We start from the raw sequence: 52,144 nt of genomic DNA, 5'->3' as shown, positions 1-52,144 counted from the left end.
CGGCGCGCTGGCGCTGGCGGGCTTCGCCGCGGCCCTCGCCGAGCCCGCCCTCGCGCAGGCGCCGGCCGCAACCCCGCCGAAGCCGACCGCGGGCGACACCGCCTTCGTCCTCTTCTCCGCCTACCTGGTCCTGCTGATGGTCATCCCCGGCCTGGCGCTTTTCTACGGCGGCCTGGTCCGTGCCAAGAACATGCTGTCGGTGCTGACGCAGGTCTTCGTGATCGTCGCGGTCGTGTCGATCATCTACGTCATCTACGGCTACTCGCTGTCCTTCACCTCGGGCGGCGGGCTGAACGCCTTCGTCGGCGGCTTCTCCAAGGCCTTCCTGATGGGCGTCGACGCCACCAAGAACGTCCCGACCTTCTCCAACGGCGTCGTCATTCCGGAATATGCCTTTATCCTGTTCCAGATGACCTTCGCCTGCATCACGCCGGCCCTCATCGTCGGCGCCTTCGCCGAGCGCGTGAAGTTCTCGGCGCTGCTGCTCTTCACCGTGCTCTGGGTCACCTTCATCTATTTCCCGATGGCCCACATGGTCTGGTACTGGGCCGGCCCCGACGCCATCGCCGATGCCGTCAAGGCGGTCGCTGCCGCCGGTTCCGACGCGGCGGCCAAGGCTGCGGCCGAGGCGAAGCTCGCCGAGGTCAAGGCTGATGCGGGTCTCCTCTTCTCGTGGGGCGCCCTCGACTTTGCCGGTGGCACCGTCGTCCACATCAATGCGGGCATTGCCGGTCTCGTCGGCTGCCTCGTGATCGGCAAGCGCATCGGCTACGGCAAGGAACTGATGCCTCCCCACTCGCTGGTCATGACGCTCATCGGCGGCGCCCTGCTCTGGGTCGGCTGGTTCGGGTTCAATGCCGGCTCCAACCTCGAGGCCAACGGCACCGCCGCCATGGCGGCGATCAACACCTATGTCGCGACCGGTGCCGCGACCCTGTCCTGGCTCTTCGTCGAATGGGCCGCCAAGGGCAAGCCGTCGCTGCTCGGTGCCGTCTCGGGCGCCATTGCCGGCCTCGTCGCGGTGACGCCGGCGGCAGGCTTCGCCGGTCCGATGGGTGCCATCGTCCTCGGCCTCGTCTCCGGTGGCGTCTGCTTCATCTTCTGCTCGACGGTGAAGAACGCCTTCGGTTACGACGACACGCTGGACGTCTTCGGCATCCACTGCGTCGGCGGCATCATCGGCGCCCTCGCCACGGGCGTCCTGGTGAACACCGCCCTCGGCGGCGCCGGCATCCCCGACTACGAATCGAAGCCGGGCGAACTCGTTGCCGGCGCCTACGAGTTCGGGACGGCGATGTGGGCGCAGACGAAGGGCGTGCTCTTCACCATCGTCTGGTCCGGAATCGGCTCCTTCATCATCTTCAAGATCGTCGATGTGATCATCGGCCTGCGGGTGACGGCGGACCGTGAGCGCGAGGGTCTCGACCTCGCCGAGCACGGCGAGCGCGCCTACAACCTCTGACGCCTGCCCTCCTTCAGGCTTCACACTCCCCCGGCGCAGCAATGCGCCGGGGTTTTTGTTGGCGATTGGCGCGGGCCGACACCTGAGTGCCCGACGACCGGCGGTCGTCGACGCCCGGCGATGGTTAATCCCACGTCAACCGTTGCCTCGCTAAGGTTCGCTCCTGAACCGGAGGGCCTGCCGGGGAGGGCGCGCCGCAGGGCCGTCCCGCCGCGGGTCCTCGCTCGCATGGGATGGAATGACGATGGCAGTGGTGCGCCGGCACACCGGACCTTCGCTGGTTCCCGACGGTCTGGGCGGCGCCATGCGGCGCCAGCTGCGCCGGCTCGCAGGTCTCGGCATCCTGGTGGCCGTGCTGGTCGCCGCCGTCGCCATGCTGACCTGGACCGCCGGTGATCCCTCGCTGAGCCACGCAACCAATGCGCCGGTGAAGAACTGGATCGGGCGGCCGGGGGCGATCCTCGCCGACCTCCTGATGCAGCTCTTCGGCCTCGCCGCCGTCGTGCTCCTGGCGATCGCCGCCGTCTGGGGCTGGCTGATGCTGCGCGCCCGCCCCTTCGACCGCGAGGGCCTGCGCGTGCCGCTGGGCATCGGCGCGGCGATGATCCTGGCGGTCGGCGCCTCGCTGCTGCCCTCCCCGTCCGGCTGGCCGCTGCCGACCGGCATCGGCGGCGTGATCGGCGACGGCGGGCTGACCGTCATCTCCGCCGTCTTCGGCCGCATGACCGGCCTGTCGCGGATCGTGGCGCTGGCGGTGACCGGCCTCGTCGGTCTCTTCCTGTTCGCCGCCGCCATCGGACTGGTGCTGCGGCCTGAGGCCGAGACGCCGGAGGAGGAGATCGAGCGTATCGCGCCCAAGGCGCGGCGTCCGGCGGACGACGACCATGAGCCCGGCGTCGTCGGCGGCATGGTGTCGAGCGCGGTGGGCGCCGTCGCCCATGGCGTGCTGTCGACCAAGGCCCGCCTCGCCCGCATGGTGGCGGAGGCGCCGCAGACCGCCCGCGCCGCGGCCGGTGCGCCGCCGGCCGAAGCCGCGGCTCCCGCCGGTCCGGGGCTCACCGCCCGCGCCAAGGCCTTCTTCACCGAACCGGACGACGACGGCATGCCCGTGGCGCGGAAGACCTCCGGCGTCCGCCGCGAACCCGTCATCGAGGCCGCCGCACCTGACCGTCAGCCGCGCACCTACCACGCCCCGCTGTCCGAGCGGCCCGTTCCCGAGGAGCCTGTGGCGATGGAAGCTCCGCGCATCGCACCGGCCCACGAGCCCGACGACGACATGCCGCTGCCCTCGGGCGTGACGCCGAAGCCCGTCGCCGGCCCGCGCATCCATGCGCCAGCCCCCGCGCCGCGCCCCGCCGCGATCCAGCAGAAACTGCCGCTCCCGCCACCGGACGGTGCCGATCACACCTACGAGCTGCCGCCGCTCGATCTCCTGACCGAACCCAAGCCCTCCGAACGTGACGCCTCCATGTCGATGGAGGTCCTGCAGGACAACGCCACGACGCTCGCCTCCGTGCTCGACGATTTCGGCGTCCGCGGCGAGATCATCAACGTGCGTCCCGGCCCGGTCGTCACGCTCTACGAACTGGAACCGGCCCCCGGCACGCGCTCCAACCGCGTCATCGGCCTCGCCGACGACATCGCCCGCTCGATGTCGGCGATCTCGGCGCGCGTCGCCCTGGTCGCCGGACGCAACGCCATCGGGATCGAGCTGCCGAACGCCAAGCGCGAGAACGTGCTCCTGCGCGAGATGCTGGCGAGCCAGGACTTCATCACCGCCAAGGAGAAGCTGCCGATCGCGCTCGGCAAGACAATCGGCGGCGATCCGGTCATCGCCGACCTTGCGAAAATGCCGCATCTGCTCGTCGCCGGCACCACCGGCTCGGGCAAGTCGGTCGCCATCAACACCATGATCCTGTCGCTGCTCTACCGGCTCCGGCCGGACCAGTGCCGGTTGATCATGGTCGATCCGAAGATGCTGGAACTCTCCATCTATGACGGCATTCCCCATCTGCTGACCCCCGTCGTCACCGATCCGAAGAAGGCGGTGGTGGCGCTGAAATGGGCGGTCCGCGAGATGGAGGAGCGCTACAAGAAGATGTCGAAGCTCGGCGTCCGCAACATCGACGGCTTCAACGCCCGGATGGCACAGGCCAAGGCCAAGGGCGAGGTGCTGACCCGCACGGTGCAGACCGGCTTTGACCGCGAGACCGGCGAGGCCATCTACGAGCAGGAGGAAATGGGCCTCGAACCCATCCCCTACATCGTCGTCATCGTCGACGAGATGGCCGACCTGATGATGGTGGCCGGCAAGGATATCGAGGGCGCCATCCAGCGCCTCGCGCAGATGGCCCGTGCCGCCGGCATTCACCTGATCATGGCGACGCAGCGCCCCTCGGTCGACGTCATCACCGGCACGATCAAGGCGAACTTCCCGACCCGCATCTCCTTCCAGGTGACGTCGAAGATCGATAGCCGCACCATTCTCGGCGAGCAGGGGGCCGAACAGCTCCTCGGCCGCGGCGACATGCTCTACATGGCCGGTGGCGGGCGCATCAGCCGCGTCCACGGCCCCTTCGTCTCCGACGAGGAGGTGGAGCGCATCGTCGGTCACCTGAAGATGCAGGGCTCGCCCGACTATCTCGACGCCGTCACCACCGACGACGACGACGGCGTGGAAGGCGATGGCGACGACGGCGCCGTCTTCGACAAGGGCGCCTTCGGCGAGGAGCCGGCCGACCTCTACGACAAGGCCGTTCAGGTCGTGCTCCGCGACAAGAAGGCCTCCACCTCCTATATCCAGCGCCGCCTGCAGATCGGCTACAACCGCGCCGCCTCGCTCATCGAGCGGATGGAGCGCGAGGGCCTGGTCGGCCCGGCCAACCATGCGGGAAAGCGCGAGATCCTGATGCCGGAGGCAGCGGATTGACGGGCTCCCGCCTCGAAATCGCCCCACCGGCTACCTATCTGCCCTTCACCATGATCCCGATGACCGAGCCGCTCCGAGGACAGACGATGACCGCCACGCCCTGCGCGAACCATCGCCGGCCGAACCTCGCGGTGTCGCGGCGGACGGCGCTGTCAGCGGTGCTCGGCATCGCCCTGGCGGTCGCCGCCATGCCGGCTGCGGCAAGCGAGCGACCGTTCATCCTCGCCCAGCAGGGTGCGCCGCTTCAGATCGGTCCCGGAGGCTCTGCGCCGCCGCGTGGCGCCCCCTCCGCGTCGCCCGCCCCGCCAGCGGCCGCTGCGGCAGTCCCTGCCGGCAGCGCTCCCCTGTCGCCGCCGGTGCGCCGCCCCGCGCCGCGCGCCGCCCGCGGCGTCGACGCGGATTCCCGCGACATTGCCCAGCAGGTCAACGCCTATTTCAACGGCATCCGGTTCATGCAGGGCGATTTCGTCCAGGTCGGCCCCGACGGCCGCCGCACCACCGGCCGGCTCTATCTCGACAAGCCCGGCAAGATCCGCTTCCAGTACAACCCGCCGAGCCCGGTGGAGGTCATCGCCGACGGCCAGTCGGTGGCGGTGCGCGACCGCCGGCTCAACACGCAGGACATCTACCCGCTGTCGCAGACGCCGCTGCGCTTTCTCCTGTCGGACCGGGTCGACATCCTGCGCGACGCCAACGTCACTTCGGTCACGCGCGACCCGGAATATGTCATCGTCATGCTGGAGGAGCGTCAGGCGCTCGGCGGCACCAACCGGCTGATGGTCCTGTTCAACGCCGCCGACATGACGCTGCGCCAATGGACGGTCTACGACGCCCAGGGCTACGAGACTTCGGTGGCGCTGCACAATCTCGATCCGCGCACCCGGCCGGACCAGCGGCTCTTCCGCATCAACTACCAGCGCCTGCTGGAATGACGCGGCGGCTCAGTCGATGGCGCCGAGCGTCCTCACCACCGTCCAGCGGCAGGTAAGGGCGGCGACCGCCGTGACCAGCACGACGAGCAGGGCGATGGCGGCATAGCCGGTCGGCCCGAGGGCGAAGGATCCGAACAGCGCCTCGATCTGGTCGCCGCCGGCGGTCGCCCGCCAGCGCGCGGCGATGAAGCCGGACAGCATGATGGCGCCGAGCGCCGCGAGCCCGCCGGCGAGGCTGCCCTTCAGCGCCAGCCACAGGAAATGTCGCTGGAACTCCCCGGCGATGAAGGCGTCGCGGGCGCCGACGAAATGCAGCACCTCGACCACGGGCCGGTTTGTCTCGACCGCTGCGCGGGTGGCGAAGACGACGGACAGGCCCGTCGCGGCGATCATCAGCGCGACGATGACGAGGCCGACGACGATCACCGCCCGCGCCATCGCCCTGAGGCGGTCGAACCACTGGCGGTGGTCGTCGAGGCTGGCGGAGGGAACCTCGGCGGTCAGCACCCGCCGGAAGGCCTCCATGTCGGTGCGGCGATCATCCGCGAGCTTGACGACGATCAGCCGCGGGATCGGCAGATCCTCCGCGCCGAGGCCGGTGCCGAGCCAGGGCTCCAGCATGCGGCGCGTCTCCTCGGCGGTGTAGGGCGAGACATCGGCGACGCCGGGGAAGCGCACGGCGATCTCGGTGGCGCGCGCCACGTCGGCGATCAGGTCCCGCCCGGCGACCGGCCGGACCTGGATCGTCGCCTCCCGGACGATGGAGGACGTCCAGTCCGCCGCGGCGGTGCGGACGAGGTCGACGCTGCCCACGGTGAGCGAACCGAGGAAGGTCATGATGGCGATGATGACGGCGAGGGCCCGGCCGGCGATGGATGACGGCGGCACGAGGGAGGCCCCACGCGGGCGCGACGCGGCCCTGCCCGTCTCCGGGTCCTGCTCACGGCTCGCCAGCCAGTGGCGCAGGGACGCGCTGCGGCGGGTTCCGGTCACCACCCGCCCGCCTCCATGTGATGGGGGTCGCTGATCGTCAGGCTGCCGTCGCGGATGACGAGCTGGCGCGCCTCCACCTGTTCCAGCAGCGACAGGTCGTGGGTGGCGATGAGCACGGCCGTACCGGTGCGGTTGAGCTCGACGAAGAGCCGCAGCAACCGCTTGGCCAGCGGCGGATCGACATTGCCCGTCGGCTCGTCGGCCAGCAGCATCTCAGGTCGCACGATGACGGCACGGGCGATCGCCGCCCGCTGCTTCTCGCCGCCCGACAGGATAGGCGGATAGGCGTCGATGCGCTCGCCGAGGCCGACCCATTCGAGGAGGTCGACGACTTCGGAGCGGTAGCTCGCCTCGTCCTTGCCGAGGACGCGCAGCGGCAGCGCGACGTTCTCGTAGGTCGTCAGATGGTCCAGCAGCCGGAAATCCTGGAACACGATGCCGATGCGGCGACGCAGGACCGACAGTTCGTCCTTGGAGAGGCGCGAGGTGTCGTGGTCGAAGACGGTGACGATGCCGCGCGTCGCGCGCAGCGACAGGAAAAGCAGCTTCAGGAGGCTCGTCTTGCCGGCCCCGGACGGGCCGGTGAGGAACTGGAACGAATGCGGTTCGATGCCGAAGGAGAGGTCCTTCAGCACTTCGGGACCCAGCCCGTAGCGCAAACCGACATTCTCGAACCGGACCAAGGCGTCGTCTTCCCTCTGTCGGCCGGCGATTCGGCCCGCATGATCATGCCACGGCCGGCGACTTAACCGCCAATTAACCACGCTGGGTAAAGGTGGTGTGGAGGGACAACCGTCCCAAGGCACCCAACCCATGCTGATCGTCTGCCCCTCCTGCGCGACGGCCTTCAAGGTCACGAAATCCGTCCTCGGTGATGCCGGCCGGCAGGTTCGCTGCGCCCAGTGCCGGACCGTGTGGCTGGCGACGCCGGAGAGCGCGATCGAGGAACCCGCGATGGCGCCCGCCGGGGCGGCTGCGGCAGGGGCCGCGAGCGCGCCGCAGGACCAGGTCGACGACGATGCCGACTGGGGCGCGGCCTTCGCCGAAGAGGCCGAGAGCAAAGGCGACGGCAAAGGCGACGATAACGGCGGCAACCGGGACGCCGGTAATACCGACGCCGATCTTTTCGCCGAGACCGCGATGCCGCAGGCCGCATCGCCCTCGCTGCAGCCCGACAGCGAGGTTCCGGCGCTTCCCGCCCGCGCGAGGAATCCAGACGACGAGCCGCCGGTGCGCAGCGGCGGACGAGGCTCATCGACGCCGGAGCCGACCCGCCGGCGTCTGCGCCCGACCTTCACCCGACCGAGGGGCCAGTCGATCCGGGTGTCGCCGCCGATGTTCATCCTGCTCGTGGGCTCGGCCATTCTCGCCAGCCTGCTGTTCGGCCGGGAACATGTGGTGCGCACCGTTCCCGATTCCGCCGGGGTCTACGAGAGCATCGGGCTGCCGGTGAACCTGCGCGGCGTCGAGTTCCGCGACGTGAAGGGCGCCAACGAGATCGTCGACGGCGTCGTGGTCCTCGTCGTCGAAGGCCAGCTGGTCAATATTTCCGGGCAGAGCGTGGATCTGCCCCGGCTGCGCCTCGCCGTCCGCGATGCCGGCGGCAAGGAGATCTACACCTGGACCGCGACGCCGCCGACCGCCCGTCTCGGGCCAGGTGGCAGTTCGCCTTTCCGGTCGCGCCTCGCCTCGCCGCCGCCCGATGGCGCAAGCGTCGAGGTGCGGTTCTTCACCCGTCTGGACGCCGCCGGCCGGTAAACGCCGGAGGGCGAACTGCGGAAAGCTGATACGTGGTGACGGCGGACGCATGGCGGAGTACACCTCGACGAACGGGTCTCGCGCGACGGGAACCGTCGGAGTCCGATCGATGAACCGAGACAACATCCGCGTTCTGTTCTCCGCCGAGGCCATTGCCGAGCGCAACAAGGCCCTGGTCCAGGAGATTGCCGGCACCAGGCCTGAACGGCTCCTGGTGGTCGCCGTGCTGAAGGGCAGCTTCGTTTTCGCCGCCGACCTGATCCGCTCGATGGACGCCGCCGGCATGGCGCCCGAGGTGGAGTTCATGTCGCTGTCGTCCTATCTCGACGGCACGGTCTCCACCGGCCAGGTCAATGTGCTGCACGATGTCGAGAGCCCGGTCGAGGGACGCGACATCCTGCTGGTCGACGACATCCTCGAAAGCGGCCGCACCCTGACCTATGCCAAGGACCTCCTGATGGCGCGCGGCGCGCGGTCGGTGCGCATCTGCGTGCTTCTCGAGAAGCCGGGCAAGCGGGCGGTGCATCTCGTCGCCGACCATGTCGGCTTCACCTGCCCCGACGTCTTCGTCGTCGGCTATGGGATGGACGTCGCCCATGCATGGCGGCAATTGCCCTTCGTCGGCGTGATCGGGGACTGACGGGAGTGGCCCGCATTCTCGTCGCCGAGGACGACGCGCCGGTGCGCGCCTTCGTCTGCCGTGCCCTGATGATCGACGGCCACAGCGTCACCGAGGCCGAGGATGGCGCCGAGGCACTCGCCGTCCTGGAGCGCGAGAAAGGCGGCTTCGACCTGCTGCTGACCGACATCCGGATGCCGCTGATGGACGGGATCGCGCTGGCTCTGGCGGCGGCGCCGCAGTTTCCCGATCTCGTCATCCTCCTGATGACCGGTTATGCCGACCAGCGTGAGCGGGCGCACGGGCTGGAAGCGCTCGTCCACGACGTGGTGACCAAGCCCTTCAGCCTCGCCGACATCCGCGCCAAGGTGACAGAGGCTCTCGCTGCCGGTCCGACGCGCCCGGCCTGAGGCGGCCCGGCGACGCCGTTCAATCGGCTTGCCTTGGGTCTGTTTCAGGCGCCGCTTGTCAGGCGCCCTTGGCCTTCTTCGCGCGGTCGATGGCCTCGATGATCAGGCGGCGGGCCTCGCTCGCATCGCCCCAGCCGATGACCTTCACCCATTTCGAGGATTCCAGATCCTTGTAGTGGGAGAAAAAGTGCTCGATCTGCTTCAGCGTGATCTCGGGCAGGTCCCTGATGTCGTGGACGTTCTCGTAGCGGCGGGTGAGCCGGGGCACGGGAACCGCGACGATCTTCTCGTCGCCGCCGGCCTCGTCTTCCATCTTCAGCACGCCGACGGGGCGGCAGGCGACGACCGCACCCGGCACGATGCCGCGCTGGTTGGCGATCAGGACGTCGCAGGGGTCGCCGTCTTCCGACAGCGTATGCGGGATGAAGCCGTAATTCCCGGGATAGCGCATCGACGTGTAGAGGAAGCGGTCGACCACCAGCGTGCCGGCGTCCTTGTCCATCTCATACTTGATCGGCTCGCCGCCCACCGGAACCTCGACGATGACATTGACCTCGTCGGGCGGGTTCTTGCCAATCGAAATGGCGTCGATACGCATCGGTTCTGTCTCCGGACAAATGTGGCGCTTGGTTAGCCGCAACAGGGCCCCGGCCGCAAGTGCCGCACTGCAAAATCGCCCGCACGGGAGATGAGTTCAGGCTGTCCAGCCGAAGGCGGTCTTGTCCAGGGCGCGGTCGCCGAAGGTCTCGGAGGACCTTGCGATCGGCTTGCCGCCGAGGCTGCGGTAGAACCGCATGGCGGCGTCGTTGTCGCTCAGGGCCCAGATCACCAGACTGTCCAGGCCGTGCGCCTCGAGGTCCTTGCGCGCCGATTCGAACAGGCGGCGGCCGAGGCCGATGCCGATGAATTTCGGCCGCAGATAGAGCTCGTAGATCTCGCCCTCGTAGGTCAGGGCCTTGGCGCGGTTGCGGCCGTAATTGGCATAGCCGGCCACTTCGTCGCCAAAGCCGAGAAGGGCGATGCGGTTGCCCTTGCGGATGGCCGCGTCCCACCAGCCGGGGCCCCGCTTGGCGATGAGCTTTTCCAGCTCGGCGCCGGGGATCAGGCCGCGATAAGCGGCACGCCAGGCCTCGTCATGGACCTCTGCCACGATCGGGGCGTCGGATTTCCGCGCCAGGCGGATTTCTGTTGTGAAAGTCTTCATCGCCCTCGGATGGAAACACGAGAGCGGGTGCACCGCAACGGTTTCGTTAAGACTTCATCAACAGGTATGGACAAAAGGTTAATATCAACAGGCCGCGCCGTCCGCGACCTACCCATGCAAAAGCCCCGGCGCACAGGCCGGGGCTTGCATGTTTCGACCAGGGTGCGGGCGATCAGGCCTGCTGGATCGCCGAGAGCTGCCAGGCACCGCCGTGGGGGCGACGGAACGTCCACAGTTCCACGGCTTCGTCGCCCTGCGGATTGCCGCTGACGACGCGACCGGAGGCCCGCTCGATCGTCAGGTCGGTGCGGGAGAAGCGCATCGCGACCGTCGCATAGTCGCCGTCCTGCTCGCGCCAGGCTTCCGAAAGGTCGCCCTGCAGCAGCCGGACATCGGAGATGCGGTTCACGAGACCCTTGGAGGCGGCTTCCTTCATGTCGTCGGCGAAATAGCCGACCATTTCCGGGGTCGCCATGGCGCGCAGGCCGTTCATGTCCTCACGCGAGTAAGCCTCGTTGACATGGGCCAGCAGGCGCTCGAAGGCGTCGAAGTCCTGCGGGGTGACACCGATCGTGTCGGACGGGCCGGCGGGAGCCGCCACCGAGCCACCGGCCATGCCGGGGATGACGCGGTTCTGCGGCATGCCCATCGGCTCGTTGCCGGGAGCGGCGCCCGGGCCGGAGGCTGAGCGGGCCATGGCCGGCTGCTGCTCGCCGTTGTTCTGGCGGCGGCCGCGCACGAGGCGGACGACGAGGTAGATGACGCCGGCGATCAGCGCGAACTGGAAGAGGAAGCCGAGCATGCCCATCAGCGAGCCGAGGCCGCCGAGGAAGCCCTGGCCGGAGAGCAGGCCGAACAGGCCGGCGCCGAGGAAGCCGGCGGCGAGACCCATACCGAGGCCACCGAAGCGCGAGCCCTGGGCTGCAGCCGGAGCGGCCGCGCCGGGGCGGGCCGCCATGCCGGGCTGCTGCATGCCGGGTGCCGGGGTCGGCGCGGTCGTGCGCTGCAGGGGAGCCGCGGTCGTCGGTGCGGTGTTGGTGGTCGGCGGAGGCGCAGCGGTGCGCGCACCGCGGCTGCCGCCACTGCGGGGTGCTGCCTCTGCCACGACACCGCCAAGCATGATGGCGACGCCGGCGACGGCGAAGGCGCGAATGAGAGTCTTGGACCTGAAAAGGGTCTTGGTCGACATGGTTTCCCCACGAATGGCACGGCGTGTTCGCCGCCGCTGCAAAGACGATAGCAGGATATGGGAACCCTGTCGCCGCGAGACAATGCCGCAGCGGCAAAGTGAAAACCGGCGATGGTTTCCCCTCGCCGGTTCACACAGATCTCAGCCCGAAACGCGATCAGGCGGCTTCGACGCGCTTCTTGGCGATGGCCGACTTCAGCTGCCGCGCCTTCGGCGACAGGTCCTCGGCGCTCGCCTTCTGCAGGAAGGCGTCGAGCCCGCCATTGTGGTCGACCGAGCGCAGGGCGTGGGTCGAAACGCGCAGCGACACCGTCTGACCGAGCAGGTCGGACGAAAACGAGATATTCTGCAAGTTCGGCAGGAAGCGGTGCTTCGTCTTGATGTTCGAATGGCTGACCCGATGGCCAACCTGAACACCCTTGCCGGTGAGTTCACAACGACGCGACATCTGTCGGATCCCAAAGGTAAAATGCGACGGCGTCGGCCGGCCGCTGGACAAAATGGTCCGGTTCGGAGACGCGACGGCATAGTGACAGGACCCGGGCCTGTCAAGCAAAACCGGCGATGCCGAACGCCATCACGTCGAAAAGGATCCTGCCGCATGCCCATCGCCCGTGTCCACCGCATCATCGCGCAAGCACCCGACGACGTCTCCGGCCTCGAGGCGGCGATCGCCGCCGGCCGGCTCGACCCTGCCGGAATTCTCGCGATCTTCGGCAAGACCGAGGGCAACGGCTGCGTCAACGACTTCACCCGCGGCTTCGCCACCCAGTCGCTGACCCTGGCCCTCGCCCGCCATGTCGGGGCGGAGCGCGCCGCCTCCGTCTGCTATGTGATGTCGGGCGGCACGGAAGGCGCGATGGCGCCGCACTGGACCATTTTCGAGCGGCTCGAGGGCGAGGGCGCCCCCGGCCCGGCGCTCGCCATCGGCCGGGTCCATACGGCGGCGCTGCCGCCCGAGCACCTCGGCCGCATGGGCCAGGTCGACGACGTCGCCGCGGGCGTCAGGGCGGCCATGCGGCAGGCCGGCCTCGATGATCCCTGCGACGTCCATTTCGTCCAGGTGAAGTGCCCGTTGCTCACCGCCCAGCGCATCGGCGAGGCCGAGGCGCGGGGCGCCACCGTCGCCGTCCGCGACACGCTGAAGTCGATGGGCCTGTCACGCGGCGCCTCCTCGCTCGGGGTGGCGGTGGCGCTGGGGGAGATCCCGGCCGACGCGCTCGCCGACGCGACGATCGGGCGAGACCTCGCGCTTTTCTCCGGCCGCGCCAGCGCCTCGGCGGGGGTCGAGATCCTCGGCCACGAGATCGTCGTGCTCGGCATGTCGGCGGCCTGGTCCGGACCGCTGGCGATCGACCATGCCGTAATGGCGGATGCCATCGACGTCGAGCCGGTGCGGGCGGCGCTGGCCCGGCTCGGTCTCGGCGCCGGCGGCCAGCTCGGACCTGCGGCCCGCGCCCGGCTCGTGGCGCTGCTCGCCAAGGCGGAGGCCTCGCCGGACGGGGCGGTGCGTGGTGCGCGTCACACCATGCTGGACGATTCCGACATCTCCTCGACGCGCCATGCGCGCGCCTTCGTGGCGGGGGCGCTCGCCGGCCTCGTCGGCCGCACGGATCTCTATGTTTCAGGCGGTGCCGAGCATCAGGGGCCGCCCGGCGGCGGGCCGGTGGCCGTCATCGCGGAACGTGGCTGATCAGGCGGCGGCGACCATCGCGGCGACGAAATCCTGCGTCGACTGGCCAACGGCGCCGCCACGGCGTTCGGCGATGCCGTTGACGGCACTGACATAGCCGTCGTTCCAGACCGAGAGGCCGTCGCCGATCCGGGCGGAGAAGACGGAGACCATCGCGCCGGCGATGCCGCGCGCTTCCAGCGCGGGCAGGCGCGAGATGCCGGCATCGTCGAGGCCGCGGTCGGCGTCGACATAGACGGCCGCCCGGACGGCGGACTTCACCGCCGTCTCCGGCCTGCCGGCGAGCAGGCCGCCATGGGAGGCGGTGACGACGATGTGGCCGGCATCCTCGCTGCCGACGAGGCCATTGGAATCGAGCACGAAGACGCGGATACCCCTGCCTCCGGCCTCGGTGATCTCATGGCGGGCCTCGTCGAGCGCGGCGGGTGCAGGTGATGGCGCCAGGTCGGCGCGGCCGAGCCGTTCGAGCGCCTCGGCGCAGCTCATGCCGCGTCTGAGGCCGAGGCTCGCCGCGGCGGCGTTGACGAAGGACAGGACCCCGCGTTCAGGCATGTCCGCGCCCCAGCCGATGCGGGCGGAGTGATGCGAGACGGTCGCGCCGGGCACGCCGAGGCCATCGAGCCAGGCGAGGCCGGAAATGCCCGCCTGTTCCCGGCCGATGCCGGCATCGTTGAGGATGAGGGCGGAGACCCCCTTCTTCGCCCCGTACCAGGCAGCGTAGACCGCGCCGTGGGAAGCACAGACGGCGATCCGCCCGCGCGCATCGGCGGAGAGGTGGGTGACGCTGTCGAGGACGATGGGGGGCAGCATGGCTTGGACCCGGTTCGGCTGTCGCAGGGCCGGCGACTGTTCCAGTCCCGGCGGCGGGCGGCAATCCGCCGAGCCAAGCCGTTCGTCGGAGGCCAGTCATGCCCGCCCTCGCCTTGACACCTTTGGCCTCGTCCCCACACTCGCTGACAACGACCCGCCAGACGGGCGAAATGCCGGCGCAGACCGGCGACCGGGAGGATGACGACATGACGGCTACGGCCGGGCGCGCGCAGCGCCGTCCGCACCGCTGACCGGCGGATGGACTTTTCCCTGACCGCTGATCAACAGGCCCTGCATGCGGCGGTCGAGCGCCTGTGCGCGCGCTTTCCCGACGCCTACTGGCTGCAGCGCGACACCGAGGGTGGCTTTCCGCACGACTTTCACGCCGCCTTCGCCGGCGCCGGCTTCCTCGGCATCGCCATGCCCCCGGCCTTCGGCGGCTCCGGTCTCGGCATCACGGAAGCCGCCATCATGATGGAGGCGATCGCCGCATCCGGGGCCGGCATGTCGGGCGCCTCCGCCATCCATCTCAACATTTTCGGGCTCAACCCGGTGGTGGTGAAGGGGACCGACGCCCAGAAGGCGCGGATGCTTCCCCCCCTGATCGCCGGCCGGGAGAAAGCCTGCTTCGGCGTCACCGAGCCCGATGCCGGCCTCGATACGCTGAAGATCAAGACGCGGGCCGAACGGCATGGCGACACTTATTTCGTCACCGGGCAGAAGATCTGGACCTCTGCCGCGCAGGTCGCCGACAAGATCCTGCTGCTCGCCCGTACCAGGCCGCTCGCCGCGGTGAAGAAGCGCACCGAGGGGCTGTCGCTGTTCTACACGAGGCTGGACCGCGCCCATGTGGAGGTGCGCGAGATCGCCAAGATGGGCCGCAAGGCGGTCGATTCCAACCAGGTCTTCTTCGACCGCCTGCCGGTGCCGGCGAGCGACCTCATCGGCGAGGAGGGCCAGGGTTTCGACATCATCCTGCACGGGCTGAACCCCGAGCGCATCCTGATCGCGGCGGAGGCCGTCGGGCTGGGGCGCGCGGCGCTGCGGCGCGCCTGCGCCTATGCAGGCGAGCGCGTCGTCTTCGACCGTCCCATCGGGCGGAACCAGGCGATCCAGCATCCGCTGGCCGAGCGCTGGATGGAGCTGGAGGCGGCCGAGCTGATGATGCTGAAGGCCGCCAGCCTCTATGACCGCGGCGAGCCCTGCGGGCCCCAGGCCAATGCCGCCAAATACCTGGCGGCGGAGGCCGGGTACCGCGCCTGCGAGACCGCGGTGATGACGCTCGGCGGCATGGGCTATGCCCGCGAGTTCCATGTCGAGCGCTATCTGCGCGAGGCCTGGATCCCGCGCCTCGCCCCCGTCTCGGCGCAGCTCATCCTCTCCTACATCGCCGAGAAGGTCCTCGGCCTGCCGAAATCCTACTGAACCAAGACCAGACAGACAGCGGGGAACGACATCCACATGGAACCCACCCACAACATCCGACGGCTCATGGACCTCTACCGGACCATGAGCCGCATCCGGGCCTTCGAGACCGCCGCGCTGAACGCCCACAAGGAGGGTGTGGTGCCGGGGCCTCTCCATGTCTCCATCGGCCAGGAAGGCGTCGCGGCCGGCGTCTGCCTCAACCTGACCACCGAGGACCGCATCACCTCCAACCATCGCGGCCACGGCCATGCCCTCGCCAAGGGCGCCGGCGTGCAGGGCATGATGCGCGAGCTCTTCGGCCGCGAGGGCGGCCATTGCCGCGGCAAGGGCGGCTCCATGCATATTGCCGACTTCTCCGTCGGCATGCTCGGGGCGAACGGTGTCGTCTCCGGCGGCATTCCCATCGCTGTCGGCGCGGCCCAGGGCCTGAAGATGATGCGCTCCAGCGCCATCGCGGTCTGCTTCTTCGGCGACGGCGCCATCAATCGCGGTCCCTTCCTCGAGGGCCTCAACTGGGCGGCGCTCTACAACCTTCCGGTGCTCTTCATCTGCGAGGACAACGGCGTCTCCGCCTTCACCGCCACCGACACGGTGACCGCGGGCCCCGGCGTCATCGCCCGGGCCGAGTCGCTCGGCGTGCCGGGCGTGACCGTCGATGGCAACGATGCCCTGGCGGTGGACGAGGCAGCCGGCAGGCTGGTGGCCGAGGTGCGCGGCGGCAAGGGGCCGCGGCTGCTCCATGCCAAGACCTTCCGCATCACCGGCCACACCTCGACCGATGCCGCGGCCTGGCGCGATCCGGCCGATGTCGCGGCGGCGAAGGCCCGCGATCCGATCGACCGGCTCGGCGTCCTCCTCGCCGAGCGGGGCGTCGCCACCGCCGATCTCGATGCGCTGCGTCTTTCCGCCTTCGAGGAGATGGAGGCCGCCGTCACCGACGCAAAGGCCGCCCCCTGGCCCGACGAGGCCATCGCCTATGAGGACGTGCAGGATGTCGGCGCGGTCCGCTTTTCGGGAGTCTCGGCATGAGCGTGCATCAGGTCACCCTGGTCGAGGCCGTCCGCCTCGCCGCCCTGCAGGAAATGCGCCGCGACCCCACCGTCTGGGTCATGGGCGAGGACGTCGCGCGCGGCGGCCTCTACGGGCAGTACAAGGACTTCCTGCCCGAATTCGGGGCCGAGCGCGTCGTCTCCACGCCGATCTCGGAATCGACGATCATGGGCGCCGGCCTCGGCGCGGCGCTGGTCGGCACCCGGCCGATCATCGAGATGCGCATCTTCGACTTCGTCATGTGCGCCATGGACGAACTGGTGAACCAGATCGCCAAGATCCGCTACATGTTCGGCGGACAGGCGCGACCCTCGGTCGTGGTGCGCATGCCGCACGGCATCTGGCGCAACTCGGCCGCCCAGCACAGCCAGATGCTGGAATCCTGGTTCGTCCACCTGCCCGGCGTCATCGTCGTGACGCCCTCGACGCCGGCGGATGCGGCGGGCCTCCTCGTCAGTGCCATCCGCTCGGACGACCCGGTGCTGTTCTTCGACCCGAAGAACCTCTTCCCCGTGACGGGTGACGTCGCGTCCGTCATCGAGCCGATCCCCTTCGGCAAGGCGCGCCTCGCCCGCGAGGGGCGGGACCTCACCATCGTCTCGTGGTCGGCGATCATGCCGGCGGTGGAACAGGCGGCGGCAACGCTGGCGGCCGAGGGCATCGCCGCCGACGTCATCGACCTGAGGACGCTCTGGCCCTGGGATCAGGCCGCGGTCTGCGCCTCGGTGGAGAAGACCGGGCGGCTGCTGGTGGTGCAGGAGGCCGTCTCGGTAGCCGGTTTCGGCGCCGAAGTGGTGTCGACCGTGGTCGAGACGCTGGGGCCGGCCCGGGTCAAGGCGGCCAGCCGGCTCGGCGCACCGCGCATTCCCATTCCCTTCTCCCCGCCGCTCGAGGACGCGGTGAAGGTGACGCCGGCGAAGATCGTCGCGGCGGCCAAGGCGGCGATGGCTTAGGGCGCGCTTCGTTTCAAGAAGGCCCCACCCGCACCCTCCCCGCGCTGCGCGCGGAGAGGGAGACTTCGACGCCTTCCGCCGTTGTCGACGGTGGCGCCAGGCACAGCCCGTCGGATCAGGGACGCGTCGCCGTAGCCCCCCTCTCCGCGCGCAGCGCGGGGAGGGTGCGGGTGGGGCCTTCAGTGACTCCTGCCGTCTCGATTCCGACGCCTTCCGCTCAGGGGAATTACGTATCAGCCCTTATTGTTCCTGTCGCAAGCGGGTGGGACAGTCCGGCTCCGCGGGCGATGGGGCGTCGGGCCGCAACAAGGATATCCGCCATGCGCATCCGGGGTCTTTTCGCGGCCGCGGGGCCGTTTGTGGTCGCATCCCTGCTCGGGCTCGCCAGCCCGCAGATGGTGAAGGCACAGACCGCCGAACCCGACCGCCTCGATATCGCCCAGGTGCCGCCGCGTCCCCAGCCGCGCCCCGAATCCACGCAGCCGCAGCGGGCACCGACGCAGGTCCTGCCGCCGTTGCGTGCCTTCCAGCGCGACGACCTCGCCGAGCAGGCGCGCCGCTTCGAGGCCTCGATCGCCTCCCGCCAGGCGACCGACATGCGCCCGATCGCCGATATCCGCCGGGATGCCGATGCTGCAGCCACGCGCGGCGATTTCCGCGCGGCCGCGCGGGCATGGGAGACCATCGCGCTCCGCTCCGGGACCGATTCGGCGCCCTGGGTCCGCTATTCGCAGGCGCTCGCAGGCGTCCGCACCAACGAGTGGCGCGAGCGCGAGCAGTTGCAGACCGACGTCCTCGCCTCGGCCTACATGGCCTATCAGCGCGCCGCCAACCGCAACGAGGAGGCCTTCGCCCTCGCCCATGTCCGGCAGATCATGGTGGCACGCCAGCAATGGCGCCCGGCCATCGACATCGCCCGCGCCGTGGTCGAGACCCGAGACACGCCGGAGGCGCGCGAGGCCTATAACCGGCTGCGCGACCAGCACGGCTTCCGCTTCCGCGAGACCAAGGTCGATTCAGACGCGACGCGGCCGCGCGCCTGTTTCGTCTTCAGCGAGAACCTGCGCGCCGGCCGTACCGATTTCGCCCCCTACATCCGCCAGACCGGTGTCAACGCCCCGCCGATCACGGTCGAGGACCGGCAGATATGCGTCGACGGCCTGCGGCATGGCGAGCGCTACACGTTCCAGCTGCGCGAGGGACTGCCCTCGGTGATCCCGAGCGAGAGCCTGACGCGCAATGTCGACGTCGCCGTCTACGTGCGCGACCGCACGCCCGCGGTGCGATTCAGCGGCCGGTCCTACGTGCTGCCGCGCACCGGCCAGCGCGGCCTGCCGGTCGTCACCGTCAACCTGCAGTCCGTGGATGTTGAGATCATCCGCATGGGCGACCGCTCCATCGCCCAGACGATCCAGGAGGAATTCCCCAAGCCGCTGGAAAGCTACGAGATGCAGCAGCTCATCACCGAGCGCGGCATTTCCGTCTGGAAGGGACAGCTGGAGACCGAAAACCGGCTCAATGCCGACGTCACCACCGCCCTGCCGGTGGACGAGGCGGTGCGGACGCTGGAGCCCGGCGTCTATGTGGTCACCGCCAAGCCGACCAATGCCCAGCGCCGGGGCGAAGACGACGACGGCAGCAACGGCCGCGTCGCCCAGTGGTTCATCGTCTCCGATCTCGGACTGACCGCGCTGTCCGGCGTCGACGGCGTGCACGGCTATGTCCATTCGCTGAATTCGGCGAAGCCGCTGGCCGATGTCGAGGTGCGTCTGCTCGCCCGCAACAACGAGGTGCTGGGAACGGCACGCACCGATGGCTCCGGCCATGTCCGCTTCGCACCGGGCCTCACCCGCGGCGAGGGTTCGCAGGCCCCCTCGCTGCTCGTCGCCGCCACGGCCCAGGGCGATTACTCGTTCCTCAACCTGCGCCAGCCGGCCTTCGACCTGTCCGATCGTGGTGTGGCCGGCCGCGAGGTGACCGGCCCGCTCGACGCCTTCCTGGTTCCCGAACGCGGCATCTACCGGCCCGGCGAGACGGTCTATCTCACCGCGCTGCTGCGCGACGCCAAGGGCGATGCGGTGCCGAACCTGCCGCTGACGCTGATCGTCGAGCGCCCGGACGGAGTCGAATATCGCCGCATCGTGACGCAGGACCAGGGGGCCGGCGCCCGCGCCGTGCCGATTCCGATCGTCTCGTCGGCGCCGACGGGCACCTGGCGCGTGCGCGCGATCACCGATCCGCGCAGCCCCACTGCCGGCGAGGCGCGTTTCATGGTCGAGGACTTCGTGCCCGACCGGATCGCCTTCGAGCTGGCGCCCAGCGCCCAGCGACTGACGCGCAGCGATCCCTTCGCCGCCACCATCGATGCCCGCTATCTCTTCGGCATGCCCGGCGCCGGCCTCGCCGTCGAGGGCGAGGTCGTCATGGAGACGACGCCGAACCTGCCCGATTTCCCCGGCTTCCGCTTCGGCCTCGGCGACGAGGAGGTGAAGCGCGACCGCGAGCCCCTGCCCGATGGCATCTCGACCGATGATGCCGGCAAGGCGACGATTGCCGCCCGCCTGCCACGCATGGAGGACACGACCCGGCCGCTCTCGGCCCGCCTGCAGGTCCGCGTCGCCGAGCCCGGCGGCCGCGCCGTCGAACGCACCGCGACGGTGCCGGTTCTGCCGGGAACGCCGCTCATCGGCGTCAAGCCGCTGTTCGAGGGCGACCGCGTCTCGGAGAACGACACCGCGTCCTTCGAACTCATCGCCGTCGCGCCGGACGGGCGCACGCGCCGCACCGGGACGCTGACCTGGCAGTTGCTGCGTCTCGAGACGCGCTGGATCTGGACGCGGGGCACTTCCGGCTGGGCGAGCCAGGCCATCGTCTCGACGCGGCGCATCGCCGACGGCGAGGTGCAGGCCACCGCCTCGGGCGCCGCGCCGCGCATCGGTGCCCCGGTGCCCTGGGGCAAGTATCGCCTCGAGGTCACGGCCGGTGGCGACGTCGCCGGGCCGATGACCACAGTCATCTTCGAATCCGGCTACGGCGCCGGCGGGACCGCCGATACGCCGGATGTCCTGGAGATGAGTCTCGACAAGCCGTCCTATCGCTCTGGCGAGACGTTGACGGTCGCGATCAATGCACGCTTCGCCGGCTCGGCGACGGTGGCCGTGATGGGCGACCGTCTTCTGGCCGAGCGCACGGTGGACGTGCCGCAGGGCCGCTCGACCGTCCAGATCCCGGTCGGCCGCGACTGGGGGGCCGGCGCCTATGCGACCGTGTTCATGCGCCGGCCTCTCGATGCCGCGGCCTCGCGCATGCCCGGCCGCGCCATCGGCCTCGCCTGGTTCGGCATCGACACGACCGAGCGCCGCCTGACGGTAACGCTCACCGCACCGGAAAAGATGGCGCCGCGCACCGCGCTGCGGGTCCCGGTCAAGGTCGATGGCCTGTCGCCCGGCGAGCAGGCCCATGTGACCGTGGCTGCCGTCGATCTCGGCATCCTCACCATCACCAACTACCAGCCGCCGAAGCCGGACGAGCACTATCTCGGCCAGCGTCGGCTCTCGGCCGAGGTCCGCGATCTCTACGGTCTGCTCATCGACGGCATGTCGGCGGTGCGCGGCTCCATCCGCTCCGGCGGCGACGGGCCGACGAACCGCTTCTCGGGCGCTCCGCCGGCACAGCAGCCGCTGTCGCTGTTCTCCGGTATCCTGACGGTCGGACCCGACGGCACGGCAGAAGCCGTCTTCGACATCCCCGACTTCAACGGCACCGTGCGCCTGATGGCCATGGCCTGGACGACGAAGAAGCACGGCTCGGCCTCCCGCGATGTCATCGTCCGCGATCCCGTCGTGGTGACCGCGACGCTGCCGCGGGTGCTCGGCCATGCCGACAGCGCCACGGCGCGGCTCGACTTCGTCAATGCCGAGGGCCCAGCCGGCGCCTATCGCGTCACCGTCAGGCCGGAAGGCCCGCTGCGGCTGACGCAGACGCAGGCGACGGTGCAGCTCGGTGCCGCCGGCGGCCGCGGCTCGGTATCATTGCCGCTTTCGGCTTCCGGCCTCGGGGTCGGGCACCTGTCGGTGCAGCTCACCGGTCCCAACGGCCTCGACGTCACCTCGCGCTATGCGCTCGGCGTCAGGCCGGCCCTGCCGGACATCGCCCGTCGTACCGTCCTCTCCATGGAGCCGGGCCAGTCGGTCACCGTGTCCAGCGACCTGCTCGGCGATTTCCTCGCGGGATCGGCGCGGGTCGCCGTCTCGGTCGGCCCCTCGACCGCCATCGATGTGCCCGGCCTGATCCTCGCGCTCGACCGCTATCCCTTCGGCTGCACCGAGCAGATCACCTCGCGGGCCCTGCCGCTGCTCTATCTCGACGTGCTCGCCGCGGCGGAAGGGGGGCTCGGCCTCGAGACGCCGGTGGCCGACCGTGTCCGCGATTCGATCGAGCGCATCCTGTCGCGGTCCTCGGGCTCCGGTTCGTTCGGCTTGTGGAATGCCGGTTCCAACGAGGACGCCTGGCTCGACGCCTATGTGACGGACTTCCTGTCGCGGGCGAAGGAGAAGGGCTATGGCATCCCGACCACCGCCTTCAACCTCGCCATCGAGCGGCTGCGAACCCTCGTCGTCTCCACCAACGGCGTCGGCGACAACAAGGGCATGGACCTCGCCTATGCCCATTACGTGCTGGCGCGCAACGGCCGCGGCTCGCTCTCGGAACTGCGCTGGCTCGCCGACACCCAGCTGAACGAGATCGCAACGCCGGTGGCGCGCGGCCAGCTCGGCGCGGCGCTCGCCCTGATGGGCGATATGGGCCGGGCCGAGCGGGTCATGGCCTCGGCGGTGACGATGCTCACCGCCCGCGGCCAGACCGATATGGGCCGCTTCGACTATGGCTCGCGGCTGCGCGACGCAGCCGCGCTGATGGCGCTCGGGGTCGAGGCGCGCGTCACCCGCCGCATCGTTGCCGACGCCCAGCGCGTGGTGGAGGACCTGCGCGGGCGCACCCGATATCTCTCGACCCAGGAGAAGGTCTGGCTCGTGCTCGCGGCACAGGCGCTGATCGAGGATGCCAAGCGCATCCGCCTCGACGTCGGCGGCGCGGCCCATGAGGGCGCGCTGGCGCGGACGATCCGGTCCGACGAACTCGGATCGGGCCTCGCCCTGCGCAATACCGGGCCGGAGACGGTGCGCGCGGTCGTGTCGGTCACCGGCACCCCGGCGGCGCCGGAACCGGCGGCGGCCAACGGTTTCACGCTGCAGCGGCGTTACATGACGCTCGACGGGAGGCCTGCCGATATCGCCCGTATCGCCCAGGGCACCCGCCTCGTCGTGGTGCTGCAGGTGACCGAGGCACAGCCCCAGCTCGGCCAGATCATGCTGGTCGACCGGCTGCCGGCCGGGTTCGAGATCGACAATCCGAGCCTCATCGCCTCGGCCGAGACCTCTGCCCTGCGCTGGCTGCCGGCGGAAGCCGTCCAGCCCGACTACAAGGCCTTCCGCGACGACCGATTCATGGCCGCCTACAGCCGCACCAGCGGCGCCGCCGGCAGCTGGCAGGCGGCTTACATGATCCGCGCCGTGACGCCGGGACGCTATCTCGTGCCTCCCGCCACCATCGAGGACATGTACCGGCCCGAGCGTGCGGCCCGCACCGCGGTCGGCCAGACCGAGGTGACGGCCGGCGCCCGGTAGGAACCGGCCGATGCGCAAGGCGCGGATCGCGGCGCTGGCGGCCGGCGGGCTTGTGCTCGCCGGACTCGGCGGCAGCGGCGCCCTGCACCGGGCCGGCGCGGGGCCGGACGGGGCGCAGACGCCGTTCTCCCGCGAGGTGGTGGACCGGAACGGGCGGCTCCTCCGGCCGTTCCAGACCGATGACGACATGTGGCGTTTTCCCGGAGCCACCGCCGATGTCGACCCGCTGTTCTTGCGCATGCTGACCGCCTACGAGGACCGCCGCTTTGCAAGCCACCCCGGCGTCGACCCGCTGGCGCTGCTGCGGGCCGGCGCCCAGTGGGCGACGAGCGGTCGCATCGTCTCCGGCGGTTCGACCCTGTCCATGCAGGTCGCCCGCCTCATCGACAAGCGCGAGGATGGGCGTTCCATCGCCGTGAAACTGCGCGAGATGGCCCGCGCCGTCAGGCTGGAGCGTGATCTCGGCAAGGCGCGGATCATCGACCTCTATCTGTCGCTGGCGCCCTATGGCGGCAATGTCGAGGGCATCCGCGCCGCCTCGCTCGCCTATTTCGGCAAGGAGCCGCGCCGCCTGTCGCCGGGCGAGGCGGCCCTGCTTGTCGCCATCCCGCAATCGCCGGAAGCGCGGCGTCCCGACCGCCACCCGGAAGCGGCACGCCGGGCGCGTGACCGGGTGCTCGACCGCATGCTCGCGGCGGGCGTGCTGAAGCCCGAACAGGCGGCCTCCGGCAAGGCCGAACGCGTCCCCGTCGCGCGCCGGGCGATGCCGACCTTCGCCTGGCACGCCAGCGGCGAGGCGATTGCCGCCATGCCGGCGATCCGGGTCCACCGCATGGCCTATGATCGCCCCGCGCAGGAGGCGCTGGAGGCGCTGCTGCGCGAGCGGGTCAGGGCGCTCGGCACGCGCCTGTCGGGTGCGCTCATTGCCATCGACCATCGCTCCGGCGCGGTGATCGCGCGCATCGGCGCCGCCGATCCGCTCGACCACGAGCGGCAGGGCGCCATCGACATGACCCGCGCCGTGCGCTCGCCGGGGTCGACGCTGAAGCCCTTCATCTACGCCATGGCCTACGAGGCCGGCCTCGCCCATCCCGAGACGCTCATCGAGGACCGTCCGTCACGCTTCGGCACCTATGCACCGACGAATTTCGACCGTGGCTATCAGGGCACGGTGCCGACCCGCGTGGCGCTGCAGATGTCGCTGAATGTGCCGGCGGTGGCGCTGCTCGAGGCCGTTGGACCGCAGCGTTTCTTCTCGCGCCTCCAGCAGTCGGGTATCCGCCCCGTCCTGCCGCGCGGTGAAGTGCCGGGGCTGGCGGTCGGGCTCGGCGGTGTCGGCCTGCGCCTCGCCGACCTCGCGGCGCTCTATGCCGGCCTCGCCCGCGGTGGCGAGATGGCGGACCTCGTCGAGCGGCTGGGCGCACCGCAGCCGGCGGGTCGACCGCTGACCGACGAGGCGGCGGCCTGGAATATCGGCGACATCCTGACCGAAGCGCCGGCCCCCGATGCGGCGCTGACCGGCCGCCTCGCCTACAAGACCGGCACCTCCTACGGCTACCGCGACGCCTGGGCCGTCGGCTTCGACGGCCGCCGCACGGTCGCCGTCTGGGTCGGCAGGCCCGACGGATCCTCGGTGCCGGGCATCACCGGTCGCACCGCCGCGGCGCCGATCCTGTTCGATGCCTTCGCCCGCCTCGGGTCTCCGGCTGCGATGCCGGCCCGGCCGGCGGCTGCGGCAGCGCTCACCCATCCGCAATTGCCCGCGCCGCTGCGTCGCTTCGGGCCGGCGCGCGAGGAGAGCGGCGACACGCGCGACCTGAAGATCGCCTTCCCGCCGGACGGCGTGCGCGTCGATCTCGGCGCGGCGCGGGGCGAGATGGAGCAGTTGGTGGTGCGCACGACAGGCGGTCGGCCACCTTTCACGGTGCTGGTGGACGGGCGCCCCGCGGCGCGGTTCGGGGCGCAGCGGCAGGCCAATGTCCTGCCCGACGGGCCGGGCTTCACCACGCTCTCGGTGGTGGACGGCGAGGGCCGCAGCGCCTCGGTGACGGTCAGGGTCGAATAGTCAGCGCGGCGCCACCGCACCGGGGAGCCCGAGAACCCAGCTGCGCGTCATCACCACCAGCGCCTGGGCGATGACCTCGTCCGGGGCGGGGCCGAGTTTCTCCTCGAGCCCCAGCGAGACGATGCCGTGGGTGGCCGAGAACAGGGTGCGGGCGAGCCCGCCGCGCACCTCCGGCGGGGCATCGGGCAAGAGCTCGGCCAGTGGCCCCTCGATGTGACGGAATAGCTTGCCGACGACGCCGAGATACCAGTCGGGCGGCGACGACCCGTCCGGGATCTGGTGGGCGAAGACGGCCGTCCAGCGTCGCCGCTCGGTGCGCGAGAAGCCGTGATAGGCGAGCGCCAGGCGGCGCATGGCGGTTTCGGGATCAGTTCCCGGCCGGATCGTCGCCGCGAGGACCTGATCCAGCCGTTCCAGCGTGCGGGCATTGACCGCGAAGATCAGCGCATCGAGGTCGGGGAAGACGTTGTAGATGGCGCCGACGGCGCAGCCCGCCGCCTCCGCGAGCGTGCGCGCCTTCAGGGCGGAGAGCCCGCCGGAAGCGATGGCCGCCTCGGCCGCCAGGATCAGGTCGTCGCGCAGCCGGGCACGCTTGGCCGGCAGGTCCGTCGTCATGGCGATACCGCCTCCGAAGAAAAATGAACAGCGTTCAAAAAACAACTTGAACGCCGTTCACGACCTTGCTAGAGATCGTTCATGAACAATGTTCATAGCGAAGGGGTCGCCGATGTTCAAGTCCATGTTCACGCTCATGCATGGCCAGTTCCGCGTCGGTGCCGGCTGCGTCGATGACCGCAACGCGCTGGCGCTGATAGACCACCAGACGCGCGTCGCCAGCCGCGATCTCGCCCTGGCGCGTCGGGAGCTCGCGGCGGCGGTAGCCTCCGAACGGTCGGAGGCGCACCGGCTGCGCAACCTCAAGAGCCGCATGGAAACTCTCGACGGCCGCGCCGTCGCGGCTGTCAGGGCCGGCTTCGCCGACATGGCGGAAGAGGCTGCGGCGGACATCGCGGTGATCTCGACGGATTGCATCGTCGGCACCCAGTGTCTGAAGGTGCTGGTGGCCGAGATCGAGCGGCAGAAGCAGCGGATCGCCGACGCCGAACTCAGGCTGGCGCGCTGCGAGCGCGGCCGGCGTATCGTCATGGCGGAACAGGCGGTCCGGGCGCTGCGTGAACGGACGACCGGCCGGTCGGGGGACGAGGGCCTGCTGCTCGCCGAGGCCGAGGCGACGCTCGTCTGCCTCAGGCGCAGCCAGATGCAGGGACTGTCCTCCCGTCCGGCCCCGGGACGGTCAGCCGCGACGCCCCTCCCCGGCGTTTTCGCCGGAGCGCAAGGTCAGCGCCGCAGCCCGAGCGCCGCCGAGGTCCTTGTCGGCATCCGCAACCGGGCGATGATGGGCAGCCACGTGGCGTGAGGCGCCGCTCAGGCGCCGGGGTGGTACTGGTAGAGCCAGCTTTCGGAGGCGACCTGATCACCGACCCTGAGATAGCAGCGCATCTCCACGGGTTCGTTGCCCTCGACCCTGAGGTCGAACTGGGTGCGCCAATGGCCGGGCACGTCATTCGGCACGGCTTCCGTGTACTGGTACTCCCCGAAGGTGCCCCGCGACGCCCATAGAACCGGCTTCGGGATCGTGCCCTTCGGCAGATTGGTGAGCGGCCCGCCCTTGAACTCGACCAGGAACTTGCGCACGCCCTGCGGCCGCGGCTGACCCGGCTGGCCGCCGCGCCCGAGACGCGTCGCCACGACACGGGCGAGGGAGGTCGGGTAGGGCTCGTCGGCGAGCCAGTGCAGCCGGTAGCGGAATTCGAGCGGCCGGCCCGGTTCGGCAGGGGTCTCCGGCACCCACATGGCCACGATATTGTCGTGGATCTCGTCGTCGGTGTTGAGCTCCACGAGCTGGACCGCGCCGCGGCCCCAGTCACCCTGCGGCTCGACCCAGGCAGACGGACGCTTCTCGTATTTGACGCCATCGAGATAGTGCAGGAACTCGCGGTCGCGCTGGAGCAGGCCGAAGCCGCGCGGCGTCCGGTCGACGAAGCTCGAGGTCATGGTGCGCGGCGGGTTGTTGAGCGGACGCCAGATGCGCTCGCCCTGACCGGTCCAGATGGCGAGGCCGTCGGAATCATGGACTTCCGGGCGCCAGTCGATGGTGCGCGAGCTCGCCGTCTCGGAATACCAGTACATGGAGGTGAGCGGCGCGATGCCGACATGGGTGACGGGGCGGCGGAAATGCAGCGTCGCCTCGATGTCCATGACGACGCCTGACGTGCGCCGGCACAGGAAGCGATAGGCGCCGGTCAGCGACGGCGAGTCCATCAGTGCATAGAGCGTGACGGGATCGCTCTCGCTCTCGGCGGGCGCGATCCAGAAACCGACGAAATCGGGGAACTCCTCCGGGCCGGGCGCCTGGCCGGGAGAGAGGGCGAGGCCGCGTGCCGACAGGCCGACCTGGCCGAGTTCGCCGACGCCGCGGAAATAGGAGGCGCCGAGCCAGGTCGCCCAGGGCTCCTGCGTCTTCCAAGGGCCGGATTTCGCCTCCTGCAGCCACAGGCCGGCAAAGGCGGAAGGCTCGGGCGGCAGCGCGGCAGCGGGATGGTCGGGCAGAATGGTGAAATAGCGCGGGTCATAGACGATCTCGCGCGCCGCCTCGCCCTGGACCACGTGCATGTGGACCGTCTTCGGGAAAAACTGGCCGACATGCTGGAAGGTGACGGGATAGGCGCCCCGCCCCTCGGCAAAGAGCGCCACGTCCTTGTCGAAGCGCAGCTTGCCGTGATTGTCGTAGTCGATCCGCTGCACGACCTGGGGGTTCGGCCGCGACGGCGGGACATAGGGCTTGCCGGCACGCTGCTCGGCCATCTGCTTCAGGCCGTTATAGGAGAAGGGCGCCGCCGGGCCGTAGCGCAGAGCGGTGGCGGCCGTGGCTCCGCCGGGCAGGGCCGGGGCGAGGCCCGCGGCCGCAGCGATGGTCAGGAGGTTCCGGCGGGACAAGGTGTGGATCATCGGGCTCTCGGGCAGGCGGTGGGGCATCCCTCATGGCATGGCATTCCCGGCGAATGTTGGGCGCCGTCGTGCCATTGCCAGCCTGTCCGCCTTAGCGCGATTGACATTTCGCCGCACCTGGTGTTTTTCGTTGCCCTCACGGCACTTTCGCCGAGGACACCTCTCCGAGCCATGGCTTTCGGTCGCACCAAAACGACGACGAAAACCAAGCCGGCCGCCACAGGCGGCACGGCAGGCTGACGCTTCGTCCTCGCAACCGGGTGCTCCCCCGACGGGGAGATGGGCGCCACGGGACCCGGAGACGGGCCCGATCCCGGGGGGAGAGTTGCAAGCCAAAGAGGCCAGAGTCATGGGTTACAAGGTCGCGATCGCCGGCGCCACGGGCAATGTGGGCCGCGAAATGCTCAATATCCTCGATGAGCGCGGTTTCCCCGTATCCGAGGTCGTGCCGCTGGCCTCGCGCCGCTCCCTCGGCCAGGAGGTCTCCTTCGGCAACAAGACGCTGAAGGTGAAGGCGCTGGAGAATTACGACTTCTCCGACACCGACATCTGCCTGATGTCGGCTGGCGGCACGGTGTCGAAGGAATGGTCGCCGAAGATCGCCGCGGCCGGCTGCGTCGTCATCGACAACTCCTCGGCCTGGCGCTACGAGTCGGACGTGCCGCTGATCGTGCCGGAGGTGAATGCCGACGCGATCACCGGCTTCACCAAGCGCAACATCATCGCCAATCCGAACTGCTCGACCGCCCAGCTCGTGGTGGCGCTGAAGCCGCTGCACGACCGCTTCGGCATCAAGCGGGTGGTCGTCTCGACCTACCAGTCGGTGTCCGGCGCCGGCAAGGACGGCATGGACGAGCTCGATCGCCAGACCAAGGCGCTCTACTCGATGAAGGACCCGGAGACGAAGAAGTTTCCGGCCCGCATCGCCTTCAACGTCATCCCGCACATCGACGTGTTCATGGAGGACGGCTACACGAAGGAAGAGTGGAAGATGACGGTCGAGACCAAGAAGATCCTCGACCCGAAGATCCGGCTCACCGCGACCTGCGTGCGCGTGCCGGTGTTCATCGGCCATTGCGAGGCGGTCAACATCGAGTGCGAGCAGCCGATCACCGCCGAGGAGGCCCGCGAGATCCTGCGGGCGGCGCCGGGCATCCTCGTCATCGACAAGCAGGAGAACGGCGGCTATGCGACGCCGCTCGACGCCGCCGGCGAGGATGCGACCTATGTTTCGCGCATCCGTGAGGACGCGACCGTCGAGAACGGTCTCGCCTTCTGGTGCGTCTCGGACAACCTGCGCAAGGGCGCGGCGCTGAACGCGGTGCAGATCGCCGAGGTGCTGGTCAACCGCAAGCTGATCCAGCCCCGGGCCAAGGTCGCGGCCTGAGCGCAGCCCTCCCGTTCGCGTTCTTCCAACCAATCTGCCCGGCGGGCCTCAGCGCCCGCCCGGCAAGGCGCCCTGCTATGGCGACGTCAGGCTTTGATCGAGGCCAAGGACGGAAGGCGGATCCTGCCTTCTGGTAGCGTGAACCAAGCGTCGATCGCCGATCAGCCTTGGGCCCACACGCGGATCCCGGCTGGCCATGCATGACCCCCTGCTCTTTGCCCTGATGGTACTGACCCTTCTCGCAACGCCTGGACCGACCAATACCCTGCTGGCGACGGCCGGCGCGGCATCAGGATGGCGCAGCGCCTTCAGGCTGATCCTTGCCGAGAACACCGCCTATCTGCTGTCGATCCTCACGATTGGACTGATGCTCGGTCCCGTCATCGCCGCGATTCCGGCGCTTGGCCTCGGACTCAGGGTTGCGGTCGGTCTTTATCTCGTGGTCGTCGCCTGGCGGCTCTGGCAGGCGGGCGCAACCGAGGTGGCGCGTGTCGCGAGCCTGGTGACACCGGCCCAGGTGTTCCTGACGACATTGCTGAACCCGAAGGCCATCGTCTTTGCGGTGGCGGTCGTGCCGTTCGACAGGCCAGACGTCATTGCCTATCTCGCCGCGTTTGCGGGACTCTGCGCGCTGGTGGCGCTCGCCTGGATCGGCATCGGGCGGACGTTGGGGGTGGTTGCCGGCCGGGCCGGCCATGCGCGCCTGATCCCGCGCGTCGGGGCCGCCGGTATCGGCACCTTCGCCGTGACGATGATCGTCCTGCCGCTCGTGCGCTGACCCGCGGCTCGCTTCACCCCACCGCGCTGCAGGCGAAGATCCGGCCGGGGCGGTCCATCACCGGGTGGAAGGTGCCGGTGGTCTCGTCGAGCCAGCTCAGCACGCCGGTGGCGACACCGAAGAAGGCGCCGTGAAGCTTCAGCTTGCCGCGCTGCTCGAGGATGCGCACGCAGGGGAAAGTGCGCAGGTTGTCGAGGGTGATGGCCACGGAGGCGAATTCGAGCTGGCGCAGATAGTCCTGCATCGTCCGCGCGCCGCGCGGCCCGACCTTGTCGATGGCCGGGGCGACGAGGCCCATCCAGCGGCCAATGAAATCGCCGGGCGAGAGCGGCTCGGCATCCTCGGCGACGGAGGCGCGGATGCCGCCGCACTGGGCATGACCGAGCACGACGATGTCGGTGACCCGCAGCGCCTGGACGGCGAATTCGAGGGCCGCCGAGGTGCCGTGATAACTCTCGTCAGGTGCATAGGGCGGCACGAGATTGGCGACGTTGCGGACGATGAAGAGCTCGCCCGGGCCGACGTCGAAGATCACCTCCGGCGAGACGCGGCTGTCGCAGCAGGAGACGACCATGGTCTTCGGGCTCTGGCCGCTTTCGGCAAGAACGCGATAGCGCTCCGAGACTTCGGGAAAGCGGCCGTCCAGAAAGGCGGCGTAGCCGTCGACCAGGCGTTGCGGCAGCATGAGACAGCTCCTCGGGCGCAGAGTCGCTTCGCCTAGCCCCAATGCTGCACTGCGGTCAATCCGCCGTTAAACGGCGAACTGCCGGTGGCTCGGACCTGACGATCCGGTAGAGCCGGGCAAAGCCCTCGTCGGCGACGAGGGTCAGCGCGGGATCGTCCGGCAACTGGCCCTTGCCGTCCGCCATGTCGGCGTTGAGCAGCAGGAGATAATCGAAGCGTGTTCGCCAGTAGGCGAGATAGGGAAAGTTGTACGCGATGGTCCGAGGTTCTCGGAGCACCGAGGGTGAGGGAAGGTCACCCTCTGGCACGGCGATCTCACTCCAGGGCCGGCGGACGGTCACCGGTTGCTTGCCGGCGGCGGTGAACAGCGTCGGCACGAATGCGCGGCGCTGGACGATGGCAAGCGTTGGGAGATGCCGATAGGCCGGCTCGCCATAGGTGAAGCGCCCGAAGGGGCCATGCCATATGGCCTGATGGCGGTCGGGACGGTTCTGCATCGACAGGAGCGCCGCGCCGGGCGGCACGTGCGTCAGCACGCGTTCGACGGCCAGAGTGTCGGCCCCCACCGCGTTCCAGGCATGTGCGATCCAGGCTGCCCTTGCGGACAGGATGAGCAAGGCTGCTGCCACCGCCATGCGACCGCGCCGGCCGAACGAGGCGACCAGCGGCTGCAGCGACGCCACCATCATGAGCGCCGCCATGTTGGGCAGCCGCTTGTCAAGCCACCACGTTCCGTTGACGGCGGACGGCATGACCTGCGATGCGGCCACAAGGATGAGTGCGACGAGAAAGAGGCCGCCATGCAGGGCGAGCCTCCGTGTCGCCATGGCAAGAAAGAATGGGACGGCGAGGCAGAGGAGGAAGAAGAGGTCGACGAAGTGGCTATAGGTCCTGATCGGGATCAGCATGATCCCCAGACGGTCGATGACGCCGGGATTGTCCCAATAGATGCCGAACTGGTCCGGCGGCGCCTGGGCACCTGTCGCGCCGGCTGCGAGATGGGCGCCGGGCAGGGCCGATGATGCGAGCATCATCGCGACAGGCAGCGCCAGCAGCGGCAGAACAGCGACCGCCGCCGCGAGGCTTCTCGACCACAAGCCCCTGACGCTTGTCAGCGCGGCCAGATCGCGGCCCAGCACCAGGGCCCCGATGAGGGCCAGATAGAACGCCAGGGCAAAGGCGTGAACGGAGAAGAGCAGGCCTGCGCATGCGATCCGCAGCGCGAGCCTGGCCCAGGTGCCGAGCCCATCGAGACGCACGTCGAGAGCCGTCGCCAGCAAGGCAAGTCCGAGCCCGATGTGAAAGTTCATCAGGCCATGGACCGATGTGAAACCCCAGGCGAACAGGAAGATCAGCACCTGCCACCAATGAGTCCGTCGGAAGATCGCGATGTTGAGAAGAGCGGCCCCGAGGGGAGGCAACAGAAAGGACAGCGCGACGAGCGCGGAGCTGACCATTGAGATGGGGATCAGGCGCCCCAGGGCGACCGCCACGGCGTCCACGGCCACATTGGTGGTCGCCTGGCTCCAGCGCACCTCATAGATTGTATCGAGCGGCGGCATGTTCGCGCCGCCGGCCAGCAGCCAAAGGCGGGCTGCATGATTGGCAAAGTCGCCAAGGGGCGGGGTCGAGACGAAGAGCGACGGTGCGAGGACAGCGAAGACAGCGGCGGCAAGGGCTATGCGCATCTCGATGGTGCAGTTGATGCGCCGGGTGCCGGTCATGTCAGCGGTTCACCGAGGGCCTGACCGGCCGGAAGACGACGTATCTGTTCAGCACAAAGCAGCCGGCGAAGGTCGCGGCGATCGAGGCCGCCTTGGCTGCAATGTCATCGAGGGAGAGGGCAAGTCCTGCGGCAAGCGTCGCCGAGGACATGCCGAGAGCGACCAGCGTGACCGCGGCGAAACGCAGGATGGTGCCGGCCGAGCCGAGGGGTGCCGCGGCATCTGGAAAGGTCACCAGGCGGTTGAGAACATAGCTGTTGGCAGCGCCCAGGCTGAAGCTCGCGACATTGGCAAGAAGCGCTGCCACGCCAAACCAGCGGGTGAGCAGCAGGAACGCCATAATGTCGACCAGCGTGTTGACGACGCCGACGGCTGCGAAGGTGACGATGCGGCGCAAGGCTAGGGTCCGTCCGGTGGCGCGCCGGCAATGCGCCAGGAGTCGCGGATCGCATGCTGTTGAGATGGCGGGAGCCGTGAGAACTCGGCCGAGACGGCATGGAGCTTGTCACCGCGCTTCACAGCGCCGACGAGAAAGAGCGGTCGGTTCTTGCTCTCCTGGACGAGGCGACCAAGATATTCCCCGAGGATGCCGAGCACCAGCAGTTGAACGCCGGCGAACAGCGAGGTTGCGGCCATAAGACTGGTCCAGCCGTCAATAACAGAGCCGCGGGCCCATTGGACGAGGCTGTAGCCGAGCATGCCGAGCGCTAGGAATGCGAATACCAGGCCACTCCACGTGGCGATCCTGAGTGGTCGCGTGGAAAAGCTCGTCACCGCGTCGACAGCGAGGCGCACCATCTTCCGGAACGGGTATTTCGTGGTTCCCGCGTAGCGGCCTTCGCGCCGATAAGGCATTGCGACCTGGCGGCCGCCGATCCAGCTGACCATGCCGCGGATGAACCGGTGCTGCTCCGGCATCAGCAGGAAGGCATCGACAACAGTGCGCGACATCAGTCTGAAGTCCCCTGCGTCGCGGGGAATGGCGGTATCGGTGAGCCAGGACAGGGACCGGTAGAACAGGTTCGCGCAGGTCCGCTTGAACCAGCTTTCCCCATCACGTCCGGTGCGAAGGCCATAGACCACGTCGGCGCCCTGATCCATCTCGACCATCATGGATGACAGCAGTTCCGGCGGGTCCTGCAGGTCGGCGTCGGTCAGCAGTACGCGCTCGCCGAGGGCTGCCGCAAGACCCGCCGAGGACGCCAACTGGTGGCCATGGTTGCGCAGCAGCCGCAGGCCGACCACCCGCTCATCGGCGTTGGCAAGGGCCTCGATCAATGTCCAGGTCGCATCGGTCGAGCCATCATCGACCAGGATGATCTCGTGGTCCCCGCCAACCGCGTCCGAGCAGGCCGCGCTGCAGCGTCGATAGAATTCCCGAAGACCCTCTGCCTCGTTGAAGCAGGGCGCAACAACCGAGACCTGCGGTACGGCACCCTTCACCAGTGGCCTCTCGGCATTTGGCCGGGGAGTCACAGCCATGCGGGAAGCCTGTCCATGGCGATGATCGCCTCGACGTCGAATCTTGGCCGCACAACCGCATAGTCTGCGCCGCGTACCAGCACTTCCGGCGACAAGGGCCGCGTGTTGTAGGTTCCTGCCTGGACCGCGCCATAGGCGCCGGCCGTCATCACCGCGAGGAGGTCGCCGGGCCCGACCTCGGGAAGCTTGCGGCCGAGGGCGAGATAGTCGCCGCTCTCGCAGATCGGGCCGACCACATCCACCTTTGGCTTCGGCGCACCGGGGACGGGCTGACGCACCGGCCGGATCTCGTGATGGGCCTCATAGAGCGTCGGGCGGATGAGATCGTTCATCGCGCCGTCGACGATGACGAAGGTGTGGCCCTCGGTTTCCTTCACATAGATAACGCGGGTGACGAGGATGCCGGCATTGCCGACCATCATGCGGCCGGGCTCCATGATGACCCTGGCGCCGAGGCTCGCCGTATGGCGCTTCACCACCTCGGCATAGCGGGTGGGCTCGGGCGGCGGTTCGTTGTCGTCGCGATAGGGGATCCCGAGGCCGCCGCCGACATCGACATGGTCGATGGCATGGCCGTCGGCCCGGAGCGTTCCGACGAATTCGGCCAGCAGGGCATAGGCGTCGTCGAAGGGCTGCAGATCGGTGATCTGCGAGCCGATATGCATGTCGACACCGGCGATGTGAATGCCGGGGAGCTTCGCGGCGCGGGCATAGGCCTCGCGGGCGGTGGAGATGGGGATACCGAACTTGTCGCCCTTCTTGCCCGTGGAGATCTTGGCGTGGGTCCTGGCGTCGACGTCGGGATTGACGCGGAAGGAGACATGCGCTGTGCGCCCGAGGGACGTGGCGATGCGGGAGAGCTGCGCGACCTCCGGCTCGCTCTCGACATTGATGCAGAAAACGCCCGCCTCCAGCGCCGCGGCATGCTCGGCCTCGGTCTTGCCGACGCCGGAGAACATGATCCGGTCCCCGGGGACCCCGGCTGCCAGCGCCCGCTTCAGCTCACCGCCGGAGACCACGTCCATACCGGCGCCGAGCCGCGCCAGGGTCTTGATGACGGCCTGGTTGGAATTGGCCTTCATCGCATAGCAGACGAGGAAGTCGAGGCCGGCGAAGGCTTCCGAGAAGACGCGATAGTGCCGTTCCAGCGTCGCCGTGGAATAGCAGTAGAACGGCGTGCCGACCTCGGCCGCGATGGTTTCGAGCGGCACGTCCTCGGCGTGAAGGCGGCCGTCGCGATAGGCGAAATGATGCATGGCGGGGGTGTTCGGCTTCGGTGTCGCGGCCTTGCGGCGGGCAGGTCTAGAGCAGCGGATCGAGGATGAACTGCCCGGAGGGGATCAACTGGCCGCCGCCGACGGGTCGGTTGCGGTCATAGTCGCGGCGCGCCGCCGGTTCCGCCTGACGCTGGGCGGGGTTTGCGGGATCGGCCGGGACCTCGGCCCGCGGCGGCAGGTTCGGCGGTGTCGGCCCGCCGATGGGCGAGGGTGTCTCGCCGGGGAGTTCCAGGCCGCCCCTGCGGCCACATCCGCCGAGCGCCACCGCGCCCACAAGGACAGCAAGGAGGGCAGTGCGGCGGGTCAGCGATCGGTTCAATGCGAGATCCTCAGCGAATGAGCGGGCGAACCATAACGGAAGCGAAGAAGGACTGCGAGAGGGGGCAGGCTTTGCAACGTCGGCAGCGCCGGGCAACGCCAGGCCGCTCCCCGACCCGTCAAACCGGCGAAAAGCAGACGCTTGGGTATGGGCCAAGGGCGGCGCTCGCACCAGCCTTTCCGGAACGCGTGACGGGTCAGATCGCGCTTCAAAAAATCGAACGCATGACATGAACGACTGAGCAAAGACCTCGCCGGCTGCGGTGGAAGCTGCAGACGAGACGAGACGTCGAACAGGGAGGATCACCAATGCGCAGGACAATTCTCGCCATTTTTGCCGCCGTGGCCATCTTGCTGCCAGGCTCGGCTTTCGCCCAGAGCGGCGGCACCATCAAGATCGGCATTCTGGTGGCTCTCGAAGGCGCCTTTGCGGCTGGCGGCGCCGACGGCGTCCGCAACGTCGAACTGGCGCTCAAGCAGATCAACGGCACGATCGGCGGTCGCCGGATCGAGACTGTCGTCGCCCCGACGGATACCCGTCCGGACACGACCATCCGCATGGCACGCAAGCTCATCGAGCAGGATCGCGTCGACATCATCATCGGTCCCCTGTCGGGCTCCGAGGGCATCGCCATGCGCGATTTCGCCAAGACGATTCCCGGCAATGTGGTGATCAACGGCATTTCCGGTGCGCTCGAGACGACCTGGGTCGACCCGGCGCCCAATTTCTACCGCTTCAATCTCGACGGCGCCCAGTGGGGCTTCGGCCTCGGCAGCTACGTGGTGAAGCAGAAGAACTGGCGGCGCGTGGTGAGCATCGCCGGCGACTATTCGTTCGGCTACACCAACTTCATGGGCTTCGCGATCGACTTCTGCCGGGCTGGTGGCGACATCGTCCAGCGCTTCTGGCATCCCCTCGGACAGGCCGACTTCGGCGCCATCATCGCCCAGCTGCCCGACAACGTCGACGCGATCTACCTCGGCCTCGGCGGCACCGACGCCATCAACTTCCTCAACCAGTACCAGCAGGCCGGCGAGCGCACGCGGCTCATCGGCGGCACCATCATGGCCGACCAGACGGTGCTGACCGCCCGCGGCCGCGCCAAGGAAGTGCTGACCGGCACGCCGACCTCCGGCCCCTTCGCCGTCGACAACCCCGACGCGGCCTGGCAGGCCTATGTGAAGCTCTATCAGGACAGCTTCCCGGCCAACCAGCGCTTCCCGACGCCCTCGCTCTTCGGTCTCGGCTACTACATCGCCACCCTCGCCGCGATCCGGGGTCTGGAAGCGGTCGGCGGTGACCTCAGCAACGGTCAGGCGCGCTTCAAGGAAGCGCTGAACAAGATCCAGCTCGACAGCCCCATCGGCCGGATCACCCTCAACGAGAACCGCCAGGCAACAGGCACCGTCTTCATCAACGAGGTCGTCGAAGGAACCGACGGCAACCTGACGAACAAGATGGTCGCCAGGACCGACAACGTCACCCAGACGCTCGGCATGACCGCCGAACAGTACCGGGCGATCGGACTGCCCTCCCGCAACGTCGTCGACTGCGCCCGGTTGCGCGCCGGCGGCTGACCCACGGGAACACTTTGGGAGAGGCCGGCACCCCGTTGCCGGCCTCTTTCCCATCAGGTTCCTCTCGCGGATTGTCCTGGCGACACCCAGGGCGACAAGGCGGCCCGGATGACGTTGATCGGCTATCTCACGCGAACCCAGTTCGCGGATGGGGCCATCGACGATGCCCTGCCCGAAGAAGCTTCGCGGCTCGGCAAAGCGCTGGTGCTCATCGACACCGAACCCGGAGCGGCGGAAGCGCTCGCCCGCGTCCGGGACGCCTTGCCGCGCATTCGGCTGGCGACGACCACCGTCAGTGCCGGCGCGCCGCTGCGCGGTGAGATCGCGCGGGTGGCGGAGGAACTGAAGTGCGCCGAAGCCGCGACCATCATCGCCATCGGCGGTGCCGGGGCCATCGGTCAGGCGCGCCTCGTCGCCGACGCGGCTGTCCGGCGCGGCGGTATCTGCGCCGTCATCGCGATCCCGGTCAGCCTTTTCGACCTCGGCCTCGGCCGGCAGGTCCGTCCGCGCGACGGCGAGCCGGTGTCGTGCCCGCGGCCCGACCGGGTCATCGCCGACCCGACGGCGCTGGCCCACGTTCCGCCGCGACGGCTGGCGGCGGCGGGGATGGAAATCCTGGTCCACGCCATCGAGGCCTATGCCAGCCCGTCCTTCAATCCGCCGGCCGACGGGCTGGCCCTGGAGGCGGTCCGCCGCCTCGCCCGGTGGCTGCCGTTGGCCGTCGCCTCGTCAGACAATGCAGAGGCACGGCGCGAGGCGCTCGCAGGAGCCCTGACCGCCGGTCTCGCCATGGAAAAGAGCATCGGCGGCGTCGATGCCCTCGCCCATCCGCTCGAGGATGACCTGGTGGGAAGGGCGATGCCCGGCGAGTTGCACGTGCCCGTCCTTGCCGCCTTCGTCGGGTTCAACGCCCGGGCCGTCGGCGATCGCTATGGCGCGCTCTCGGACACCATGGGCCAGGGCGGCGCGGTCACGGGCCTCGACATCCAGCTCGCCGCCTTCGCCCGTGCCCTCGGCCTGCCCGCGGCCCTGCGGGAAACGGCGACCGACCCCAACCGCTTCGCCCAGGTCGCCGTCAGGGCGGCCGATGATCCCTCCGCTTTCGCCAATCCGCGCCTCCTCACCCGGGGCGACTGCGAGCGCATCCTGGAGGCTGCATGGTGAGCCGCCGCCGCCAGGCCAGCATGGCGATGCGGACGGCCGCGAGAAACACCGGCAGGCGCGGCGAATCGCCCGTTGCCAGTGCGGAAGCGCGCGTTAAGCTCAAGAAAAAAGGGCTGCGACAAAAACAAGACAAGCCCGTTCATCAGGGAGGAGCGTTGTGAGTGTTGCTCACGCTGTCGCGCACGGCGTGTTTGGTCGCGTCTGCCTCTACGTGATGGACAAGGCCATGGCGCCGCATGCGCATCGGGAAGGTCATCTGATCTTCCATATCCACGGGCCGCCGGCCGAGGTCGTGGTCGACGGACGGCCCTATCCGCTGTCGTCCGGCCAGGCCGTGGCGGTCAGTCCGTGGCAGCCGCATTTCTACCGGCCGCTCGTCGCGGGCGACAACGTGCTGGCCCTGGTGCTCTACATCCGCCCGGGCTGGTTCGTCCATGCGAGCTGCCAGGCCTCGGAAATCCTGCGCTTCGGGCGCGTCGGCGTCGAAGTCTCAGACAGGCTGGCGCGCCTGTTGGCCGATACCAGCCAGCTCCTGTCGGCCAGGCGCGGCAGCGACGGCGACTTCGAGGATCGCCTGAGCGCACTGACACAGGCCTGCTTCGACCAGACCTGGCAGTGGACGGCGGAGGGGCAGCATTTCATCGGCCGGGAAAGACCGCTGCGCGACTTCCGCATCCGGCGGGCGCTCCGGCTTCTCGACGCGGCGCTCGGCGAGCCCGTCGATCTGGCGCGCCTGTCACGCGCCGCCGGCCTGTCGCGGCCCCACTTCTTCAAGCTGTTCCGCGAACAGATCGGCCTGCCACCGACCATCTATGTGAACGCGCTGCGCATGGAACGGGCGATCGAGCGGCTGGCGCTCGGCAAGGAGACCGTCGCCGATATCGGCCTCGACCTCGGCTTCTCGACGCCTGCCAGCTTCTCCCGTTTCTTCATCGCCAACGGCGTCGTGCCGCCGAGCACCTATCGGCGCAGTGTCCTGACCCATGCGCAATGACCCCGGTGATGGCCGCGAAAGAAAAGACCCTCGGTAAAGCCGACTGTCGCAGGTCGGCCTAGCCTTCGTCGGGCTGGCGGCGACGGTGCCGCGGGCTTTCATGTGTCGACGGTGTGATGGAAAAGTTCGCCAAGAACCATCCTCTCTGGACTCTGGTGATCGCGCTTCTGGTGGTGGCCTTCCTGTGGCTCGTCCTCGCGCCATGGCCTGCGGAGCTCGAGGCGGCGGTCGGACGCAAGCGGGTCTTTCTGAACGCCCTGCTCGGCGGTGTGACGCTCGGTGCGCTCTATTTCCTCGTCGCCTCGGGGTTCACGCTGATCTTCGGGCTCATGCGGACCGTCAACCTCGCCCATGGCTCGCTGTTCCTGCTCGGCGGCTACATCGGCTACGAGGTCGCCACCTATTCGGGGTCCTGGCTCCTCGCCTTTCCCGTCGTCTTCGTCGTCGTCGGTCTCGTCGGCCTCATGATGCAGCGCTTCATCTTCTCCCATATGGAAGGCGAGGAACTGCGCCAGACGCTGGTCAGCATCGGCCTGTCGATCGTGCTGGCGGATCTGATGCTCTGGTACTGGGGCGGCCAATCCTACACGACGCTCGCGCCGGCCCTGCTGCGCGGCCCGCTCGAACTGCCCATCATCTCGTCGATCAATCCGACCAGCGGCGAAGCCATCTACATCCGCTATCCCGCGGTGCGCGTCTGGATCCTCGTCGCCGCGATCGTCATCGGCCTGGCCATGTGGCTGGTGCTGAACCGCACCTCGCTCGGCATGGTGATCCGTGCCGGCGTCGACGATCGCGAGATGCTCGCCGCCTCCGGTGTGCGCATCCAGCTGGTCTTTCTCGCGGTCTTCGTCTTCGGCGCCGGCCTGGCCGGGATGGCCGGGATCATCGGAGGCACATTCCAGTCCCTGTCGCCGGGTGAGGACACGCGGTTTCTCCTCGCCAGTCTGGTCGTGGTGATCGTCGGCGGCATGGGCTCGATCGTCGGCGCCGCCATCGGCGCGATCATCATCGGCGTCACCGAACAGATGGGTCTGGTCTATGCGCCGACCTATTCGGTGGTCTTCACCTTCCTGATCATGGCGGCGGTCCTGGCTTTCCGGCCACAGGGCCTTCTGGGCGCGGGGCGGTGAGCGATGTCGCTGGCTGATCAGGCCGGGCCCCGGGCAAGCGCGGGCATCACCAAAACCGCCGGGCCGACATCATGGATCGAGCGGATACCGCCGGCCTGGTGGGCCGCCGCCCTGGTTCTCCTCGCGATGCCTCTCGTGGCCAACAATTTCTGGCTGTTCCAGGTGATGGGCTGGACCTTCATCCTCGGCATGATCGCGGTCAGCCTGACCTTCCTCGCCGGCTATGGCGGCATGGTCAGCCTGCTGCAGATGAGCATTGCCGGCCTCGCCGGCTACATGGTGGCCATCCTCGGTCCGTCGGGAACGACGTCGATCAGCCTCGGCCTGTCCTGGTGGATCGTGCTGCCGGCGGCCTTCCTGATCGCGGCGATCTTCGCCACCCTGTCGGGTGCACTCGCGGTCAGGACCGAGGGCATCTACACGATCATGATCACCCTGGCGATCGCCGCGGCGTTCTTCTATTTCACCCGCCAGAACTACACGATCTTCAACGGCTATTCAGGCTTCAACCTGGTTCTGCCGCCCCGGCTTTTCGGCGTCGACTGGCGCGATCCCACGGCATTCTACTATCTGTGCCTGGGGTGTGCCGCGCTGTGCTACGGCACCGTCGTCTATGTCTCCCGCTCGCCCTTCGGCCTCGCGCTGCAGGGCGTGCGCGACAATCCCCGGCGCATGGCGGCCCTCGGATTCAACGTCACCGCCCACCGTGTCGCCGCCCATGCCTTCGCCAGCATCTTCGCCTCCATGGGCGGGATCCTGCTGGTCTGGCAGAATGCCCAGATCGCACCCGGAACGATCGGCATATCCTCCGCCATCGACGTGCTGGTCGTGGCGGTCGTCGGCGGCATGCGTCGCCCGCTCGGCGCCTTCGTCGGCGCCTTCATCTACGTCATGCTCCAGACCTTCTCGCCCGACATCCTCGGCGCCTTCGGCTTCTCGGCCGAGCGCTTCAAGCTGATCATCGGCATCGGCTTCCTGGCCGTGGTGCTGTTCTCGCCCGACGGCGTGCTCGGCCTCTGGGACCGCTGGCGCGCCCGGACCGGCCGACGGGTCGATCCCCTGACGGGGCAGCCGCGATGAGCCTCTCCACCGTCAACGAGCGCCCGGGGCAGATGAACGCGGGCAATGCGCTTGAACTGCGCGGCATCACCAAGATGTTCGGCGCTCTCGCCGCCATCGCCGATGTGACCATTTCGGTGCGTCCGGGCGAGCGGCGTGCGGTGCTCGGCTCCAACGGTGCGGGCAAGACCACCCTGTTCAACTGCATCACCGGCGATTTCCCGGTGACCTCCGGCATCATCCGCTTCTTCGGCGAGGACGTGACGGCCTTCCCGCCCTATGAGCGCATCCGCCGCGGCCTGCGCCGCACCTACCAGATCTCCTCGCTCTTTGCCGGCCTCAGTGTCCTCGACAATGTCTACCTGGCCTGCCGCGGCGTCTCGCGGAACCGCTATTCGCTCCTGCGGCCGCGCAGCGACGATGCCCTCGTCCATGCCGCCGAGATGCTGGTGGAGGCTGTTCACCTCACGGCGGTGAAGGACCGCCTGGTCGGCGAGCTCGCCTATGGCCAGCAGCGGCAGCTCGAGATCGCCCTGGCGATGTCGGGCGCTCCCCGCTTCATCCTGTTCGACGAGCCGGCGGCCGGCCTGTCGCCGACCGAGCGCCGCGATCTGGTCACCATCCTGACCTCCCTGCCAGCCCATATCGGCTACATCGTCATCGAGCACGACATGGACGTGGCGCTGCGCGTCGTCGAGAGCGTGACGATGATGCACAACGGACGGGTCTTCAAGGAGGGCAAGCCGAGCGAGATCGAGGACGATCCGGAGGTCCAGGAACTCTATCTGGGAGGCGGGCATGGCTGAGCGCTTCCCCGTCCCTGCGAAGGCCGGAACTCCGGTCCTGCAGTTGCAGGGCGTCAATGTTTTCTACGGCCGCAGCCATGCCGTTCAGGGCGTCGACCTGACGCTTCAGTCGGGCGTGCTCTCCGTGGTCGGCCGCAACGGCATGGGCAAGACCACCATGTGCAAGGCCATCATGGGCCTTGTGCCGATGTCATCGGGCTCGATCCGGTTCATGGGCGAGGAGATTGGCGGCCTGGCGCCGGCCGATATCGCCAGGCTCGGCGTCGGCTACGTGCCGCAGGGCCGCCGGCTGTGGCGCTCGCTGACCGTGCACGAGCACCTGCGGCTGATGTCCAAGCCGAAGGGGCGATGGACGCCGGAGCGAATCTACGAGGTGTTCCCGCGGCTGGCGGAGCGGCGCAACAACGGCGGCGCGCAGCTGTCCGGCGGCGAGCAGCAGATGCTGGCCATCAGCCGCGCACTGCTGATGAACCCGCGCCTCCTGATCATGGACGAGCCGACGGAGGGGCTGGCCCCCGTCATCGTCGCCCATGTCGAGGAGACGCTGGTCCGTCTCGCCGCCGACGGCGACGTGTCCATCCTCGTCATCGAGCAGAACATCGGTGTCGCCACCCAGATGTCCGACCCGGTGGCGATCATGGTCAACGGGCGGATCAACCGCGTCATCGCATCGGCGACGCTGGCAGCGGACCGCGACCTGCAGCAGCGTCTGCTTGGCGTCGGCCGACACGGCCATGACGATACCGACGCAGGAGGTCAGGAGGCGGGGCCGGGCGTGCCGCAGGGTGCTGTGCCGGCGCCGGTCGGCCAGGGGCCGATCCGGATCTACATGGCCAATCCCGTCACCCCGACACGCTGGTCGAAGGATGTGCCGGCAGCCCAGATCGAAGCCTCGGCCCGCACAGTCTCGCGCCCGACGCTCGCCACCATCGACGGCCGCGTGATCGGCGACACTTCTGCCCTGGCCGCCCGTGGACCGAGCGAGCCCCATGTCATCATCGCCGGGACGCTCGACACCAAGGGCGAGGAGATGCGGTTCGTCCGCGACATCATCAAGGCGGCGGGGCTGCGCACCCGGCTGGTCGACGTCTCGACCCAGGGACGCAATCACGGGGCCGACGTATCGGCGCAGGAGGTGGCGCTCGCATCCCCGCGCGCACTCCCCGGCCTCGCTTCCGGCGATCGCGGCGCCGCGGTCGCGGCGATGACGGAGGCTTTCGCGACCTGGACCGCCGGGCAGCAGGACGTGCTCGGCCTGATCTCGGCGGGCGGCTCGGGCGGCACGGCGATCGCGACCGCCGCCATGCAGATGCTGCCGATCGGTGTGCCCAAGATCATGGTCTCGACCATGGCCGCCGGCAATGTCGCGCACTATGTCGGCTCCACCGACATCACGATGATGCATTCGGTCACCGACGTTCAGGGGCTGAACCGCATCTCGCGCGCCGTCCTCGGCAACGCGGCGCATGCCATGGCCGCCATGGCCAAGGCCCATCTGGCGAGCCCCCGGCCGGATCCGCTGCGCGACCGGCCCCTCGTCGGCCTGACGATGTTCGGGGTGACGACGCCCTGCGTCCAGCAGGTCGCCAAGCTCATCGGCGCCGAATGGGAACCGCTCGTGTTCCATGCCACCGGCGTCGGCGGGCGCTCGATGGAAAAGCTGGTGGACTCACGGCTGCTACAGGGCGTCATCGACGTCTCGACGACCGAGGTCTGCGACATGCTGATGGGCGGCATCCTGCCGGCGACCGAAGACCGTTTCGGCGCGATCATCCGCACCAGGCTTCCCTATGTCGGCTCGGTCGGCGCCCTCGACATGGTCAATTTCGCCGCGCCGGACACGGTCCCGCAGCACTATCGCGGCCGAAATCTCTATCCCCACAATCCACAGGTCACGCTGATGCGGACCACCGTCGACGAAAATCTCCGCATCGGGCGCTGGATCGGCGAAAAGCTGAACCTCATGGAGGGGCCGGTGCGGTTCCTCATTCCCGAAGGCGGGGTCTCGTCTCTCGATGCGCCGGGCAAGCCGTTCTTCGATCCGGAAGCCGATGCCGCTCTCTTCAAGGCCCTCGCCGAGACCGTCCGCATCACGACGAACCGGCAGCTGATCCGGCTGCCGCATCACATCAACGATCCCGCCTTCGCCCAGGCCCTGGTCCGTGAGTTCCTCGCGCTGCACCAGGGCCGCCGCGGCGCCGCGCGCAGAAGGACCTGACCCATGCCGCGTTTCTCCAGGTCCGAACTCCTCGACCGCTACCGGGCCATGGTCGCCCGTGGCGAGCCGATCGTCGGCGGCGGCGCCGGAACCGGCCTGTCAGCCAAATGCGAAGAGGCCGGCGGCATCGACCTGATCGTTATCTACAATTCCGGCCGTTTCCGCATGGCCGGCCGCGGGTCGCTGTCGGGGCTGATGCCCTATGGCGACGCCAACCAGATCGTCATGGAGATGGCGGGCGAGGTCCTGCCGGTGGTGACGAAGACGCCGGTCATCGCCGGCGTCTGCGCCACCGACCCGTTCCGCCAGATGGACGTGTTCCTCGACGAGGTGAAGCGCATCGGCTTTGCCGGCGTGCAGAACTTCCCCACCGTCGGACTGATCGATGGCGTCTTCCGGGCCAATCTCGAAGAGACGGGCATGGGCTACGGCCTCGAGGTCGACATGATCGCCCTCGCCAACGCCAAGGACATGCTGACGACGCCTTACGTCTTTTCGCAGGACGATGCCCGGCGGATGGCGGGCGCCGGCGCCGACATCATCGTCTGCCATCTCGGCCTGACGACCGGCGGTTCGATCGGCGCGGAAACCGCGCTGAAGCTGAAGGACTGCCCCGCCATCGTCGACGCCTGGGCGGCCGCGGCCCTGGAGGTGAAGCCGGACGCCGTCATCCTAGTCCACGGCGGCCCTGTCGCCACGCCCGCCGATGCCGAGTTCATTCTCAGGAACACGCGTCACTGCCACGGCTTCTACGGAGCCTCCTCGATGGAGCGCCTCCCGGTCGAGGTGGCGATCCGCGATCAAACCCGCGCCTTCAAGGCCATCAGCCGCTGACACGGCCCACCCAACACGACGAGACCAGCACAGAAACGTCGGGAGGAACATGACATGACCGGACAGCTCATCGGAGCCCTGATCCTCTGGCTGATCGTCGCCGTGATCGCCATTGCGATCATCGTCTATCTCGTCAACTGGCTCTACCGGCGATCGTCGAAGGAAGTGTCGTTCGTCCGCACCGGCCTCTCCGGCGAGAAGGTGGTGATCAACGGCGGCGCCTTCGTCCTGCCGATCATCCACGACGTCACCCCGGTCAACATGAACGTCCTGCAGATGGCGGTGACGCGCAGCAAGGACACCGCCCTGATCACCCGCGACCGGATGCGGGTCGACATCGACGCCGAGTTCTATGTGCGGGTCAGGCCGGACAAGCCCTCGGTGGCCATCGCCGCCGCCACGCTCGGCCGGCGCACGCTGCAGCCAGACCAGCTGAACACCCTGCTGTCGGGCAAGTTCATCTCGTCGCTGCGAACCGTCGCCGCGGCGATGTCGATGGAGGAGATGCACGAGCAGCGCGGCGTCTATGTCCAGCGCGTAAAGGAGGCCGCGGCCGAGGCCCTCAACCAGAACGGCCTCGTCCTGGAATCGGTGGCAATCACCGACCTCGACCAGACAGACCTCCAGTACTTCAACCCGTCCAACCGCTTCGACGCCGAGGGTCTGACCCGCATCATCGAGGAGATCGAGGAAAAGCGGAAACTCCGCAACGACATCGAACAGGAGTCGATGATCAAGATCCGCTCCCGCAATCTGGAGGCCGAGCGCCAGGCGCTCGACATCGAGCGGGAAAGCGAATCGGCACGGCTCGAACAGCAGCGGGAGATCGAAATCAGGCGTGCTGTGCAGCGGACCGAGATCGCCCGTGAGCGCGCCGCCCGCGACACCGAGGCGGAACAGGCCCAGATCGTCTCCCGTGAGGAGATCGAGAAGGCCAAGATCGCCAATGAGCGGGCGATCAGCGAGGCGCGCATCGCCTCCGACCGCGACATTCGCCAGCAGGAAATCGCCAGGACCAAAGCCGTCGAGGGAGCCGAGATCGCCGCTCGCGAGGAGATCGAGACCGCCAGGATCGCCAATGATCAGGCTATCCAGGCCGCCCGCATCGCGTCGGACCGCGAAATCCGCCACCAGGAAATCGAGCGCACCAAATCGCTGGAGCAGGCCGAGATCGGCGCGAGGGAGGCGGTCGAGCGCTCGAAGATCGCGCAGGAGGCGCAGGTGAGCGCCGACCGCATCGATCGCGAGAAGGAGATCAAGAACCTCGAGATCGCACGCAACAAGGCGCTCGACGAGGCTGAGATCGCAGCCCGCGAAGCGGTGGAGAAGGCCCGGATCGCCCAGGACATCGCGCTCACCGCCGATCGCATCGCCTCCGACGAGGGCAGGCGCAAGCTGGAGATCGCTCGCAACCGCACGATCGAGGAAGCCGAGATCGCGGCGCGCGAGGCGATCGAGGCCATCCGGATCGCTCAGGAGAAGGCGACCGCGGCCGAACGTATCGCCTCCGCACTCGCCACCCGGCAACTGGAGATCAACAGCACCGAACAGCTCGAGGCGGCGGAGATCAAGCGCCGCGACGCGGTCGAGCGGCAGCGCATCGCAGCGGAGCTCAAGATCGAGGAGGACCGGATCTCCTCGTCGCAGACCCGCGAAGTGCTGCAAATCGAACAGAAGAAGGCGGTGGAGGTGGCCGAAGAGGACCGCGCCATCGTCATGGCCGCCAAGCGCGCCGAGCGCACGGGTGCCGACAAGACACTTCGGCAGACCGAGATCATCGCCAAGCAGGAGGTCGAGAAGGCTGATGTCGCGCGCGAGCAGGCGCTGGAAGCGGCACGGCTGGAACGGCGCCGGGCCATCGAGCAACTCGAGGTCGCCCGCGCCCAAGCGCTGCAGGAATCGCAGATTGCCTCCAACGAAGAGGTGGAGCGCGCCCGTATCGCCTCCGACCGTGGTCTGGACGAGGCCCGTGTCGGTCGCCAGCGCGACCTGCGCAAGCTCGAGATCCAGCGCGAGCGCGACGTGGAAGACGCCGCCATGGACAAGGCGATCACCCTCTACGCCAAGTCTCTCGAGGAGAGCGCGGCGGCCGTGAAGGCCGAGATGGCCAGAGCCAAGGCCGTCGAGGCGGCCGAACTCGTCCAGACGGTGAAGGAGAGCGAGACTGCCAAGCGCCGCAAGACCGTCGAGGTGATCAACGCCGAGAGGGCCGCCGAGGAGGTGCGCATCGCCGCCGAGGCCGACAAACTGCGCAAGGCCGTCGACGCCGAGGCCCAGAAGCTCCTCTACGAGGCGGAGAACGTGCTCACCGACGGCGCCCGTTACGGGCTGTTCCGTCGCCGTCTGCTCGACCGGATCGAGGGCATCGTGCGCGAAAGCGTCAAGCCCATGGAGAAGATCGAGGGCATCCGCATCCTCCATGTCGACGGCCTGCAGGGCACTGGCAGTGGCGGGGGAGGATCGTCGCGCACGCCGACCGACGAGGTGATCGATTCGGCCCTGCGCTACCGCGTCCAGGCGCCGCTGATCGACCAGGTGCTCAAGGAGATCGGCATCGAGGGCGGCAGCCTCGCCAAGATGGGCGGGCTCATGCGCGAGGCGTCCGACATGCAGCGGGTGGCCAAGGATGCCCAGCCGCCCAAGCCCAAAGATGACGGCGAGAAGAAGTAAGGCAGACGATCATGGCCCGCGTCTATGTCTCCAGTGTCGTCAATGCCCCCGCAGCCCGGGTCTGGGCCCGGGTGCGCGACTTCAACGGTCTGCCCAACTGGGTCCCCGCCGTGGCGGAGAGCCGGATCGAGAACGGCGAGCCCGCCGACAAGGTGGGCTGTGTCAGGGCCTTCTCGCTGCGCAACGGCGACAAGCTGCGCGAGAAGCTTTTGGGCCTGTCCGACTTCGACATGTTCTGCACCTATTCGATCCTCGACAGCCCCATGCCGCTGACGGAATACGTGGCGACGCTGCGGCTGACCCCGATCACCGATCAGGATCGCACCTTCGTCGAATGGTCCGCCGAGTTCGACTGCGCGCCGGAGCGGGAGCAGGACCTCGTCTCGAACATCGGCACCAACGTGTTCCAGGCGGGGTTCGACTCGCTCAAGCGCGCGTTCGGAGGGTGATGTGCCCAAGGTCGTCCGCAGCACCATCATCAACGCGCCGGTCGACGCCCTCTGGGCTGTCCTGCGCGACTTCAACGGCCACGACCAGTATCACCCGATCGTCGCCGCCAGCGCGATCGAGCGTGGTCATGCCTCGGACCGGATCGGCTGCGTCCGCAGGTTCACCCTGCAGGACGGCAGCGAGCTGCGCGAACAGCTGCTGTCACTGTCGGACCTGGAAATGACCTGCAGCTACTGCCTTCTCGACACGCCGATCCCACTGTTCAACTACGTCGCCCATATCCGGCTGCTCCCGGTGACCGACGGCAACCGCAGCTTCTGGCACTGGGAAAGCCGCTTCACCACGCCCCCGGGCCGCGAGGCGGAACTGGCGGAGACGGTCGGCAACGACGTCTACTCCGCCGGGATGGAGGCTGTCCGCCAACTCCCCGAACTCCAAGGTGGAGCGCCCTGACCATGCCCTTCGAGTTCCGCACCGCATCGACGCTTTCGGACGCTGCAGGCCTCATCGCGGGCGACCGCAGCGCGCGGCTCCTGTCGGGCGGAACGCTGATCATGCGCGACATCAACGAGGGGCGGCTCACCGACGGGCTGATCCTGCGCATCGTCGATCCGGCCTACCGCCAGATCTCACTGTCGGGCCGGGTCGAACTCGGTGCCGGCGTCACCATGGCCGCGATCCTGAAGCGCCGCGAGCTCGCCTACCTGCATGCTCCGGCGCAGGCCATCGGCGGACCGGCCGTGCGCAACATGGCCAGTATCGGCGGCAACCTCTTCGCCGAGACTCCCTATGGCGACTTCACGGTCGCGTTGCTGGCCCTCGATGCGCAGGTCATGGTCATGCAGGGCCTTGGTGCCCCGCGCGCCGTTCCCCTGGAGGAGTTCCTCGCCGGCCGCTCGCGTGGCGGCCAGGGGCTCGTGACGGCGGTCCAGTTCGCCCCGCCCCAGAATGCCGCCGACTTCCGTTTCCGCAAGGTGAGCCGGGTCAAGCCCAAGGGCCTCGCCGTCCTGACGATTGCGGCGCACCTGCCCATGTCGGGCGGCCGGGTGAGCGGCGCGCGGGTCGCATTCGGCGCCATGGCGCCGGTGCCGATGCGCGCGAAGGCGGTGGAGCGCGTGCTGGAGGGCAAGGCGCTCGATGCCGCCGCCATCACCGCCGCCCGGGCCGCGGCAGCGGAGGGCATTCGGCCTGTCACTGATGCCATCGCCAGCGAATGGTACCGGCGCGAGGTCCTGCCGGTGCATTTGGCCCGGCTCCTGTCGGGCCAGGACTGAGGAGGCACCCATGGCCAAGATTCCCGTCCAGTTCCGTCTCAACGGCTCTGACCGCGCCGCCTTCGTCGGCCCCTCCGATAATCTCCTGACGCTGCTTCGCCGCGGCCTCAACGATTTCGGCCCCAAATACGGCTGCGGCCAGGGAACCTGCGGCACCTGCACCGTGCTGGTCGACGGCGACTTGCAGCTGTCCTGCCTGACACTGGCCGCCACCTGCGAGGGCAAGCATGTCGAGACCGTCTCCGGCATGGCCGAGGGCCCCGTCCTGCATCCGCTCCAACAAGCCTTCATGGACCATTTCGCGGCCCAGTGCGGCTTCTGCACGCCGGGGATGCTGACGGCGGCCAAAGCCCTTCTCACGGCGAACCCGAACCCGACCCGTGCGGAGGTGATCGACGGCATCTCCGGCAACATCTGCCGCTGCACCGGCTACGACGCCATTATCGAGGCCATCCTGGCCGCCGCCCGCGGCGGCCAGGCGACGCGCGCATATTGACGGAGGCGACGATGCTGGAATTCCGCAAGGATCTGTTCGCCGCCGAGCGCGACGACAATCTCAACATTGTCGGCAAGGGCGCCCAGCGCCAGGACATGCCCGGCCACGTCACCGGCCGCTCGCCCTTCTTCGACGATCACGCCTTCGAGGGGCTGCTCCATCTGAAGGTGGTGCGCAGCCCCCATCACCACGCCCGCATCCGCTCCATCGACACCACCGCCGCCGAGCGGGCGCCGGGCGTAAAGCGCATCCTGCGCGGCGCCGACGTGCCGCTGAACAAGAACACCCTCCTGAGCCTGATCAATTTCGGCAAGGACGACGAGCCGACGCTGGCCGTCGGCAAGGTCTCCTACAAGGGCGAACCGGTGGTGGCGATCATCGCCGAATCCGAGCAGCAGGCGATGGCCGCGCGGGCGCTCGTGCGCGTCGACTACGAGGTGTTGACTCATGTCTTCGACGTCGAGGAGGCGCTGAAGCCCGGCGCGCCCGTCGTCAACGAGACCTATCCGAACAATTACTTCGAGTATCACGACCGCTACGATCATTCGAAGCTGCGTTTCGGCGACGTCGAGAAGGCCTTCGCCGGTGCCGAGTTCATCGTCGACGACCGCTATCAGATGTCGCCCATCGAACACGCGCCGACCGAGACCAACGGCTCGATCGCAGCGCCCGAGCAGAACGACCGCTTCGTCGTGCATTCCTGCGCGCAGGGCCTGTTCTTCTCGCTGGGCACGGCGGCCAAGATCCTCAAGCTGGAGTCCAACCGCCTGCATTTCGTCGGAGGCACGGTCGGCGGCGGCTTCGGCGGCAAGGTCGATTCCCTCACCGAACCCCTGTCGATCCTCGGCGCCATGATGACCGGCCAGCCGGTCCGTTATGTCCTCGATCGCGAGGAGGAGATGCTCTACGGCTCGCCGCGCGGTGCCGAGCGCATCTACATCAAGGACGGCATCATGCGCGACGGCCGCATCGTCGCCCGCCGCATCCGCAGCTATTTCGACGCCGGCGCCTATACGCGGCTGTCGAGCTACGCCGCGATCAAATGCACCGCGCATCTGCCGGGGCCCTACACGATCCCCAATGTCAGCGCCGACATCTATGTCGCCTACACCAACCGCTGCCCCTCGACCGCCATGCGCGGTTTCGGAATCACCGCGGTCGATTTCGCGCTCGAGGTCCACATGGACAAGGGCGCCGAAGCCTGCGGCATGGACCCGATGGAATTCCGCATCCTCAACGCCTACCGCGACGGCGACATGAAGGCGCATCGGCGCGTGGCCTCCAACACGGCGCTGATCGAATGCGTGCAGGTCGTGGCGGAAAAGGCGGGATGGCCGCTGTCCGACGAGGCGCGACGCCAGTCCTCCCTGACCGGTGGCGGCGGCGCCCGCGCGCTGATCCCGGCGACGCCCATCGACGATAACGGCCGCATCAACCGGCCGGAGACCCGGACCGGGCAACCGACCGAGACATTGCCGGCGGGAACCCTTCGCATTCCCATGACCAAGCAGCCCATCATGGAAGGCTCCACCGACAGCCGTCCGGTGCCGGCCGCCGTGCCGCAATACGAGCCGTATCGGCCAGCGCCCACAGCCGCGCAGCCCGCCGCGCGACAAGCGCCACCCGCCGC

At 68.8% G+C, this 52,144-nt stretch carries 45 protein-coding genes; 30 read left to right on the top strand and 15 right to left on the bottom strand.

Going from position 1 to position 52,144, the window contains the following annotated elements; all coding sequences use genetic code 11:
• Positions 1-7: 7 nt before the first annotated feature.
• From Q8O26_RS05580 to Q8O26_RS05570, 3 genes are all read left to right on the top strand, one after another.
• Positions 8-1,462, top strand: coding sequence for an ammonium transporter (locus Q8O26_RS05580; RefSeq protein WP_305574314.1), 1,455 nt, complete (start codon positions 8-10; stop codon positions 1,460-1,462).
• Positions 1,463-1,706: 244 nt separating this feature from the next.
• Positions 1,707-4,391: a DNA translocase FtsK gene (locus Q8O26_RS05575; RefSeq protein WP_305574312.1), complete on the top strand. Its 2,685-nt coding sequence runs from the start codon at positions 1,707-1,709 to the stop codon at positions 4,389-4,391.
• Positions 4,388-5,323 carry an outer-membrane lipoprotein carrier protein LolA gene (locus Q8O26_RS05570; RefSeq protein ID WP_305574310.1) on the top strand — a complete coding sequence of 312 codons (936 nt, stop codon included), beginning with the start codon at positions 4,388-4,390 and terminating at the stop codon, positions 5,321-5,323. The genes Q8O26_RS05575 and Q8O26_RS05570 overlap by 4 nt, the downstream gene beginning before the upstream one ends.
• 9 nt (positions 5,324-5,332) lie before the next feature.
• Here Q8O26_RS05570 and Q8O26_RS05565 read toward each other — a convergent pair whose 3' ends face one another.
• Both Q8O26_RS05565 and ftsE read right to left on the bottom strand, forming a co-directional pair.
• The gene (locus Q8O26_RS05565) at positions 5,333-6,316 is read right to left on the bottom strand and encodes an ABC transporter permease (RefSeq protein WP_305574308.1); all 984 of its coding nucleotides are present in this window, start codon (positions 6,314-6,316) and stop codon (positions 5,333-5,335) included.
• Entirely contained in the window at positions 6,313-6,999 is a 687-nt protein-coding gene (ftsE, locus tag Q8O26_RS05560; RefSeq protein WP_305574306.1) for a cell division ATP-binding protein FtsE, read from the bottom strand. Before ftsE ends, Q8O26_RS05565 begins: the two co-directional genes overlap by 4 nt.
• 130 nt (positions 7,000-7,129) lie before the next feature.
• Here ftsE and Q8O26_RS05555 point away from each other — a divergent pair, with 130 nt between their 5' ends.
• The 3 genes from Q8O26_RS05555 (at position 7,130) to Q8O26_RS05545 (ending at position 9,103) form a co-directional block, all read left to right on the top strand.
• Positions 7,130-8,074, top strand: a complete 945-nt coding sequence (locus Q8O26_RS05555; RefSeq protein WP_305574304.1) for an MJ0042-type zinc finger domain-containing protein — start codon at positions 7,130-7,132, stop codon at positions 8,072-8,074.
• Positions 8,075-8,183: 109 nt separating this feature from the next.
• Positions 8,184-8,714: a hypoxanthine phosphoribosyltransferase gene (gene hpt, locus Q8O26_RS05550; protein WP_305574302.1), complete on the top strand. Its 531-nt coding sequence runs from the start codon at positions 8,184-8,186 to the stop codon at positions 8,712-8,714.
• Between the two features lie 5 nt (positions 8,715-8,719).
• On the top strand, positions 8,720-9,103 hold the full coding sequence (locus Q8O26_RS05545; protein WP_305574300.1) for a response regulator: 384 nt from the start codon (positions 8,720-8,722) through the stop codon (positions 9,101-9,103).
• Between the two features lie 58 nt (positions 9,104-9,161).
• Here Q8O26_RS05545 and ppa read toward each other — a convergent pair whose 3' ends face one another.
• From ppa to rpmB, 4 genes are all read right to left on the bottom strand, one after another.
• Positions 9,162-9,701, bottom strand: coding sequence for an inorganic diphosphatase (gene ppa / locus Q8O26_RS05540; RefSeq protein WP_305574299.1), 540 nt, complete (start codon positions 9,699-9,701; stop codon positions 9,162-9,164).
• A 96-nt stretch (positions 9,702-9,797) separates the two neighbouring features.
• Complete coding sequence (locus tag Q8O26_RS05535) at positions 9,798-10,307, bottom strand: GNAT family N-acetyltransferase (RefSeq protein WP_305574297.1); 510 nt, start codon at positions 10,305-10,307, stop codon at positions 9,798-9,800.
• A 172-nt stretch (positions 10,308-10,479) separates the two neighbouring features.
• Complete coding sequence (locus Q8O26_RS05530) at positions 10,480-11,496, bottom strand: TIM44-like domain-containing protein (RefSeq protein WP_305574295.1); 1,017 nt, start codon at positions 11,494-11,496, stop codon at positions 10,480-10,482.
• 157 nt (positions 11,497-11,653) lie between these two features.
• Positions 11,654-11,944, bottom strand: a complete 291-nt coding sequence (gene rpmB, locus Q8O26_RS05525; RefSeq protein WP_305574293.1) for a 50S ribosomal protein L28 — start codon at positions 11,942-11,944, stop codon at positions 11,654-11,656.
• 153 nt (positions 11,945-12,097) lie between these two features.
• Between rpmB and Q8O26_RS05520 the strand changes: the two genes are divergently transcribed.
• On the top strand, positions 12,098-13,189 hold the full coding sequence (locus Q8O26_RS05520) for a ring-opening amidohydrolase (RefSeq protein ID WP_305574291.1): 1,092 nt from the start codon (positions 12,098-12,100) through the stop codon (positions 13,187-13,189).
• Here Q8O26_RS05520 and Q8O26_RS05515 read toward each other — a convergent pair whose 3' ends face one another.
• Positions 13,190-13,999: a hypothetical protein gene (locus tag Q8O26_RS05515; protein ID WP_305574290.1), complete on the bottom strand. Its 810-nt coding sequence runs from the start codon at positions 13,997-13,999 to the stop codon at positions 13,190-13,192.
• 258 nt (positions 14,000-14,257) lie between these two features.
• Between Q8O26_RS05515 and Q8O26_RS05510 the strand changes: the two genes are divergently transcribed.
• The 5 genes from Q8O26_RS05510 to pbpC all read left to right on the top strand — a co-directional run bounded on the left by Q8O26_RS05510 (position 14,258) and on the right by pbpC (position 25,179).
• On the top strand, positions 14,258-15,424 hold the full coding sequence (locus tag Q8O26_RS05510) for an acyl-CoA dehydrogenase family protein (RefSeq protein WP_305574289.1): 1,167 nt from the start codon (positions 14,258-14,260) through the stop codon (positions 15,422-15,424).
• Between the two features lie 36 nt (positions 15,425-15,460).
• Positions 15,461-16,456: a thiamine pyrophosphate-dependent dehydrogenase E1 component subunit alpha gene (locus tag Q8O26_RS05505; protein ID WP_305574287.1), complete on the top strand. Its 996-nt coding sequence runs from the start codon at positions 15,461-15,463 to the stop codon at positions 16,454-16,456.
• The gene (locus tag Q8O26_RS05500) at positions 16,453-17,430 is read left to right on the top strand and encodes an alpha-ketoacid dehydrogenase subunit beta (protein ID WP_305574285.1); all 978 of its coding nucleotides are present in this window, start codon (positions 16,453-16,455) and stop codon (positions 17,428-17,430) included. Before Q8O26_RS05505 ends, Q8O26_RS05500 begins: the two co-directional genes overlap by 4 nt.
• Positions 17,431-17,750: 320 nt before the next feature.
• Positions 17,751-23,114 carry an alpha-2-macroglobulin gene (locus Q8O26_RS05495; protein ID WP_305574283.1) on the top strand — a complete coding sequence of 1,788 codons (5,364 nt, stop codon included), beginning with the start codon at positions 17,751-17,753 and terminating at the stop codon, positions 23,112-23,114.
• Between the two features lie 10 nt (positions 23,115-23,124).
• Positions 23,125-25,179, top strand: coding sequence for a penicillin-binding protein 1C (gene pbpC / locus Q8O26_RS05490; protein ID WP_305574282.1), 2,055 nt, complete (start codon positions 23,125-23,127; stop codon positions 25,177-25,179).
• On the opposite strand, the gene Q8O26_RS05485 is transcribed toward pbpC, so the two are convergent.
• Positions 25,180-25,794, bottom strand: a complete 615-nt coding sequence (locus Q8O26_RS05485) for a TetR/AcrR family transcriptional regulator (protein ID WP_305574280.1) — start codon at positions 25,792-25,794, stop codon at positions 25,180-25,182. It lies immediately after the preceding gene.
• Between the two features lie 112 nt (positions 25,795-25,906).
• On the opposite strand from Q8O26_RS05485, the gene Q8O26_RS05480 reads away from it, so the two are divergent.
• Positions 25,907-26,596 carry a hypothetical protein gene (locus tag Q8O26_RS05480; protein WP_305574278.1) on the top strand — a complete coding sequence of 230 codons (690 nt, stop codon included), beginning with the start codon at positions 25,907-25,909 and terminating at the stop codon, positions 26,594-26,596.
• An 8-nt stretch (positions 26,597-26,604) separates the two neighbouring features.
• On the opposite strand, the gene Q8O26_RS05475 is transcribed toward Q8O26_RS05480, so the two are convergent.
• Positions 26,605-28,188: a glucan biosynthesis protein gene (locus tag Q8O26_RS05475; protein WP_305574276.1), complete on the bottom strand. Its 1,584-nt coding sequence runs from the start codon at positions 28,186-28,188 to the stop codon at positions 26,605-26,607.
• Between the two features lie 349 nt (positions 28,189-28,537).
• Here Q8O26_RS05475 and Q8O26_RS05470 point away from each other — a divergent pair, with 349 nt between their 5' ends.
• The gene (locus Q8O26_RS05470) at positions 28,538-29,575 is read left to right on the top strand and encodes an aspartate-semialdehyde dehydrogenase (RefSeq protein ID WP_305574274.1); all 1,038 of its coding nucleotides are present in this window, start codon (positions 28,538-28,540) and stop codon (positions 29,573-29,575) included.
• Between the two features lie 196 nt (positions 29,576-29,771).
• Positions 29,772-30,353 (top strand): LysE family translocator, encoded by a 582-nt coding sequence (locus Q8O26_RS05465; RefSeq protein WP_305574272.1) that lies wholly within the window; start codon positions 29,772-29,774, stop codon positions 30,351-30,353.
• A 13-nt stretch (positions 30,354-30,366) separates the two neighbouring features.
• Here Q8O26_RS05465 and Q8O26_RS05460 read toward each other — a convergent pair whose 3' ends face one another.
• Genes Q8O26_RS05460 through Q8O26_RS05435 form a run of 6 tightly spaced genes read right to left on the bottom strand, consistent with a single transcriptional unit; the run spans position 30,367 to position 35,839 of the window.
• The gene (locus Q8O26_RS05460; protein WP_305574270.1) at positions 30,367-31,038 is read right to left on the bottom strand and encodes a carbonic anhydrase; all 672 of its coding nucleotides are present in this window, start codon (positions 31,036-31,038) and stop codon (positions 30,367-30,369) included.
• Positions 31,039-31,093: 55 nt separating this feature from the next.
• On the bottom strand, positions 31,094-32,761 hold the full coding sequence (locus Q8O26_RS05455; RefSeq protein ID WP_305574268.1) for a hypothetical protein: 1,668 nt from the start codon (positions 32,759-32,761) through the stop codon (positions 31,094-31,096).
• A gap of 1 nt (position 32,762) precedes the next feature.
• Positions 32,763-33,158: a GtrA family protein gene (locus Q8O26_RS05450; protein ID WP_305574266.1), complete on the bottom strand. Its 396-nt coding sequence runs from the start codon at positions 33,156-33,158 to the stop codon at positions 32,763-32,765.
• A 2-nt stretch (positions 33,159-33,160) separates the two neighbouring features.
• Positions 33,161-34,204, bottom strand: coding sequence for a glycosyltransferase family 2 protein (locus tag Q8O26_RS05445; protein WP_305574264.1), 1,044 nt, complete (start codon positions 34,202-34,204; stop codon positions 33,161-33,163).
• A 29-nt stretch (positions 34,205-34,233) separates the two neighbouring features.
• On the bottom strand, positions 34,234-35,499 hold the full coding sequence (gene lysA, locus Q8O26_RS05440) for a diaminopimelate decarboxylase (RefSeq protein WP_305574262.1): 1,266 nt from the start codon (positions 35,497-35,499) through the stop codon (positions 34,234-34,236).
• Positions 35,500-35,545: 46 nt separating this feature from the next.
• Positions 35,546-35,839 (bottom strand): lipoprotein, encoded by a 294-nt coding sequence (locus Q8O26_RS05435; RefSeq protein ID WP_305574260.1) that lies wholly within the window; start codon positions 35,837-35,839, stop codon positions 35,546-35,548.
• Positions 35,840-36,147: 308 nt separating this feature from the next.
• Between Q8O26_RS05435 and Q8O26_RS05430 the strand changes: the two genes are divergently transcribed.
• From Q8O26_RS05430 to Q8O26_RS05360, 15 genes are all read left to right on the top strand, one after another.
• Positions 36,148-37,416 (top strand): ABC transporter substrate-binding protein, encoded by a 1,269-nt coding sequence (locus Q8O26_RS05430; protein WP_305574258.1) that lies wholly within the window; start codon positions 36,148-36,150, stop codon positions 37,414-37,416.
• 108 nt (positions 37,417-37,524) lie between these two features.
• Positions 37,525-38,580, top strand: a complete 1,056-nt coding sequence (locus Q8O26_RS05425) for an iron-containing alcohol dehydrogenase (RefSeq protein ID WP_305574256.1) — start codon at positions 37,525-37,527, stop codon at positions 38,578-38,580.
• Entirely contained in the window at positions 38,574-38,741 is a 168-nt protein-coding gene (locus Q8O26_RS05420; RefSeq protein WP_305574254.1) for a hypothetical protein, read from the top strand. Before Q8O26_RS05425 ends, Q8O26_RS05420 begins: the two co-directional genes overlap by 7 nt.
• Before the next feature lie 65 nt (positions 38,742-38,806).
• On the top strand, positions 38,807-39,574 hold the full coding sequence (locus tag Q8O26_RS05415) for an AraC family transcriptional regulator (protein WP_305574252.1): 768 nt from the start codon (positions 38,807-38,809) through the stop codon (positions 39,572-39,574).
• Positions 39,575-39,690: 116 nt separating this feature from the next.
• Positions 39,691-40,707, top strand: coding sequence for a branched-chain amino acid ABC transporter permease (locus tag Q8O26_RS05410; RefSeq protein ID WP_305574250.1), 1,017 nt, complete (start codon positions 39,691-39,693; stop codon positions 40,705-40,707).
• A gap of 3 nt (positions 40,708-40,710) precedes the next feature.
• Positions 40,711-41,787, top strand: a complete 1,077-nt coding sequence (locus tag Q8O26_RS05405) for a branched-chain amino acid ABC transporter permease (RefSeq protein WP_305574248.1) — start codon at positions 40,711-40,713, stop codon at positions 41,785-41,787.
• Complete coding sequence (locus Q8O26_RS05400) at positions 41,784-42,572, top strand: ABC transporter ATP-binding protein (RefSeq protein ID WP_305574246.1); 789 nt, start codon at positions 41,784-41,786, stop codon at positions 42,570-42,572. The genes Q8O26_RS05405 and Q8O26_RS05400 overlap by 4 nt, the downstream gene beginning before the upstream one ends.
• Positions 42,565-44,790 (top strand): ABC transporter permease, encoded by a 2,226-nt coding sequence (locus Q8O26_RS05395; RefSeq protein WP_305574244.1) that lies wholly within the window; start codon positions 42,565-42,567, stop codon positions 44,788-44,790. Before Q8O26_RS05400 ends, Q8O26_RS05395 begins: the two co-directional genes overlap by 8 nt.
• A gap of 3 nt (positions 44,791-44,793) precedes the next feature.
• On the top strand, positions 44,794-45,624 hold the full coding sequence (locus Q8O26_RS05390) for a phosphoenolpyruvate hydrolase family protein (protein WP_305574242.1): 831 nt from the start codon (positions 44,794-44,796) through the stop codon (positions 45,622-45,624).
• A 54-nt stretch (positions 45,625-45,678) separates the two neighbouring features.
• Positions 45,679-48,294, top strand: coding sequence for a flotillin family protein (locus Q8O26_RS05385; protein WP_305574240.1), 2,616 nt, complete (start codon positions 45,679-45,681; stop codon positions 48,292-48,294).
• Between the two features lie 11 nt (positions 48,295-48,305).
• Positions 48,306-48,743 (top strand): SRPBCC family protein, encoded by a 438-nt coding sequence (locus Q8O26_RS05380; RefSeq protein WP_305574238.1) that lies wholly within the window; start codon positions 48,306-48,308, stop codon positions 48,741-48,743.
• Between the two features lies 1 nt (position 48,744).
• Positions 48,745-49,197 carry an SRPBCC family protein gene (locus tag Q8O26_RS05375; RefSeq protein WP_305574236.1) on the top strand — a complete coding sequence of 151 codons (453 nt, stop codon included), beginning with the start codon at positions 48,745-48,747 and terminating at the stop codon, positions 49,195-49,197.
• A gap of 2 nt (positions 49,198-49,199) precedes the next feature.
• The gene (locus Q8O26_RS05370) at positions 49,200-50,018 is read left to right on the top strand and encodes a xanthine dehydrogenase family protein subunit M (protein WP_305574234.1); all 819 of its coding nucleotides are present in this window, start codon (positions 49,200-49,202) and stop codon (positions 50,016-50,018) included.
• 10 nt (positions 50,019-50,028) lie between these two features.
• A complete protein-coding gene (locus tag Q8O26_RS05365; protein ID WP_305574232.1) occupies positions 50,029-50,514 on the top strand; it encodes a (2Fe-2S)-binding protein in 486 nt (161 codons plus the stop codon).
• An 11-nt stretch (positions 50,515-50,525) separates the two neighbouring features.
• A partial coding sequence (locus Q8O26_RS05360; protein WP_305574230.1) for a xanthine dehydrogenase family protein molybdopterin-binding subunit occupies positions 50,526-52,144 on the top strand: 1,619 nt, incomplete at its 3' end.

The sequence above is a fragment of the Phreatobacter sp. genome, assembly GCF_030691135.1.
Taxonomy (GTDB): domain Bacteria; phylum Pseudomonadota; class Alphaproteobacteria; order Rhizobiales; family Phreatobacteraceae; genus Phreatobacter.
This window is presented reverse-complemented; position numbering and strand designations above follow the sequence as displayed.

Bases quoted from the DNA above. Each gene is read 5' to 3' on its own strand.
- Q8O26_RS05455 (WP_305574268.1), bottom strand. From the start codon at position 32,761: ATGACCGGCACCCGGCGCATCAACTGCACCATCGAGATGCGCATAGCC.
- Q8O26_RS05530 (WP_305574295.1), bottom strand. From the start codon at position 11,496: ATGTCGACCAAGACCCTTTTCAGGTCCAAGACTCTCATTCGCGCCTTC.
- pbpC (WP_305574282.1), top strand. From the start codon at position 23,125: ATGCGCAAGGCGCGGATCGCGGCGCTGGCGGCCGGCGGGCTTGTGCTC.
- Q8O26_RS05405 (WP_305574248.1), top strand. From the start codon at position 40,711: ATGTCGCTGGCTGATCAGGCCGGGCCCCGGGCAAGCGCGGGCATCACC.
- Q8O26_RS05370 (WP_305574234.1), top strand. From the start codon at position 49,200: ATGCCCTTCGAGTTCCGCACCGCATCGACGCTTTCGGACGCTGCAGGC.
- Q8O26_RS05410 (WP_305574250.1), top strand. From the start codon at position 39,691: ATGGAAAAGTTCGCCAAGAACCATCCTCTCTGGACTCTGGTGATCGCG.
- Q8O26_RS05470 (WP_305574274.1), top strand. From the start codon at position 28,538: ATGGGTTACAAGGTCGCGATCGCCGGCGCCACGGGCAATGTGGGCCGC.
- Q8O26_RS05365 (WP_305574232.1), top strand. From the start codon at position 50,029: ATGGCCAAGATTCCCGTCCAGTTCCGTCTCAACGGCTCTGACCGCGCC.
- Q8O26_RS05575 (WP_305574312.1), top strand. From the start codon at position 1,707: ATGGCAGTGGTGCGCCGGCACACCGGACCTTCGCTGGTTCCCGACGGT.
- Q8O26_RS05380 (WP_305574238.1), top strand. From the start codon at position 48,306: ATGGCCCGCGTCTATGTCTCCAGTGTCGTCAATGCCCCCGCAGCCCGG.
- Q8O26_RS05515 (WP_305574290.1), bottom strand. From the start codon at position 13,999: ATGCTGCCCCCCATCGTCCTCGACAGCGTCACCCACCTCTCCGCCGAT.
- hpt (WP_305574302.1), top strand. From the start codon at position 8,184: ATGAACCGAGACAACATCCGCGTTCTGTTCTCCGCCGAGGCCATTGCC.
- Q8O26_RS05475 (WP_305574276.1), bottom strand. From the start codon at position 28,188: ATGATCCACACCTTGTCCCGCCGGAACCTCCTGACCATCGCTGCGGCC.
- Q8O26_RS05415 (WP_305574252.1), top strand. From the start codon at position 38,807: ATGGCGCCGCATGCGCATCGGGAAGGTCATCTGATCTTCCATATCCAC.
- Q8O26_RS05465 (WP_305574272.1), top strand. From the start codon at position 29,772: ATGCATGACCCCCTGCTCTTTGCCCTGATGGTACTGACCCTTCTCGCA.
- Q8O26_RS05420 (WP_305574254.1), top strand. From the start codon at position 38,574: ATGGTGAGCCGCCGCCGCCAGGCCAGCATGGCGATGCGGACGGCCGCG.
- rpmB (WP_305574293.1), bottom strand. From the start codon at position 11,944: ATGTCGCGTCGTTGTGAACTCACCGGCAAGGGTGTTCAGGTTGGCCAT.
- Q8O26_RS05505 (WP_305574287.1), top strand. From the start codon at position 15,461: ATGGAACCCACCCACAACATCCGACGGCTCATGGACCTCTACCGGACC.
- Q8O26_RS05395 (WP_305574244.1), top strand. From the start codon at position 42,565: ATGGCTGAGCGCTTCCCCGTCCCTGCGAAGGCCGGAACTCCGGTCCTG.
- lysA (WP_305574262.1), bottom strand. From the start codon at position 35,499: ATGCATCATTTCGCCTATCGCGACGGCCGCCTTCACGCCGAGGACGTG.
- Q8O26_RS05480 (WP_305574278.1), top strand. From the start codon at position 25,907: ATGTTCAAGTCCATGTTCACGCTCATGCATGGCCAGTTCCGCGTCGGT.
- Q8O26_RS05390 (WP_305574242.1), top strand. From the start codon at position 44,794: ATGCCGCGTTTCTCCAGGTCCGAACTCCTCGACCGCTACCGGGCCATG.
- Q8O26_RS05520 (WP_305574291.1), top strand. From the start codon at position 12,098: ATGCCCATCGCCCGTGTCCACCGCATCATCGCGCAAGCACCCGACGAC.
- Q8O26_RS05500 (WP_305574285.1), top strand. From the start codon at position 16,453: ATGAGCGTGCATCAGGTCACCCTGGTCGAGGCCGTCCGCCTCGCCGCC.
- Q8O26_RS05495 (WP_305574283.1), top strand. From the start codon at position 17,751: ATGCGCATCCGGGGTCTTTTCGCGGCCGCGGGGCCGTTTGTGGTCGCA.
- Q8O26_RS05425 (WP_305574256.1), top strand. From the start codon at position 37,525: ATGACGTTGATCGGCTATCTCACGCGAACCCAGTTCGCGGATGGGGCC.
- Q8O26_RS05535 (WP_305574297.1), bottom strand. From the start codon at position 10,307: ATGAAGACTTTCACAACAGAAATCCGCCTGGCGCGGAAATCCGACGCC.
- Q8O26_RS05510 (WP_305574289.1), top strand. From the start codon at position 14,258: ATGGACTTTTCCCTGACCGCTGATCAACAGGCCCTGCATGCGGCGGTC.
- Q8O26_RS05460 (WP_305574270.1), bottom strand. From the start codon at position 31,038: ATGCTGCCGCAACGCCTGGTCGACGGCTACGCCGCCTTTCTGGACGGC.
- Q8O26_RS05430 (WP_305574258.1), top strand. From the start codon at position 36,148: ATGCGCAGGACAATTCTCGCCATTTTTGCCGCCGTGGCCATCTTGCTG.
- ppa (WP_305574299.1), bottom strand. From the start codon at position 9,701: ATGCGTATCGACGCCATTTCGATTGGCAAGAACCCGCCCGACGAGGTC.
- Q8O26_RS05400 (WP_305574246.1), top strand. From the start codon at position 41,784: ATGAGCCTCTCCACCGTCAACGAGCGCCCGGGGCAGATGAACGCGGGC.
- Q8O26_RS05555 (WP_305574304.1), top strand. From the start codon at position 7,130: ATGCTGATCGTCTGCCCCTCCTGCGCGACGGCCTTCAAGGTCACGAAA.
- Q8O26_RS05385 (WP_305574240.1), top strand. From the start codon at position 45,679: ATGACCGGACAGCTCATCGGAGCCCTGATCCTCTGGCTGATCGTCGCC.
- Q8O26_RS05485 (WP_305574280.1), bottom strand. From the start codon at position 25,794: ATGACGACGGACCTGCCGGCCAAGCGTGCCCGGCTGCGCGACGACCTG.